This is a genomic window from Faecalibacter sp., from assembly GCF_057177045.1.
This window is the reverse complement of sequence record NZ_CM169987.1, coordinates 576715-634385: the sequence shown is the minus strand read 5'-3', so window position 1 is coordinate 634385 and position 57671 is coordinate 576715. Positions and strand designations below refer to the sequence as shown.

Genomic DNA, 57671 nt, shown 5'->3' with positions numbered 1-57671 from the left:
CAAGATAAGGAATTGGATAAACAATTACTAACTGAATTTATTCAATTGAAAAAACAAATTGATTTCATTTTGATTCAATATTAATATAAAATAGAGCTTATCTGAAAATAAGCTCTTTTATTTTGGAATATTGTTTGTATAATAATCTTAAAACGAATCAACTATGAGCACTATTTTAAAATTATTAGGATCAAATTCTAAAACTAAAGGAACAAAAATTGGATTATTAGCAACTGCAGCGACGACTGGTATTACAGTCGCAAAATTCTTTGGCAAACGCTCGATATGGGGTATTGTTGGAGGAATTGGTGTAAGCTTAGCCGCAGATTATATTCAAAAGAAATACAATAAAAAGTTAGAAGCTAATGTCGATCAGAACCTTCCTAATAAAGTTGAATATCAAGACGTAAAATAAGAGCAAGCAATTCATTTGAATTGCTTTTTTTATTGAATAATATTTTTTAAATAATAATACTTTACTTTTAAATATGAAAGTGAGGATTACATCTTACAGTTTATTATTTTTGTACAAACAAACACAATGATAAAAACTGTAATTTTTGATATGGATGGTGTAATTGTAGACACTGAACCCGTTCATCACTATGCTTATCACGAACATTATAAAGAATTAAATATTCCAGTCACTCCTGAATTATTTGCCACATTTACGGGTCAATCGACTAAAAATGTGTATCAAATTTTAAAAGAAACATTTCATTTGAAGGATGAAGTAAATGATTTGGTTTTGCGTAAGCGTAGCATATTTAATGAAGCTTTTGATACAAAACCCGATTTAGAATTAATACCTGGAGTCGAAAATTTAATTAAAGATTTACATCGTAATGGTTTTGAATTAATATTAGCATCATCAGCTTCGAAATCGACGATTGATCGCGTCTTTAATCGATTCGACTTAAACCAATACTTTAAGGCAAAAGTGTCTGGAGAAGATTTTCCTAAGTCTAAACCAGATCCTGCCATCTTTCTTCACGCAGCATCATTAGTCCAATCAACGAAAAAAGAATGTATTGTTATTGAGGATTCAACCAATGGAATTGAAGCAGCGGTTCGTGCGGATATTCGTGTTTTGGGTTATGTTAGTCAAAATACCAAACGACAAGATTTGTCGAAAGCCAATTGGATTTGTGATGATTTTAATGCAATAGATGCAAATTATATTCAACATTTATCATAAAACAAAAGGAGCTTTCATAGCTCCTTTTTAAATTTTTTGCTTCAATAATATTCTGAATTGAATTTTTTCGCTATTTTTCTCATATGTATTCAGCCAATGACCTTCTACAATTTGAGAAGAATATTTCATTTTAGATGAATCAATCCCCAACACATTTAGGATGATCGATTGATCAGTTATACAATTCAATTCGATTAAATGATCTATGTCTGTTAAACTTCTATTAGCCATTATACTTTCTAATACGAGTTTAAATTTTTTGTTATATCCATTTGCTTTGCTTATGCCATCTTTTGTTTCGCCATAAGCAAGAGATAATAGAAATAACAGCGTTAAATTTGCAGGCATTTTTTCTAATTTTTCCTCTGCGTAGGTGATCAATTTTTTAAACTTTAAAGATTTGAAATTTGTGTAAGCTTGTGCGGATGATATATCATATTGAAAACTCCCCATGTTATTCAATGGCTGATAGTACAAAACTTGTAATTGATGATGACTAAGTTCTTGTGGACTTGTTTTAAATTTTTCTTTTAATGTTTCGAAATGAAATTCAGAATTATTGACATCGTTTGCCAATGTATCGATTCGTGCTAAATTGACAGGCATTTGAGCTTTAGCATTATAGTTAGCAAAGAGTAAAAGAGAAGCTAATAAAAGTTTATTCATTTAGAGTATTAAAACTTAAATATAAAAAAAGCGTTCCATTTGGAACGCTTTTAATTTATAATACTTTTACTTCAAATACTTTCTCATCGTTGATAAAACCTTCTAAAGTGTCTTTCGAGTTGATTTTATTAACGCCTGCAGGGGTACCTGTATAGATTAAATCCCCTTTCTTTAATGTGAAATATTTAGAACATTCAGCGATTAATGTATTGATATTAAAAATCATATCTTTTGTATTCGCTGTTTGTACTTGTTCTCCGTTTCTATTCATTGAAAAATTAAGATTTTCTAAATCGAAATTTTCTTTTGGGAAGAAATCTGAAACAAAAGCTGAACCGTCAAATGCTTTGGCAATTTCCCAAGGGAATCGTTTTTCTTTTAATTCTTGTTGAACATCACGTGCTGTAAAGTCAATTCCTAAACCTATTTCAGAGAAATAACGATCTGCGAATTGGGGTTGAATCATTTTACCCACGCGATCAATTTTAATGACTAATTCAGTTTCGAAATGGACTTCTTTAGTAAATGTCGGTATGACAAAAGGAAAATTTTTTCTCAAAATAGCCGAATCAGGCTTCATAAAAAACATTGGTGCATCAGGAACTTCATTGTTTAGCTCTTTCGCATGTTCTTCGTAATTGCGACCAACACATATAATTTTCATATCCTTAGAACGATGATTTTAATTTAATTCGTGTAAAAACTTTTTTGGTATATAATGGAAAATCTGCATTTTGGATCCAAGCATAATACCCTGGATCTTTTTGGAAGACTTCCGCGACTTTTTGACCTTTATATTTTCCAAAACTAATGGTTTCATTTCCTTGTTCATCGATATGGATAAAACCTGCCAAATCAGCTGTACGACGTTGACTCGAAAATTCGCTCAAAAATTGATTGTCATTTTCTAATTCGTCATATTTTTCAATTTGCGCTTTAAAAATTTCGTACGTTGCTAAGGTATCTGCTTCTGCTGAATGCGCATCAACTAAATCCTTACCGCAGTAATATTTATAAGCCGCTGATAAATTACGAGGTTCCATTTTATGATAAATCACTTGGACATCAATTGGACGATGTTTTGTTAAATCAAAATCAAAACCATTACGGATTAATTCTTCAGCTAATAGAGGAATATCAAATCGGTTTGAATTGAATCCTGCTAAATCCGAATCCTTGATCATTTCCATAATTTGAGGTGCAATTTCTTTGAAAGATGGTGCATCTTTTACATCCTCATCTGAAATGCCATGAATTGCTGTGGTTTCGGGTGGAATTGGAATTCCTGGATTAACTTTCCATGTTTTTATTTCCTTTTCACCATTCGTTAAAGCTTTTACAATAGAGATTTCTACGATACGATCTTTGGCGATATTTGTTCCAGTTGTTTCTAAATCAAAGAAACAGATGTTTTTAGTCAAGTTCATTTGTAATTTTTTTTCTGAATAAAATTGAAATGATTACATAAATTAAGATTACAAATGGAATGGCAGCAACTTGGAATAAGGCCAATAACACAAGTGTAATAATTAAAAAGATGTATTTGTAATTATTCTCTTTCCAACCCAATCCTTTGAATTTGAAAGCGAATAAAGGTAAATCAATAATTAATAAAATACTGAATAAGATTGAAATTCCGATGAGTAAATACGTATCGATTGATGGGTCAATAATTCGACCTGTATTAAAATAAATCGAAAATATTGAGAAAATAAACAATGTATTAGAAGGAGTAGCTAAACCTTTAAAATACGTCGTTTGTTCATCATCTAGATTGAATTTTGCTAATCGTAAAGCTGAAAAAGCAGGTACTAATAATGCAACTAGTGATAAGGCTGAAAACTTTAATGTCTCAGAATCATATAAAAAATCAGTAGCCTTATTGTTAAAAATTGAAAATAACATCAATCCTGGAACCATTCCAAAAGAGATACAATCAGCTAAAGAATCCAATTCGCCACCAATTGGACTACTTTGTTTTAATAATCGAGCAACCATTCCATCTAAAAAATCAGCGATTAAAGAAATGATCATAAAGACCATTACAATGGTAACAATTTGTGGTGTAACATTTCCACTGCTTGAGGCGATAAAAACGCATGATAAAACTCCACACGATAAGTTAAGTAATGTCAGTAAATTAGGAATAGTAAATAATTTCATGCTCATAAATTTCGAAAACAAAAGTACAAACAAAAGCGTTTATAGTAAAGAAAATACAATAATTCATTTAATTTTGAGTTCTAATTTCATAATTATTGACCTTTGAAAAAAATTGTTTTCCTTATAAGTGTATTAACTACTGCTAACATTAGTGCACAAACGGCTCGTAAATACTCCAATGAATTTTTAAATATTGGTGTTGACGCTCGTTCGTTTGCCATGGGAAATGCTGTTGTAGCCAATATTGGTAATGCGAATGCGAGTTATTGGAATCCAGCTGGTTTAACGGAGGTATATTGGGGTGTTGATGCAACGGCTATGCACGCTGAATATTTTCAATCCATAGCAAAATTTGATTATGCGGCTGTAGCTATTCCTTTACGTGAATCAAACTCCACTGTCGCGTTTTCTTTAATGCGTTTTGGTGTGGATGATATTCTAAATACAACGGAATTAATCGATAATCAAGGAAATATCAATTATGATAAAATTACTAAGTTTTCTACAGCAGACTATGCGCTAACAATGTCATATGCAGGTTACTTTTTAGGTAATAAAGATATTCAAGTTGGTGCAAATGCTAAAGTGGTTTATCGTCATATTGGGAAATTTGCTAAAGGAATCGGTTTTGGATTGGATTTAGGGATGCAATACCGTACTGATGATGGATGGTATATCGGAGCCATGGCTCGTGATATTACGACAACATTTAATGCTTGGAAGATTAATTATGATGAATTAAAACCAATTATTGTGGATGGTCCAGCAGATTCAAATGAAACCATTTTGAACGATTTACCTGCAGAAGGAACAGAATTAACATTGCCTAAATTACAAGTTGGAATAGGGAAGAAGTTTCAGTTTGATGATCGCTGGTCATTGCTAGGAGAAGTTGATCTAGGCATGGAATTTCAAGAAACTAACGCTGCATTATCCATGGGGAATTTTTCGATTAATCCTATGATTGGTCTTGAGTTAGGATATGATGATATGGTATTTGTACGCGGTGGTCTAAATAATTTACAACAATTAGAACAATTTAATGGAGAAAAAAAGACAAGTATACAACCTAATGTAGGTGTTGGTTTTAAGTTTGGAGGTATATCAATCGATTATGCGCTGACAAACTTCGGAGATCAAGGTCTTGGGTTGTACTCAAATATTTTTTCGATGAGACTAGATTTTGGACATTTGAGAAAATAATACATAAAGAGGTTAAGCTGTGTAGTTTAACCTTTAATTTTCCATTCATATAATATATAAATAATATAGTCGATAGTATTACTAGAGAATATGTAAATTTAAAAAGAATATAAAAGAAAAGGGTGGAAATCACTCAAATTTTTCAAAAAAGTTTTTTTAAATAATTAATTCAATTCTTTAATAGATATATACTTGTATCTATAGTATTTATCATACCAATTTAATGGTACAGTTTTCAAAATTTTTCTTTCGTATTCGTAAGGTGAAATATATAATTTTACAGAATCAGAAGTTTTAAGATTATGAAATTTTATAGAATCCTTATTTGTTTCAAAAGAAATTTGTTTGTGCTTTTTCAATTCAATACGAGCAGTAGAATTCTTACTTAAAATTTCAATCTTTATAATTTTATCTTTAATGGGAATTAGCCCATACTTTACGATAGAATCATTTTCTAAAGTTGATTTATAATTTCCAATTTTATAATTACAATAAAACAATGTCAAAAAAGGGATAACTAATAATCCGGCTTTTAAATAATTTTTCCATGTTTTAATATAATATGAATCGTGTTGAATATTGACTTTTAACGCTTCTATGGTTTTATGATTACTCGAATCATTCGTATTTAGTTTTAATTTAGATGAACCAACATGAAAATCTAAATAATCATCTTCCTTGTCATAATATTCGTTGTACGAAGATTCATGAATAGAAGTTTTTTTCCAATTTAATTGTAAATAATTTTTGGTTAAAATATAGTCGTCATGTATTTCAAATAAATGAATTGAATTTAACCGATGATGAAGCAAAATAACATATGGAATTAATATCAAGAATGACAGAAAAAATAAGTCAATATCAAAACCCATATATATTAGAAAAAACAGAATAAGAATCAAAAGGAATGAACATCCATAAGTTACATATATAATTGACCGATGTAACTGAGCTTTGGATTCATCGTAGTTTTTATAGATTAACATGGCTAAAAACTTAAATAAATAGAATAGGCTATCAATGAATAAATGATTAAATAGAAAAATTTTCTTGTCTTAGGAAATATAAAAACAGGTATTAGAAAGATCATAAAACTAATAGAAATCCTTATCAAATTATCTAATATAATATCGACTATAAAATGTTTGATATTTATAAAATGAAAAAAAATATGAAGTATTAAAACGATAAAAAATGTTTTAAAAGCGATACTAAATATTTTTTTATCTCTTTTAAACAATTCGTTATTCAATTTTAAATTTTGCATTTACACTGGCTTCTACATTAATTTTATCAAACTCGATATCTAAGGGTTGATAGGTTTCATTTACTTTTATCTTAGACATTCCTCTAACAACTATTCCAGGAGCTGTACCAGCAAGTCCATAATTGCTTGTCGTTTGATCAGAAATATATATCGCTGAACCAACTTTTTGTCCAATAGGCTCAGTCATTGCTTTGGCAATAGTTTTTGCTTTAAGAATTGCTTTTGATTTTAAATCTAATTTCAATTCTTCTAATTTCGAATATTCAGTTCGGTCCAAATAAACATTAGAAATGGATTCGTTTTCTAAACCTACAATTACTTTACTCGCCGTTTGTGTATCATAAACCAATAAAGAATAAGATTTCGACTTGACAATATCTTGTTGTTTTAAAAAGTATTTTTTAAAATTGCTTGATAAATCTTGCATCGATAATTGTTTCTTCAAATCAATACCTAAACTCGTTAACTTCGATGCCATTTTATTTTCCAACTCTTCTACAGAAATTTTGTTTTTCGAGTCTTTTTCAGATAAAATAATCGTTAAATAAATACGATCTGGACTAACTAAAGTATCAACTTTAGCAGCCGTTTCAATAAAAGGTTGATCGATAAAATTTTTCTCTTGTGCGAATATTGCAGTAGAAAAGAGGGTAAAAAATAGTAATGATTGTTTTTTCATGATGTAGTTTATTTATTCGATAGGTAATTCAGGATCTTTTCCCCATTCAGCCCAAGAACCATCATACACTTTTATCATTTGTTTTGGATTAATTTGATGATTCGCTAAAGCTAGAATAGAAGCAGTAATTCCGGATCCGCATGAAAAAATTAATTCTTTTTTAGTATGAAATTCTTTGAAAAGTTCAGTTAATTCTTGTTCGGATTTAAAAGAGGTATCATTTAAAACCATTTCAAAAGGAAGATTTGCAGCATTTTTAATATGTCCTTTTCTTAAACCTGGACGTGGCTCATCAACCTCAGCATTAAATCTTTTCGTTGAACGTGCATCAATTATTTTGATTGAAGATTGATCAATGGCGTCTAAGACATCGTTTACATTAGCTAACCATTGCTCATCTAATTTTGCTTGAAAATCCCCAATATTTTCTATGGGTAAATAGGTTTTTGTTGTAGGTAACTTAGCATTTTTCCATGCAAGTAATCCACCATTTAAAACATACACATTTGGATGCCCCATTGCTTTAAACATCCACCATGCTCTTGGACTTGAATATATTCCCCAACGATCATAACAAATGATGATACTATCGGTATTAATTCCAAGGAATTGAGCTTCTTTCGTAAATTTAATTTCATCAATTAACATGTGGGGTAGATCCGATTTTTGGTCAGAAAATCGATGTTCAATATCTAAGAAATAAGAATTAGGAATTAATTGAATATTATTCTCATCTAATTTTTGATTGACTTTATTTATAGAACAATCCAAAAGAATTAAGTGTGGATCTTGAAGAATGGATTGTAATTCGTCAATAGAAATAATAGGATGTGTAAATTTCATTTTTAGTGTTTTTGTAAAAATAGAATAAATTACCAATTTAATAAACGGTTATATTTTGATTTTTGAATTGAAATTTGATTTAAAAAAAGCGACCTTATTGGGTCGCTCTTATTATTTTTGTTTTAAAAGTGGGATGTATTTTTCGTATCCTTTTATTTTCATTTCTTCTTTAGGTATAAATTTTAGAGCTGCACTATTGACACAATAACGTAAACCTCCTTTTTCTTTCGGTCCATCATCAAATACATGTCCCAAATGAGCATCTCCCGTTTTACTTTTAATTTCAATACGTTTCATGCCATGGGAATGATCTTCAATTTCTTTAATCAATTTTTTATCAATAGGTTTTGAAAATGATGGCCAACCGCATCCCGCATCATATTTATCAGTGGAAATAAACAAAGGTTCACCTGTCGTAATATCAACATAAATTCCTTCACGAAATTCTTGATCATATTCATTATCAAATGGTTTTTCGGTTAATCCATACTGCGTAACCTCATATTGTAAGGGAGTAAGTTCTTTTTGAAGTATTTTCTGATCTTTCTTAACGTATGAATTTCTTGATATCGGATTTGCATTTCGAGCCATTTCGAACATCTCTGGGGTAATATGGCAATAACCATTTGGATTTTTCTCTAAATAATCTTGATGATAGCTTTCTGCAGGATAAAAACTTTGTATTGGTTTATTTTCAACTACGATTTCTCCTTTATAAACTTTACCTAAATCAACCAATTTATTTTGTACCATGGTTTGATAAGATGGAAAAGAATAATATATTCCGGTACGGTATTGTGTGCCTTTATCGTTACCTTGTTGATTTAGGCTTAAAGGATTAATTGTTTTCAAATACAAATCAATCAGTACATCTGGTTTCACTAATGCAGGATCAAAAGTAACTTTAACAGTTTCGACAAAACCAGTATTTCCTGAGGTCACATCTTCATATGTTGGATTTAGAATTTTTCCATTGGCATATCCTGCTTCTGTAGAAATTACGCCTCCAATTTGTTTAAAGAAATGTTCAGTTCCCCAAAAACATCCTCCTGCAAAATAGAGAACATTTTCTTCGGGACCAATACTGGGATGATTTTGTTCTGTTATTGGCTTAGGATTGGATTTTGTTTGACATCCTAAAAATGATAAAGAGGAAAATAATAGGAGGATAGCATGATCTTTTAAGCGCATAAATTCTATTTTATACCTTAAAGTTAGGAAGTTTATGTTGGAATGTATCTTAATGAAATCGTTAAAATATGTAGATATTTTGGTAAAATAAAAAAAGCGACCTCATCGGGTCGCTTTATTTATTATTTAAAAACTTCAGTTACTGGTTTTCCAATATTTCCATTTGGTTCTTCAATTTGAAGTAGTGCTGCAACAGTTGGCGCGATATCGGTCATATGCACTGGATTATAGTTTTTTCCAGGCTTAATTCCCCAACCCATTAAAACAAAAGGAATATGCGCATCGTAAGATCCCCAAGTTCCGTGTGTAGTTCCACCAGCATTTTGTTTTCCACCATACCATTGAGGCTCAAGGATATAATTGATAGCTCCCGAACGTTTACGGTTATATCCATTAATCATTCGTTCTTTAATCAGTGCTGGGATAGAAGCTTCTCCAATACGATCCATATCTACAGCAAATGCAACGCCTTCGACTTTACGCATAAACTTTACAATTTCCTCTTTAATTTCGTCTTCATCTAAATCATTAGAAGCAATAACAGAATAATTTAAATGCACTTGATAATTGGACAACGAACGTACAATATCATCAACCTTAAATTCTTTTGTCAGTTTTGCATTTAATGCCTTTTTAACATCTGAAGTAGGGAAGTAGCCTGCATTCCCTTTTTTATCTTGGAAGTATTTTGGATTATGAGCACCTCCATGGTCTGCCGTTAAAAATACTAAATATTGTCCTTTGCCTACTTTTTGATCCAAATAGGTAAACATTTCACCTAAATCTTTATCCAAACGTAAATAAGTATCCTCAGCTTCGATCGTATTAGGAGAAAATTGATGTCCTACATAGTCCGTCGATGAAAAACTAACGGCTAAGAAATCCGTCACACCATGTTCATTTTGACCTAATTTCTCATTTTCAATTATGGCTAAGGCAATATCTTTTGTTAGTGAATTTCCAAAAGGTGTAGAACGAATTAAACCTAATCCATTTTCTTTTTTAAGTTTCTTTAAATCGTAAGGAAATTTCATTTGATCCAATCCTTTGTATGCAGAACGATAAGTATTGCCATCTTTTTCACTCTGTAGGTAAGTTTCAATAGGATATAAAGTATTCCATTGATCCAAATACTTTTCAGTTAATTTTTTTTCATTGAATTTCTTTAACCATTTCGGTAATTCATTCATATAAAAGGTACTTGTAATCCAATTTCCAGATTCTCCATCAAACCAAAACGCGGCATCAGCAAAATGACCGGCGGGTAATATTCCACCACGATCTTTTAGAGAAACACCGTAAACTTTCGATCGAAAGTTATTGGATAATTTCAATTGATCCGTGACTGTAGAAACCAAAAGGTTTTTAGGTGACATTTTTCCTGCTTTGGAAGTAGCACCTACACCATTTACCTCATCATCTTGTGTACAATACATATCTTGTCCTGTTGCTTGGATGATAAAATCATTTCCTGCAATCCCGTGTATCGCTGGAACAGAGCCAGTATAGATGGTACTATGACCAATTGCTGTATAAGTAGGTACGTAAGGAATATAGGTATTTTCATTGGAGAACCCTTCGTTTAACAGTCGTTTAAAACCATCATTTGTATAACGGTCTTGATAACGGTACAGGTAATCCCATCGCATTTGATCAACAACAATTCCTACAACTAACTTTGGTTTTTCTGTTGGTGTTTGTGCATAAGCGGATAAACTTGCAAAAAGTCCTAAAACACTTAAAAATGTTTTATTCAATCTCATGGTATAATTTTTAGATGAGTCAAATTTACTCATATTTTTATCGAATGAATATCACCTCAACATTAAATTTTGGAATTATAATTGAAGTCTATCATAGAATCAAAACATAAAACAATGATAGGAAATACAGTTACAAAGACAAAAGAGTACAAATGTACCATCAAAGAATTATGGTATGCATTAACTAATCCTGAAGCTTTAAAAGATTGGTTTTTTGAAGTCAAGGGATTTGAATTGGTTCAAGGAGATGTTTTTGAATTCTATGCTGGGAAATATTTGCATGAGTGTGAGATTAAAGACATTTTTTTGTACCATAAATTGATATTTTCGTGGCGATATCCTGTATATCCCGGAGAATCTACGGTGACTTTTATTTTAAATCCAATTAATGATGGAGAAAAGACCCAATTAGAACTTATTCATGACGGTATCGCTACATTTCCAGCGAACGATCCTTATTTTTCGTATGCAAGTTTTGAGGCAGGATGGGAAGAAGTATTAGAAATTGCCCTTCGCGAATATGTCGAATACAAGGAATAGAAATAAAAAAAGGAATTCACGTCTGAATCCCTTTTTATTTTTTCGAAAAAATGAATGAATTACTTTTTAAATAATACTGTAATTCCTTCCTGATTTGGTAAAATTTGGCGAGGTTCTTCTGCTGTAACGATACCTGCTTTTTCTTTGCGAGTATTGTTTAACCACATCGGAATCCAGATGAATGGAATAGTTGCTAAGAAAGCAATACACCAGAAACCTGCAAACTCCATAAATAACCACGCTAAAAATCCTAAGAATTGTGCCATGACCTATAATTTAGTATTACAAAAGTAAGATATTATTTTTAGGAATAAAACTAATAATTATCACTTTTCTTTAACAATTCTTCTGCTTAAATTTGTAAGCATATAAGATTTCAATAACGAAATAATTTACAAAAAAATGGAATATAGAATTGAGAAAGACACCATGGGGGAAGTAAAAGTTCCTGCTGACAAATATTGGGGTGCTCAAACAGAACGTTCAAGAAATAACTTTAAAATTGGTCCATCGGCTTCAATGCCAAAAGAGATCATTGAAGGGTTCGCATACTTAAAGAAAGCTGCTGCTTACGCAAATGCTGAATTAGGTGTTTTACCAGTTGAAAAAAGAGATTCAATTGCAGCCGTTTGTGATGAAATCTTAGCAGGTAAATTAGATGGTGAATTTCCATTAGTAATCTGGCAAACAGGTTCAGGAACACAATCAAACATGAATGTGAACGAAGTTATTGCTAACCGTGCTCAAGTATTAGCTGGTGGTAAAATTGGTGAAGGTGAGCCAGTTTTAAAAGCAAATGACGATGTAAACAAATCTCAGTCTTCTAATGATACTTACCCAACAGGTATGCACATTGCTGCTTACAAAGCTGTTGTAGAAGTAACAATTCCAGGTGTAGAGCAATTACGTGATACTTTAGCAAAAAAATCTGCTGAATTCATGAACGTTGTAAAAATTGGTCGTACACACTTAATGGATGCTACTCCTTTAACTTTAGGTCAAGAATTATCTGGATATGTAGCGCAATTGAACCATGGTTTAAAAGCGTTAAAAAATACATTAGCTCACTTATCTGAATTAGCTTTAGGTGGTACAGCTGTAGGTACAGGATTAAACACACCTGCTGGTTATGATGTATTAGTAGCGAAATACATTGCAGAATTTACAGGTCACCCATTTGTAACTGCTGAAAACAAATTCGAAGCTTTAGCTGCACACGATGCGATTGTTGAAACTCACGGAGCATTAAAACAATTAGCAGTTTCTTTAAATAAAATTGCGAATGATATCCGTATGTTAGCATCAGGACCTCGTTCAGGTATTGGAGAAATCTTAATTCCAGAAAACGAGCCAGGATCTTCTATCATGCCAGGAAAAGTTAACCCTACACAATGTGAAGCTTTAACAATGGTTGCTGCTCAAGTAATGGGTAACGATGTTGCTATTACAATTGGTGGTACACAAGGTCACTACGAATTAAACGTATTCAAACCATTAATGGCAGCTAATTTCTTACAATCAGCTCGTTTAATTGGAGATGCTTGTGTTTCTTTCGACGAGCACTGTGCACAAGGTATTGAGCCAAACTATAAACGTATTAAAGAATTAGTAGATAATTCATTAATGTTAGTAACCGCTTTAAATACTAAAATTGGATACTACAAAGCAGCTGAGATTGCTCAAACAGCACACAAAAATAACTCAACATTAAAAGAAACTGCAATTGCATTAGGATATGTAACTGCGGAAGAATTTGACGAATGGGTTAAACCAGAAGATATGGTTGGTTCTTTAAAATAAGAAGAAATTTATCACTTATACAAAGCCGTTCCATTGGAACGGCTTTTTTTATTTATATTTAAAACTAATGATTTTGTATTCTTGATTTTTGAGTTGTTTCATAATATAATCTCTTTCATTTTCTGCTTGATTACGTTGATAATAATTCTTTTCATACCCGGATTGGATTTCAGAAGAACCCAAATTACTCATTAAAAATTGTTTTACATTTTCATAACGATTTTTGGACTCCTTAAACACATCATTTCTCCCTATATCTAAATCATATATTTCAGAGATATACACATCTTTTTTAAACCCATAAAAAATAGTATAGAAATAAAATTTTGTTTTCTCTATTTTAGGGTTTGAATTACCTTGTCCAAAGGCAGAAATAGCAAAAAAAAATGCTACAGTAAAAAAAAGGAAATGTTTTTTCATGGTATTTAATTAAGAATGAGATAATTAAATATAACATTTAAAATTGAAATTTCTAAACAAATAACTTCTTAAACTTATAGAAAGAATTTATTATCTTTGTAAACCTTTATAAAAAACAATATAGACATGTTTCAAAGTCTTCAAGATAAATTAGACAAAGCTTTACATACCTTAAAAGGAAAAGGACAGATTACAGAAATTAACGTTGCTGAAACGATTAAAGAGGTGAGAAGAGCCCTTGTGGATGCCGATGTTAGTTACAAAGTGGCGAAAGATTTTACAGATACTGTAAAGAAAAAAGCCTTAGGTGCTGACGTTTTAACTTCGTTAAATCCAAGTCAATTAATGGTTAAAATCGTTCATGACGAATTAACTGAATTGATGGGAGGAAAGCAAGCTGATTTAGTGGCTGATGGTAATCCTGCCATTATTTTAATTGCTGGTTTACAAGGATCTGGTAAAACAACTTTCTCAGGTAAATTAGCCAATTATTTAAAGACTTCTAAAAACAAAAAAGTATTGTTAGTTGCTGGTGACGTTTACCGTCCAGCTGCCATTAATCAATTACAGGTATTAGGAGAACAAATTGGTGTCGATGTATTTGCTGATTTAGAAAATAAAAATCCTGTAGAGATTGCTCAAAATGCATTAGCTCAAGCAAAGCAAAATGGTAATAATGTCGTTATTATCGATACTGCTGGTCGTTTAGCAATTGATGAGCAAATGATGGACGAAATTCGTCGTGTTCATCAAACTGTTCAACCAACAGAAACTTTATTCGTTGTGGACTCAATGACGGGTCAAGATGCTGTAAATACAGCAAAAGCTTTCAATGATGTATTGGATTACAATGGAGTTGTATTAACAAAGTTAGATGGTGATACGCGTGGTGGGGCTGCTTTAACAATTCGTACAGTGGTTGATAAACCAATTAAGTTTATTTCGACTGGTGAAAAAATGGAAGCTTTAGACATTTTCTACCCTGAACGTATGGCAGATCGTATCCTAGGGATGGGAGACGTTGTATCGTTAGTAGAACGTGCGCAAGCGCAATTCGACGAAGAAGAAGCTAAACGTTTACAAAAGAAAATTGCTAAAAATAGTTTTGATTTTGATGATTTCTTAAAACAGATTCAACAAATCAAACGTATGGGTAATATGAAAGATTTAATCGGAATGATCCCAGGTGCTGGTAAAGCATTAAAGGATGTAGAGATTAATGACGATGCCTTTAAAGGTGTTGAAGCGATTATCCACTCAATGACTCCAAAAGAGCGTCAAAACCCTAACATCATTGACAATTCACGTAAGAAAAGAATTGCAGCAGGATCTGGAACATCATTACAAGAAGTAAATCAATTGTTGAAACAATTCTCTGAAATGGGGAAAATGATGAAATTCATGAATTCTTCTCAAGGAAAATCAATGATGGAGAAAATGGCTAAAAATATGCCAGCTGGTGGTTTCCCTGGAATGCCAGGAGGAATGCCTAAAATGTAATTATTGATTCTACAATAGTATAAAGAACCTTCAAGTCATTGGAGGTTTTTTTATTTTATATTGGTTTTAATTATGTTAAATAGAATGCGGTGTTAAATATTTAATATCGAACGGAAAGGGTAAATTTTCAATTTTTCACTATGTTTTAATTAATTAGCAGTAAATGAATAGATTAAAATAAATAGGTATAGTAATCGTTACTTTATGTCTTATAAATTGTATAAATAGTGATGTGATTAATTCAATCGATGTAAGGTAAGAGTTTATTAATTCTGAAAATCGATTATGTAAGAAATTAATGTAATAACTGATTCTACAGCAATGATTAATAAGGATAAGAATAATTTACTACTACAAAATATGCAGGAGGTTATGAATTCAATTTAAATGCAAGAGATGTTCAACATTATCAAATGATTCAATCTCAAATGATTCAATCAAAGCTTACGAAAGAAAATTTAAAGACAGATAGCGCTCGTGTAAATGCAAATGCATATGGTCATCAAATTGTATTCATTAAAGCAATCGTTAATAATAATCCTACAACAATTTATTACCAACGTAATTATTCAACATGAATTATGATTACAGATTATGTATTTCTAAAATATATTCGAGAAAATAAACCAATCAATTGTATTCATTCAATTAATTGAAACATATCGTAAACCTATAGTACCTGAAACTATTCTTAGAATTATATAATTACTATTATAATAGGGCTTTATAATTATCCCATTTAACATAATAAAGATTATTAATAATAAAATAACAAAGTTATTTTTATTATTATAATATATATTATGTTAAGTAAGAGTTTTTAATTCCTCTATTAGTTATATGTTGATCGTAATAATTAATTTAATGTTTGGTCATCTTATAAATGAATTGTCTAAAGAGGAATTGTCATGATTCAACGAAAAGTCTTAATCAATGAATACTTAATTTTTATTTCTGATTTTCATTCTTAATGTAATGATCATTTCTAATCTATCGATTAATGATAGCTATTGAATTATAATTGATTTCATTAATACTTTAAGTTTAATATTTATTATACACATTTAATCGATTACATCGACAATTTTGAAATTATAAGAAATAAAGTTCTACTACACTAATCGGATTTGGATACCTTAATTTTGGTGAATGATTATCATCCGAATTATAAATCCACTATCTATTTAACATAATAAAGAACGTTTAAAATACCTTACTTATATCATTACTTAAACGATAAATCTTTAACGATTTCTATTGCTATTTAGATTAATTTAAAATAAATTTGCACCCGAATTCATATACTATGAAAAAAGGGTTTATTACATTAGGTTTATTATTAGGAACGATTACTAGTTTGCAAGCTCAGAAAATTATTACAGGAAAAATAGTTGATGAGAACAATAAACCATTATCTAATGTATTGGTTCAAGAACCAATTAGTAAAAAATGGACACATACGAAAAAAGATGGGACATATGCTATTGAGGTTTCTTCCGATCAAACAACTTTAATTATATCTCAATTGGGTAAAGATATCCAAGAAATTATAGTTGATGAAACCTTTAATCAGCAGACCACTACCCTTTTTACACAAAATTTACGTTTAGAGGAAGTCGTTATTTTTCCAAAGCGTAAAAAAGAATATTCAGAGATTGTTTTAGGAAAAGAAGCAGTCGAAAATGTACAAGCTTTCTCTGTTAATGAGGTTTTAGAACAATTACCAGGACAGTTTACCCCAGATTTTAATAACAATCAATTCAAAAATATTGTTTTCCGTACGGCTAATAATAATATGAATATTGCTAAAATCACAAATGGAACGCAAGACCGACAAGATTACTTTGCCAATCGTGCGTTTGGGACATCGATTGTATTAAATGATATTCCTTTATCAAATAACGAGAATATGCAGTCCTTTTCTCCTAACACATCCAGTCCTTTTGGGTATAACTCAGGAAACTCGTTTGGGGATGGTGCAGATAACTCGTTTTCTAATGCCAATTATGGGTATGATTTACGTGAATTAGCAACGAATAACATCGAGGAAATTAAAGTGATTCAAGGGGTTGCTCCTGCTAAATATGGGGATATGACATCTGGTTTGGTATTAATTCAAACCAAAGTTGGAGAATCACCATTACGTGCATCGATCTCAATGCGTGATGCCACTACAGAGTATAATTTAACTAAAGGATTTAAATTAAATGCGCATAATTTCATTAATGCACAAGTTAATTTCTTGCAATCAAATTCTGATCCTCGAAACAGTTTAACGAAATACAATCGTTTAAACGGTAATTTTTCATGGAAAACCAATAATGAATCGGCCACAATTACGAATACCTTAACCGCGAATATTGGTTATCGTGCTGATCAATTGAAATCGAACCCTGATGATTTTGCAGATGCAAAAGTTAAAGATGATCGTACTTCGATAAAAATTTCAGATAATTTCAAATGGAATCTGAAAAAATCATGGATTGATACATTTAATATTGATGCGAATTTCAATTACGAAAAATCAAATTCATATAAAGAAGAATGGCGTAACCAAGGTAATGCAGCGGTAACTGATGCTACTTCTGAAGGTATTCACCAAGCCATTATAATTCCAGCTCAATATTTTTATAACATGAATGTGGAAGGAATTCCGATTTCTACTTATTTAAATTTAGAGGGGAATAAATCCATTACGACGAAAAAGGAATGGATTCATACTATTTCTGCAGGTATTTCTACGAGAACAAGTTCTAATCAAGGAAAAGGACGTTATACTACAGGAAATAATGTACCGAATTATCTAACTTTAAGTGGTTCAGGTGGATCATTAGGTTATCGTGATTATAACTTTAGAAATGCAAAAACTGTTTTCCAATTTGCGGCATATGCAGAAGACCAAATCACAAAGTATTTTAAAGACCATACAGTTCTTAAGTTGGATTTAGGTTTACGTTACGAAAATCAATTGGGATTTTCAACAATCCAACCTCGTGTAAATTCGTCATATGCTTTTAATAAATTTTTAAGGGTAAGAGCTGGATTCGGAATGGCGAGCAAAACTCCATCGTTAAATCAATTGTATACAGGTAACCGTTATTATGATTATTTATTAGGTGAAGGAATTTATTCTGTCCCTGGTACTGGTTTAATTGGATGGATTCAAAGTTTTGAACTTCCAGGCGATAATCCAAACTTAAAACCTATCCGTTCCATGAACACAGAATTTGGTACAGATTTGAATTTTAAATTTGGTACATTAAATCTGACAGGATTTTACAACAAATTAACGGATGGAATATCTTCTGTGCAAGATCCCTTCTATCGTACTGTTGCAGAAATTGCTTTAAATAATACCACAAATCCAGCAACGTATACAGTGGTTGGACAAAAAAATATCGGTTTTTTCAGCTCTCAGTTAATGAACAATTTAACGACTGAAGATTTAGGTGCTGAAGCCTTTATGACATTCAACCGTATAAAACCATTAAACTTAGATATTCAGTTGAATGCCTCATACATTGAAACTAAAAATACACCAAATAAATATACGTACACTGCTTCTACTGTTCTAACTGAACCAGAAAAATATGCTGTATACAATGCTTTAGAATCCAAAACAAAGCAATTCACAATGGGTTCTAATTTCAATTATCATTTACGCAAAGTGGGTTTACTTCTTTCACTAAGAACGGAACATATTTTGTTGATGAATCATAATCGAAATCAAGATCGTTTTCCAGTAGGATATTTAGATGAGCAAATGGTATATCATGCCATTCCAGAAGCAGATCAAACCAATACTGATAAGTATGGACACTTAATAAGTACGCCAATTAAAGGGGATCAAAGTTTACAAAATGCAATTCATAATATGCATTTAAGAATTTCGAAAGACTTTATGAATGGTTTTAAAGTTTCGGTTTATACCACGAATGTATTCGGTCTTAAACCGACGTATTACAATTCAAATGGGGTAAAATTATTGTACCCTATCGCTCAATTTTCTCTTGGTGGAAAATTAGAGTATTCATTTTAATTAACTCTTATATCAATAGAATGTATAAAAAGTTACTTCTTTTAACACCTTTTATCGCAGGATTATTATTCAATTCATGTATGGATGATGATTTTGGAGGAATGAATTTATCACCAGTGAATCTTACCACACAAGTTAAATTTGGTGGAGATTTTGAAACGACTAAAAAAGCCGTAAACGCAAGTGTAACGTTACGAAATGCAGATACTGGTGTTGAATATGTTGGAAGAACAGATGAAAATGGGATATATAATTTACCAGCCATTCTACCGGGTAAATATACTGCAAGTGTAACTTTTACTTTAACCCCAGATCAATTTGAAGATTATTTCGGATATGAATCGGGATCAGAAGATGTTATCACATTCAATGGTGTAGCACAAAATATCGATATTTTAACAAGTGGTACAACAATTACCATTGAATTATTTGCAGCGAATACCATTGGAGGATTAGTCATCAAACAAATCCATTATGGAGGTTCGCACACCACACGTGGTGCATCATTCAGAGATCAATTTGTTGAGATTTATAATAATTCTTCGGAAGTGATTTTTGCTGATGGATTAATTTTTGCTCAATTATTTGGTAATAATACGGTAGGTAGTACGCCTTATCATACCGCTACAGGACAATTGAACTGGGCAATGAGTGAAGGCAATACAAAAGGCGAAGCGGCAAATACAGATTATGTTTATGCGGATAATGTTTATCGTATTCCTGGAAGTGGACAGCAATATCCTATTCAGCCTGGGCAAAGTATTGTTATTGCAGCTACTGCGATTAATCACCAATCCAATTATACAGATAATAATGGGAACTCCGTAAGCATACAAGATCCTTCGTTAACAATTGATCTATCTAACGCTGATTTTGAAGCTAATCTTACAGCCTACACAGGATCTCAATACCGTTATGATATTCAAAATCCTAACGTACCTGATTTAGAAATTGTACATTGGGTGTCTGGATCAGATATGGTATTAGATAATCAAGGGCGTGATGGATATGTGATTTTTAGAGCAACACCAGAAGAAATTGCTTCTTTTGATCGATTAAAAAATCCAAGCAATGCCAACAATAACTTGTACTTACAAATCCCAAATCGTTTAATCATAGACGGGGTTGATACAACAAAAGATCTAGGAAATAATTTCGTTCCTAAAAAACTGAATGTTTCCATCGATGCAGGTACAACATTCTTAGAGACTGGTGCTTTTAGTTCATATTCAGTGATCCGTAAAACTCAAAAAGTGGTGAATGGACGAATTATTCTAAAAGATACCAATAACTCGACAGAAGATTTTGTCAATATTTGGGCTTCACCACGAGCTTTTGCTAATTAAATTTAATGATAGAATGAAATCTACTATAGATTTAAATTCATACGATATCTCCTTGTTTGTACGTCAAAAGACAAACAAGGTTTTCTTCTTATTGGCGACGTCATTAGGAGGAATTGTTTTTGCACAGACAGAAGATACAATTAAGGTCGATACAAATCCGTTGTATCAAAACGATATTTCGGAATTAAATCATTTACCTGTGACTTTTGCAAACCGTGAAATCAAGGATTTTACTCATACTGAAGTATATTATCAATTTAAGAAAAACGAATTTGCACGTCGTCAGACTGCTGCAGAAACTTCACGTTATGGTTTTAGAAGCCAGGGTTTATTTAACATCAAAACGGATTTGAAAGTTTTCGGTTCCATTGATTTGCAAAAATATCTTGAAAAAGATTTGAGCTACACGTTGGATGATACCCGTACTGATGAAATAGAAGTTTTACACCCGATGTATTATTTTGTACCTCGTGCAGCAGATTGGAATAATCAACAATACAGTATCAATGCAGGAATTATAAAGAGTTTTGGGGATTTAAATCTTGTGGCTAAAGCAAGTTTAGATGCGAATAAATTAGCTCGTCAAGTAGATCCACGACCTGAAATCTCGAACCGTAAATTAAATGGTGAATTGCAAGCTGGTTATACATTTGGAGCACATCAAATCTTTGCACTTGCTGGTTATGGTGTAAAAGATAAAGACTACAAGTATTATTATAACAATACACAATTAAATAATATTGCATATCCTGAAACATACTTGCGTTTCAGTTCTGGATTTGGTCGAGTAATTAATCAGCCTTATTTAAATTCAGCCGAATCTAAGTCCGCAAATCGTTATTTTTCCCGTACTACTTATAAAAAATTAGGTGGTGGATATCAGCTTCAATTAGCGAAAACATTAATATCTGGTAATTACAGTTATCAAAAGAATTTAGAAAACTTTTATGATGAAGATTTTTTAGATGATCAATACTTGAAATTTCAATATCAAACCATTACTCATAGTGGAGCAATCCGTTGGAGACAATTGATGGGAAATAAAACGTTAAGATCTACATTATCTGGGTTCAAAACGACTTCTAAGAATTATGATGTAACGTCACAAGGTTCAAATTATATGAACCGACAACGAAATATTACGTGGGATATCAATTTATTGAATCAACGCCAACACGTGGTGAAATATTATATTGGATTACAAGCGGCTTATAATCAGAATCGTTATATGGACCAATTAGGTTATGTAGATCAAAAAATTAATTCATTAACGGCTGGTATCTATGCAAATCGCGATATTGAAATCAAAAATAATTCAAAATTTAATGTTGGTTTAGCCTTCAATTATTATACAGCCTTAAAATCTGAATTGGATTATCTAAATTTATCAGGAACAACAGATAATGTTTTATACCGTGAAGTAATTGCGCATGATTTCACTTACAATGCTATGGATAAATTGGATGCTAAGGCTGATGTACGCTACGTTTTACCTGTTAAAAATAATAAAAACGTTGTCGTATATACACAATTAAGAAGTATCTTCGCATTGGATAAAAATAGAAATCAACCAGTCGATATCAATACCGAAACAACGTATCAAGTAAACGTAGGTATTCAACTGAATTATTAAACATAAAGAATGAAGAAAGCAATTCCTTTCATCGCACTAGGTGTTAGTTTTACTTTATTAGCCTTAAAACCTAATAAAGTGATCGATCAAGGCTATACGATTGATCAATTGCGAACATTATATTCAAGTGGTGACCAATCGAAATGGCCCACTCCAACAGTAGATTCTTCTGTTTATGCAGAAGGATTTGAAGATATTGGTGTTTTAGGTAAAGTTCCATTTCCTGAATCAAACCCTTATTCAAAAGAAAAGGCAGATTTAGGTAAGGTTTTATTTTTTGATCCTCGCCTATCCAATTCCAATCAAATTTCATGTGCCAATTGTCATGATCCAGAACAAAATTGGGGCGACGGAAGACGAGTGCCTTATGGAGAAGATCGTCAATTAGGAAGCCGAAATTCACCGAGTTTAATGAATGTTGCTTATACAAAAGTGATGTTTTGGGACGGACGTGCAGCGAATTTAGAAGAACAAGCAGAATTTCCTATTCGCGATAAAAAAGAAATGAATTATCATATTGATTTCGCGACAAAAAAATTAAGTCAAATTGAAGGGTACAAAAAACTTTTTAAAGAGGCGTATGGTGATGGTAAAGTAACGAATGAGCGAATTGTAAAAGCATTAGCTACTTTTCAACGTACGATTTTATCACCAAAAACTCGATTTGATAAATTTGTATCAGGAGATTCGAAACAATTAACGGATCAGGAAGTTCAAGGATTACATTTATTCCGTACTAAGGCCCGTTGCATCAATTGTCACAATACCGCTTTATTCTCTGATTCAAAGATGCATAATATTGGATTAACCTATTATGGTCGTGAATATGAAGATTTAGGATTTTATAACACAACTAAATTGGCTAAAAATGTAGGAGAATTTAAAACTCCTTCATTACGAGAGGTTCCTCAAAATGCACCTTATATGCATAATGGTTTATTTCCAAATATCCGAGGAGTTTTAAACATGTACAATGCTGGAATGTTCCATTTTCAACCCAACGAAAAGCAAAAGAATGATTCATTATTCCCTAAAACTTCACCTTTGATTCAAAAAATCAATTTGAATAACGAAGAACTGGATGCTTTAGAAGCTTTTTTAATGAGTTTAAAACAAAATCAATATAAAATGAGAGCTCCAGAATTACCCAAATAATTCGAGCTTATAGATAAACTAAGAGCGATTCTACATCAAGAATCGCTTTTTTTGTATCTTTATACGTATGGAAAATAATGATTCAATTATCCTATTTTGGTTCAGACGAGATTTACGATTACATGATAATGTAGCCTTATATCATGCCTTAAATCAAGAATGTAAAGTTCTACCTGTTTTTGTTTTTGATACGAATATCCTTGATGATTTAGAAAATAAAACAGACCGACGAGTGGATTATATTCATCAGGCGTTGATGGCAATAAACAATGAATTATCGCATTATAATAGTTCCATTCTTACATTATACGGTGATCCAGTAGAAGAATTATTGAAATTAAAAAATCAATATGCAATACATTCCATTTACTGCAATGAAGATTTTGAACCTTATGGTATTGATCGGGATAGAAAAGTTCGTCAATATTTCAAAATGCAATCATTTACGGATCATGTTATCTTTCGATACGATGAAATCTTAAAAAAAGATGCTACACCCTACACGGTTTTTACACCTTATAGCAAACAATGGAAATTGAAATTAGTCCCAGAGCGTTATCAAACTTACATCCCTAACCTTGATAACTTATACTCTTTTACATCTGATGTTTTGGATTTGAACCACATTGGATTTGAACCGACAGATTTAAAATTTGAAATCCCTTCTATTCCATTCGATGATTTACATTCGTATGCCGAAGTTCGAGATTTACCAGCATTAGATGCAACTACAAAATTAAGTTTGCCTTTACGATTTGGTACAATATCTATTCGATCTTGTGTAAAGACAGCTGTAGAAAATGGATTTGAAATATGGTTAAATGAATTAATTTGGAGAGAGTTTTTTATTCAAATTTTAGCCCATTTTCCAGAGTCTTCAACGAAAGCGTTCAAACCGAAATATGATGCAATCCAATGGCGAAATAATGAACAAGAGTTTCAATGTTGGTGTGAAGGTAAAACAGGCTATCCTATTGTAGATGCTGGTATGATTGAATTAAATGAAACAGGTTTTATGCACAATCGTGTCCGTATGATTGTTGCAAGTTTCTTATGCAAGCATTTATTAATTGATTGGCGTTGGGGAGAATCCGATTTTGCATCAAAGTTAAATGATTATGAAATGGCTTCAAATGTAGGAAATTGGCAATGGGCTTCAAGTTCAGGTTGTGATGCTACGCCCTATTTTCGAGTATTTAATCCTACCTTGCAACAACAAAAGTTTGACCCACAATTTCAATACATCAAACGATGGATACCAAGATTTGATCCAAATCATTATATTCCACCTATCGTACCTCATGATTTTGCAAGACAAAGAGCTATTAGTACATACAAAGAAGGAATCAATAATTTTTAACTTATCCAATGGTATTGGAATCTATTCCTAAATCGCTGAACTTTATATAAAATTAAACATGCCTACGCTCAATATAAATCTCTTAAATTATAACAAGCAGAATGATTATGACGCATTAATACATCATTTAAATTCCAATGATTTAATATCGAATGCTCAAATCTACCCACAAGAACAACGTCTTGAAATTGAAAGTAAAAAAATATTTAAAATTAAAGCTTTCGTTTATGAAGCTTTAGATGAGTTTGAAATTCAATATGAATCAAAAACTGAATCGTTTCCAATTTTAAATATGACGTGTGCTTCATGTGCATCAAGTTCACAATCATTTCTACGACGCCAAGAAGGAGTAATATCAGCAGATGTTAATTACGCGAGTACATCGGGTACAATTACATATGCTCCGTCACAGACCAATCCAGAGCAATTAAAAACAAAATTAAATGAAATCGGATTCGAATTGGTAATTCCAATTGAAGATGATGATGATTTGATGCCATTTGATGAAATGATGGCCTTGCGTTTACAGTTACAACGAAACAATACCATGGGTGCAGTAGCGCTAGGTATTCCTCTTTTTGTGATTGGAATGTTCTTTATGTCATGGGAATGGGCAAATTTCACCATGTGGTTATTAAGCACGTTTATCCTATTTATTTTTGGCCAAAAGTTTTTTGTTGGAGCACTTCAACAATTAAAAAATAAAACAGCAAATATGGATACTTTAGTTGCTTTAAGTACGGGTATTGCCTATGGTTTTAGTTGTTTTAATTATTTGTTTCCCCATGCCTTACATCAAGAAGGAACACAGCATGCCCCAATTTATTTTGAAGCGGCTGGTTTGATTGTTGTTTTTATTTTAATTGGTAAGTATTTAGAAGAAAAAGCCAAATTTAAGACGTCTCAAGCCATTCAAGATTTGATGGAGTTACAACCTAAAGTAGTTTCTTATCTCGATGGAAATGAGATAAAAACAAAATCCATTGATGATGTGCAAGTTCATGATATACTGATTGCAAATGCTGGCGAAAAAATTGCTGTCGATGGAATCATCTTTTCTGGAAATACCTCGGTAGATGAAAGTACTTTAACGGGTGAACCACTGCCTGTGGATAAAACTGTAGGGCAAAAAGTATTTGCAGGAACCATTAATCAAACGCATCGTATTCAATACCAAGCAGCTTCAGTAGGCGATGATACTATTTTGGCTCAAATTATTCGTTCAGTACAACTGGCACAAGCTTCAAAAGCACCGGTTCAGCAATTGGTGGATAAAATTGCAGGTATTTTTGTACCTATTGTGCTGGGTATCGCATTAATCACTTTTCTGGTGTGGTATTTTATCAATCCATCATCTAATCTGAATATTGCTTTATTAACTTCAATAACAGTCCTTGTGATTGCATGTCCATGTGCACTTGGTTTAGCAACACCTACAGCCTTGATGGTGGCTATGGGGAAAGGTGCAAAACATGGAATACTCATTAAAGATGCTGAAAGTTTAGAACAAGCCAATAAAGTAAATGCCATCGTATTGGACAAAACGGGTACAATTACCGAAGGAAAACCAAAAGTTCAAGAATTTGAATGGTATGGAAATGCTGATGATTATAAAATCCTTCAATCATTAGAAGAAAGTTCTAATCATCCATTGGCTCAAGCCATTTTAGATGTCATTCCTGCATCTTCCGAAAAGTTAACTTTATTGGATATTGAGGAAATCATTGGTTTTGGTTTGAAAGGAAATTATAACGGTTCTGAATACAAAATTGGTAAATCCGATTGGTTATTTTCTTCACATGTAAAGGTTCAACCTCATCAAGAAGAAATTCTAAAAAAGCTTATAGAAAATCATTATTCTATTTCTGTTTTTATTAAAGATGATCAATTAATTGGAATATTTGGAATTTCAGATCAAATAAAAACTTCAGCTCGTGAAGCAATTCAACATTTCCAAAAACAAGGCATTGAAGTATATATGCTAACTGGTGACCATCAATTGGCAGGTGAACGTATCGCTCATGCTGTAGGAATTCAACATGTTATAGGTAATGCATTACCTCATCAAAAGTTAGCGTTTATTGAAAAGCTTCAATCTGAAGGCCAATTGGTTGCGATGGTTGGTGATGGAATTAATGATTCTGCTGCGCTTGCAAAAGCAAATGTTTCGATTGCGATGGGACACGGTTCAGATATCGCGATGGATGTTGCTCAAATTACCATCTTAAACGGTGATTTGAATAAAGTTATGCAGGCGATTCATTTATCGAAACAAACGGTAAAAACAATCCATTTCAACTTATTCTGGGCGTTTATATATAATGTAATTGGAATCCCTATTGCTGCAGGAGTTTTATTTTCATACAATGGGTTTTTATTAAATCCTATGATCGCAGGAGCAGCAATGGCATTTAGTAGTATTAGTGTGGTAACAAACAGTATATTACTCAATTATCGAAAAATATAAAATTAAAAAGGCTAAACGATTTGTTTAGCCTTTTTTATAATAATCGTTTATCCCATTGATAGTCTTCAATTTCATAAATTTTAACTTTTTGATCAAAATCAGGATGTTTCGTATGAATCAAATAATTAAATTCTTTTGGAACGACAGCAGAGGGAACTTTCATCACCAAATGTTGATAGGATTGATACCATTTAGACCCAATTTCTTGCAATTTTGGATAAGCTTCTATCGTACGCCAATTTTTGGGTAAATCTTTAGATGTAATTTCAAGTACCTCATCTGTTGTACAATTGATTTCAAGTACCAAAAGTTTATAGGAATGATCAATGGCTATTCCACTGCGATGTACAACTAATTCGAGTGTTGATAATGATCGGGAACTTCCTGTATAAATTACAAATTCATCGTTTTTGTTCCAACGATTGGCAACTCCCGAGGCTCTTAAGCTATTCGCATATTTTTCTTTTCGAATGTTATAGACGTGCATGTTTAAACATTTTCACCAAATTCGATGGCAGTTAAACGATTGTCTATAAACTTAAGTCCAGATATGGTATCTAAAAATTCCATAGGAGCTTTACTGTCCAATAGATAATTAGGTGTAGTTAACCACTGTTCAAATTCTTCTTTAGTCGTAAATACTTCAAGACCGTGTTTATATAATGATAGCAAAAGAACAATATGTTCTTTCGTATTATCTTTAAGAGAAACATTTTTTGTCTTATACGTACGATAAGTACGTGTGGTAATGTTAAGCCATTTTGAAATAATATCATCTTTTAAACCAGAAAGTTCATCCAAAATTTGAATATAACTTTGATCAATGGTATGATGATTAACATAATGATAGATGTTGGTAAAATCACTTACATCAGGCAAATCATCAATTAATTTTTTACGTCGTTTCAGTTCAAGAGTAGCCATAGTCCAATTATTTATACTAAGATACAAATTTTCCGAATAAAAAAGGAAATATTTCCGAATGTTATTTCGTTGTCTATATCTTTCATCCGAAGTTTAGCGCTATAAATAATAAAAGCCATTCCTATGAAGAATGGCTTTAAGAGAATTAGAATGAAAAGTAAATTATACAAATTCGTTGATTTCCATTTCATTTAATTTATACGAAGTGTAACCTTTTAGTTTCCCTTTATGAAAATTAAAGTCTACACGACCAAGATATAGTCCTGCCCACCCCACTTGGTTTACTAATACAGGTTTTTGATCAGCATTCAAATGCACTTCTGGTTCAGGTAAAAATGTGTGGGTATGTCCACCGATAATAAAATCAATATCTTTTGTTTTACGAGCTAATATACGATCAGACACTTGATCCGAACCCTTATAATCATATCCAATATGTGATAAGCAAATAACTAAATCACATTTTTCTTCGTGACGTAATTTTTGCGCATAATGCTGTGCAATTTCGATCGGATCAAGATATTTTGTTTCTTGATACATGCGTGGATCTACTAAACCATGCAATTCAACACCAACAGCAAAAATTCCGATTTTAATTCCATCTTTTAAAATAATTTTATATGGTTTAATAGCCCCATCAAGAATTGTATTCGAAAAATCATAATTTGATGATAGAATATCAAAACCAGCATGCGGAAGAGCTTTTTTAATACCTTCTAATCCATTATCATATTCATGGTTTCCGATGGTACCAGCATCATACCCTAATTTAGTCATTAATTTATATTCCAACTCCCCTCCAAACATATTAAAATAAGGAGTTCCTTGGAATACATCACCAGCATCTAGTAAAAGAACATTCTTTTCTTGTTGACGAATTTTATGAATTAAAGTTGAGCGTCGTGCAAAACCACCTTTATCAGAAGTCACAGGATTTGTTGATGTTTCAAAAGGTTCGATACGCGAATGCTGATCATTGGTATGTAAGATCGTAATGCGTTTTACATCTTTATCATTTGCAAATAATGGAAGCGTTGGTAGTAACGTTAAACCTGCTGCAAAAGATGTTTTCTTTATAAAATCTCTTCTTTCCATTATTTATATATTCTTTTATCAGTATTTACATGAACGGTATCAATTTTCTCAAAGTAATCCAATAAAAGATCTCTTTGCTTGATGTTAACAATATCTTTATCTAAAGCTTTACTAAAGAAAAACATATTATCTCCACCATTATACAAGTAATCACTTGTTACGACTTGATACACCTTATTCAAATCCAATGGTTGACCTCCTACTTTTATGTCATCAACAGAAGTCGCAGAGATACCAGATACGGGATGACCAAAATTTAAAGAAAGATAAAATGCAACCATTTCTTTTACGGTCTCACCTTTTAGTTGAACAACATAAATTTCATTATCAAAAGGAGCTAATTCAAAAATATTACCTACTGTTAAATTTCCGGCAGTAAAAGTTCGGCGTAGGCCTCCATAATTTAATAAAACGATATCCACATGACCTTTTCCTTGTTTTTGATACAATTCATCGATGGTTTCAAATGTAACATCGGCTACTAGATTACAAAGTGGTGCTCCATATCCATTTTTATGCAAATCCATCGGTGCATAGGCTAACACACGATCCATTTTGGATTTCATATCAGTTTTATAAGGTTGAATCATTTGGATAATTGTAGAATCTGAAGCGATACTAGAATCAATGGAAGTACTGGCTTTATATTCTGGTGCTAGTTGATGATATGCTGTCCCACACGAGGTAAGCAAAATCATAGAAATAGCAAGAATATTATTTTTTAAAAGTTTCATTATTGATTACTTTTGAAAAGTGATAAACTTAAATTATTACTGCAAATTTGAGGTATTTTTTTTTGAATTATCGCTTATTTTAATTTTTTTTAAATCAAAATATAAATAAATGTTGAGGTTTGAATTATTAAGATTTAATTACGACCTTTAACTAAGAAATATAAATAATAACTCTTATTATCAAAATGAAAGAATTATTCGGAACTGGTGTAGCATTGGTAACACCTTTTAACCAAGATGGTAGCGTTGATTACAACGGATTGGAAAATTTAGTTAATTATAGTATTGACGGTGGTGTAGAATACCTTGTGTTATTAGGGACTACTGCCGAATCAGCTACTTTAACAAAAGAAGAAAAGAAAGAAGTTGTTGCTACGATTAAGAAGGTGAACAATGGACGTGTTCCAATGGTTCTAGGTATTGGTGGAAACAATACTGCAGAGGTCTTAAAAGAATATGCAACAACAGATTTATCAGATTATACTGCCGTATTAACGGTTTCTCCATATTATAATAAACCATCACAAGAAGGAATCTATCAACATTATAAAGCAATTGCTTCTGCAACTGATGCGAATATTATTTTGTACAATGTCCCAGGACGTACAGGATCTAATATTGCGCCAGAAACAACAATTCGTTTAGCAAATGAATTCAAAAACATTATAGCAATTAAAGAAGCGTCTCCAGACTTTTTACAGTCAACAAATATTATTCGTATGAATACACGTGAAGATTTTATTGTATTATCAGGAGATGATGAATTTGCAGTACCAATGACTTTAGCTGGTGGTAAAGGAGTAATTTCTGTAATGGGACAAGGATTACCTACCGTTTTTACAGGAATGATTCGTGAAGCATTAAATAAAAATGTGGATGCAGCTTACCAAGCTCATTATAATTTAGTAGAGATTACTCGTGCAATTTTTGAAGAAGGAAATCCTGTAGGAATTAAAGCGGTATTAGCACACAAAGGCATTTGTCAACCGTATACTCGTCTACCATTAGTTCCTGCAACTGAAAACTTAACGAAGAAAATTGCAGATTTATTAAACCAATTTTAATCTTAAATAATAAAAAAATGATTAAGCAAGAAGTATTAAACGCCTTAAATAAACAAATCAAATTAGAAGGAGATTCATCGCAATTGTATTTAGCGATGGCTTCTTGGGCTGAATGCAAAGGTCTAGAAGGAACAGCAAATTTCTTATATTCTCATGCAGATGAAGAAAGAACACACATGTTGAAGTTAATCAAATTTGTGAACGAACGTGGTGGAAAAGCATTTGTTCCTCAAATTGAAGAGCCAAAACAAGAATTTGAATCTTTAAAAGAAGTTTTTACAGCCATTTTAAAACATGAAATTTTTGTGTCGGAATCTATTAATGAAATTGTTTTCTTAACATTAGAACACAAAGATTTCCCGACTCATAATTTCTTACAGTGGTTTGTATCTGAACAAATCGAAGAAGAACGTTTAGCACGAAATATCTTAGATAAATTGGAAATGATTGGAAACGATAAAGGCGGATTATATTTATTTGACCGTGATATCGTAACCTTAGATGTTTCAGCAGAACAATAAAAAACTTTACCATATAATAGGATTCTAATGTAAATTTTCTTTACATTAGAATTCTTTTTTATTAAATTTGCAGAATGTTAAAGAAACTAACCTTAATAGTTTTGATCGGTGCTTCATTATCATCTTGTAACAAGATGTATAATCAAGCAATGAAGAGTACTGATAAAGACGAGATATTTACTATTGCTACTAAATTATACGAAGAAGGTAAATATGTACAAGCTGTTGAATTATATGAACGAATTTCAACTTCGTTTGTTGGAACAGAACATGCGGCGGATATTGCGTTTAATACAGCAGATGCTCATTTTAAAGACGAAAACTATAAATTAGCAGGTCACATGTTTAAGAACTTTGCTGGTTCTTATCCTTTAGATAAACGTGCGGAAGAAGCTTTATATAACTCAGCGTTTTCTTATTATAAAGATTCGCCTAAGTTTAATTTAGATCAAACCAGTACGTATATCGCAATTGATGAGTTACAAAACTTTATCAATTCCTATCCTGAATCTGTACACGTTAGTAACGCAAATAAATACATCACAGAACTTCGCCAGAAATTGGAGCTTAAAGCTTTTGAAATCGGAAAAGTATATTATAAAACAATGAAGTATAAAGCTGCTGCTGTAGCTTTTGATAACATGGTGGATGAATATCCAGATTCTAAATTTCGTGAAGAAGCCATGATGTATGCTTTACGTTCTAAAGCTGAATTAGCATTGAATTTTAGCCGTTTAGAAAGCAAAGATTTACGTTTACAAGAAGCAAGAACACAGTACCGTCAATTATTAAAGTACTACCCTTCTACAACGTATAAATCTGAAGCTGATAAATTACTAAAAAACATCGAAAACGAGATGGTTAAAGTAAAAGCTGATTTAGAAGAACTTGAAAAAGCAAGAGCGGCTGCCTTAGCCAATGCAAATAATAAATAAATTAAGTTAATTATATTAAATTCTTTAGATATGAATTTCAAAGATATCGGTGCTGCACCAACAACACAAACTTACGATCGTAATAAAATCGAAGAGCAAACTGGGAATATTTACGAATCGATTGTGATTATGGGAAAAAGAGCAGAACAAATCAATCAAGAAATGAAATCTGAATTAATTCAGAAATTAGATGAGTTTGCTGCACATACAGATTCTTTAGAGGAAGTATTTGAAAACAGAGAGCAAATCGAAGTTTCTAAATTTTACGAAAGACTTCCAAAACCGACTGCAATTTCGGTTAAAGAATGGTTAGATAACGATGTTTACTACAGAAATCCAAATGAGGATAAATAATGTCTGTTTTACATAGTAAGAAAATTTTATTGGCAGTTTCTGCCGGAATAGCGGCCTATAAAGCCGCTTTTCTTGTAAGAGGACTTATCAAAGCTGGTGCAGAAGTTAAGGTCATCATGACTCCTGATGCTCAACATTTTGTTACACCACTTACGCTTTCCACTTTATCAAAACATCCAGTAGAATGGGAATTTTTTGGTGATAAAGGAGATTGGAATAATCATGTAGAATATGCCCTTTGGGCTGATTATATGATTATTGCTCCATGTACAGCCAATACATTGTCACACATGGCCGATGGAACATGCGACAATCTTGTTTTAGCGACCTATCTTTCAGCGAAATGTCCAGTATATTTCGCACCTGCCATGGATTTAGATATGTATCAACACCCAACGACAAAAGAAAACATCCAACAATTGGTTCAAAATGGAAACATTTTAATTCCTGCAGAAAGTGGTGAATTAGCGAGCGGTTTAGTGGGTGAAGGTCGAATGGCTGAACCTGAACACATTATCACTTTCATGGAGCAACATATAGCATCTACTTTACCTTTATACGGAAAAAAGGTTGTTGTATCTGCTGGTCCAACATACGAAAACATTGATCCCGTTCGTTTTATTGGTAATTATTCTTCGGGTAAAATGGGGTTTGAGATTGCAAAAGAAGCATCTCGCCTTGGGGCAAAGGTAACTTTAGTTTCAGGTCCAAGCCACGAAAGTTGTCATGGATATCCAATTGAACGCATCAATGTGGTATCAGCTCGAGATATGTATGAGGCCATGCACCAACAATTTACTGATGCTGATGTGGTGGTGATGTCAGCTGCTGTTGCAGATTATCGTCCAAAAGAGATGGCCACTCAAAAAATTAAAAAGAATGATGAGGATATGACCATTGAATTGGTAAAAAATCCCGATATTCTAAAATCATTAGGAGAAATTAAAACCAACCAATTATTAGTAGGTTTTGCTTTAGAAACCAATAATGAAGAGGAATTTGCGAAACAAAAATTAGCCAAAAAGAATTTAGACTTTATTGTTCTTAATTCAATGCAGGATAAAGAAGCAGGTTTCCAAAAAAACACCAACAAAATAACCATCATTGATAAAGATTTATCTTTAGAAACGTTTGATGCAAAATCTAAAGCGGATGTTGCAAAAGACATTTTAAATGTTGTTCTAAAAAAACTATAAAAGATTACATGAGAAAATTAGCTACCCTATTCTTTTCAATTTGTGTTTGTGCAATGGCATATTCACAAAGTATTATGGCTGATGTGAAAGTGGATTATTCCCAAGTTCAAAGTTCTAATACTCAGGTGTATGAAACCTTACAGCGTTCGTTGACGAATTTTATCAATTCAACGAAATGGACTGAAGATCGATTAAAACCTCATGAAAGAATTGAAGCTAATTTTCTAATCTTAGTTTCTAAACGTGAGAACAATCGTTTTACTGCGACATTACAAGTCCAGTCTCGACGTCCCGTTTTTAATTCAACCTATTACACTCCAGTCTTAAATTTAAATGATACCAATTTTACTTTTGAATACACTGAGTTTGAAGAACTAATCTTCAATGAACGTAAATTTAGTGGTAAAAATTTAACGGATGTAATTACATTTTATGTCTATTTAATTTTAGGATATGATGCCGACACATTTAGTCGTGATGGTGGAACAGAGTATTTTAAAACAGCACAACGAATTTCATCTTTTGGACAAGGCTCTCGTTTTTCGGGATGGAGTGATTTGGATGGATTACAATCTCGTTCAATGTTGATTAACAATATTTTAAAAGCAGACAATAAAACATTACGTACATTAGCATATCAATATCATCGCAATGGATTAGACGTTATGGCAGATAATGAACTACGTGGTAAAAATGCAATTGGAACTGCTTTAATGCAATTGGAATTTTATACCAGAGGATCATTCGCACAATTTTATCCGTTGGATATTTTTATGACTGCTAAAAAAGATGAAATTGGAAAAATTTTTGGTGGTGGTCAAGTATCAACTGCAAATGTTGAAAAATTAAAAGAAATTTTAAATTCAATTTCTCCAAAGAATTCATCGATTTGGAATAATTTGAAAAAATAGAAATGCTTAAAACATTACGTGTAAATAATTTCGCAATTATTGATCAATTGGAAATTGATTTTCAACCAGGTATGACCACAATTACAGGTGAAACTGGTGCTGGAAAATCAATTCTTTTGGGTGCTTTAAAATTAGTCCTTGGTGAAAGAGCTGATCTTAAAGCATTAAAAAACAGTGATGAAAAATGTATTATTGAAGCTGTTTTTGATATTGCAGATTTAGGACTTCAAGAATTTTTTGAAGAACATGATTTAGATTATGAAGATGAATCAATATTGCGCCGTGAGTTATTACCTTCTGGTAAATCCCGTGCTTTTATAAATGATACACCTGTAAAAATTACAGATCTTCATTTGTTGTCGGAACAATTGATCGATATTCATTCTCAATTTAATACACCAAAAATATTTGAACATGATTTTCAATTATCCATGTTAGATATTTATGGTGAAAATAAAGATCTTTTAAAAAAATATCGAAAATCATATCATGAATATGTAGCCATTAAAAAGAAAATTAAAGAGGCTCAGTATTCGTTAGAAAATCAAACCCAAGACTTAGATTATAAATTACACCTTTGGGAAGAATTAAGTAATGCGAATTTAAGAGAAGATGAACTTGAATTTTTGGAAACAGAAATTAAGGCCTTATCCAATGTAGAGGAAATTTTAGCTACGTTGGGAGAAGCTTATCAATTTTTAGATCATCCTGAAATGGGTATCGTTTCACAATTAAATGAAGCAAGCAATAAATTAAATAAAATTACAGGATTTTCTCAAGATCTTGAAGATTTGTATGAACGTATGATTTCATCTAAAATTGAATTGGATGATATTGCGAGCGAATTACAAATGAAAATTGATGCTACAGAATTAAATCCTGAAAAATTAATGGAGCTGAACGAACGCTTTGATTTGTTGCACCGATTATTGCGTAAACACAATGTGAATACCATTGCTGAACTAATTGAAGTTCGCGATCAATTGGAAACTCAAACCTCTGGTTTTGATAATCTGAGTGATTTGATTATTCAGTTGACCAAACAACTAAATGTAGTGACAGATGAACTCGAAAAATATGTTGTTCGCATTCGAAAAAATCGTTTTTCTTCAATTGATACCATTCGAGAAAATATTCTATCTACATTGGCACAATTAGGAATGGAAAATTCACAATTGCTAATACAACTAGAAGAAACTCCTGAATTTAATCTTCACGGTAAAGATCAAGTACATTTCTTGTTCAGTGCCAATAAAGGAATGGAACCTCGTGTTTTTGAAAAATCAGTTTCAGGTGGTGAAAGATCGCGTTTGATGTTAGCCATCAAAAAATTATTAGCAACGCATACTCACCTACCGACTTTAATTTTAGATGAAATTGATACGGGTATTTCTGGAAAAGTGGCAAATGAAACGGGGAAAGTCATGCAAACAATGGCAGATAATATGCAATTATTAGTTATTACACATTTACCTCAAGTTGCATCTAAAGGGAATCATCAGTTAAAAGTGTATAAAGAAGTGGTCAATGATAATACAAAAACAAATGTTATTCAACTTACTGAATATCAGCGCTTAGAAGAAATTGCACAGATGATTTCAGGATCTGATATCACAGATGCTGCCATAGACCAAGCAAAAAAATTGATGTCATTATAGAAAAACCGCATATTGCGGTTTTTTTTATATAAAATTTATTGGATTATGTTAAATAAAATATGCCGTATTAAATATTTATCTGTCCATTATTCATTTGATTGAATTATGAATCAATCTAATCCATTTGTATTATTTCCGGCAAATTCTAATTCTATCGTTATAAGTTTAGCAATCATTAATAATTCAAAAAATTAATTAAATCTTAGCGTATTGAAATTCAGAAAGATATAGAATATGAATGAATTCATCCTATGAAATAGCTAAAAAATGAGGCTTAAATGCCTCACTTTTTATAAAAATAAATGAATTATGTTAAATCAATACGTTTATATTTAAATGATTTTATGTCGATTATACGTAGGTAAAGAAATTGCATAATAATAAAATAAAGTTACAATTGATAATATTCCGGATAGCATAAATAAATTTTGAAATCCCATTTGCAATACCAATTGTCCTGCTGCAACCATTCCAATACCTAATCCCAAATCAATTGCAATAAAAAAAGTTGAATTAGCCGAACCTCTTTTTTCAGGAACTGTCATATTCATAAATTGAGTTTGAAATGCTGGAATTGAAACGCCAAATCCTAATCCAATTAAATAGGCACCTAGAAAATAAAACCAATCCCAATGGGGATAAGCAATAAGAAAATACCCGATCATCATTGAAAAAATTCCTGCCATATTAATTTGATTGACCCATCCCCGATCAATCAACTTACCACTAAAGATACGTGATGATGCAATTCCGATTGCAATACTCAGAAACATATAACTTGCTCCTTCAATTTTAAGTTCTTTTCCATACATAACACCAAATGTATAGAGTGCACCATAGGTGATTTCTAAAAATAAAATATTGATCGCTAGTGGTATTGCTTTCACCAGAAGAAAACGATCAAGGGTTATTGGAGATTTAATTCGTTTTTCTTTCACTGGCTTTTTATTGGGATCTTTTATAAAAAGCGCAAATAAAATTCCAATGATTCCGAATGCTAAGGCGGAATAAAAAATATAATCAAATTGATAATGATCATAAATGTACATCCCAATGATTGGACCAATGGACATGGCTAAAGTTGACATTAAGCCATAAAAGCCAATCCCTTCTCCTCTTCTTTTGGAAGGTAATAAATCAATAGCCAATGTATTACTTGAAGTTGTAATTATTCCCCAGGTGATTCCATGAAATATTCGGAGTAAAAAAAGAAAAAAAATGGTACTGGCTATAGTATATCCTAGAAATAATGAAACAAATGAGATGAATGATAATAGATAAATTTTCTTTCTTGAAAAATTGTCGACCAAATATCCTGAATAAAAACGGATGCATAAAGCAGATAAGACATAAGTTGAATGAATAATCGTCATTTTGGAAACATCCACATCGAATTTTTCAATAATAAAAAATGGTAAAGTGACACTGATTTGGTAAAATGCAATACCTGTCAATAGATTAGCAATACAAGCAAAGATGAAGCTGCTTGTCCATAGTTGTTCTTTAGTCGTGGTCATAGGGTATAAAAAAAACCGATATAAAATATCGGTTTCAAATTTATCATTTATTGGGCTAATTTGTCTAATGCATAAACAATCATTTCGTCTACCGTCTGATACGGATTCTGACTAAATTCACCTAAAATTCGATTCGCCACAATAGCATTTAATGACAATGCCTCATGTCCCATCATTTTAGCTAAACCATAAATTGCTGATGTTTCCATTTCAAAATTTGTGATTCTTAAATCATTGAATTGAAATGATGTAAGACGCTCATTAATATCAGATGGATTGGGTTCTAAACGTAAAAATCGCCCTTGTGGTCCATAAAAACCACAAGCTGTTGCAGTAATTCCTTGTTTTGTTTTTTCAGAAGATAATTGCTTCATTAATACAGAAGAACCTTCAACTAAATAGGGACGAGTCTTATTAGGCGACCAATCCACATGTTGAATAAAAGCATCTTCCACTTCAGGCATCATAACTTCTTCACTATTTTTATAATAATGTAACAAGCCATCTAATCCTAATCCATGAGATCCAATGACATATGAATCGACTGGAATATCCGCTTGTAAAGCACCTGAAGTTCCTAAACGAATAAAAGATAATTTTCGAAATTCATCTTTAATTTCTCCTGACTCCAAGTCAATATTTGCTAAAGCATCCAATTCTGAGAATACAATATCAATATTATCTGTACCCATACCTGTCGAAATAACGGTCATACGTGTACCTTTATACGTTCCAGTATGTGTAACGATTTCTCTTTTAGAAGCTTTATGTTCAATTGTATCAAAATGTTGTGATACTCTTTCCACACGATTAGGATCACCTACCGTAATGACAATATCTGCAAGATGTTCTGGTCTAATATTACAATGGTAAATACTTCCGTCTGCATTTAAAATTAACTCTGATGCTGCTTTACTCATAGTACTTTTAATTAAAAATAAACAAGCAATATACAATGCTTTTTAACAGTTGGCAAATTATTTTATTAACCACCTACTCGTTTCACTTTAAATCCTTTATCTTTCAGAAAGGACATAATTTTATCACGATAATCCCCTTGAATAATGATTTGTTCGGCTTTAAAACTACCCCCTACACCTAAAAATGTTTTGATTTCTTTGGCTAGTAATTTAAAATCTTCCGTCTCTCCTTCATACCCTTCAATAATGGTATTTACTTTCCCTTTTCGCTTTTCGAATTTACAAATTAATGGTTCCTTTTGAATAAATAATTCGTGGGCTTGTTCTTCTACTTCTTCTTCAGGTGTAGGAATATGATCGGGAAATAAATTTTTTAATTGATCTTGTAAATCCATTTTTTGTTTTTGTAATCTATTGATATTCAACTATTATTAAACACTAAAAATCAAAAGGGGAACTAAAAGGGGAACCCAACATTCAACTTCTGTGGTTAATACAAAGATAAAAAAAAGGGATACTTTCGTATCCCTTTTTTTACAATTGTGAAAATTTGATTAAATCTTCTTCGTAATAGTATTTACGGTTTGATCCTTTATCTTTTCTCACTTTTAGCCCTTCTTTTTCGCGCTTGTGTAAAGCGCCATCAGACTTGATTCCAAAATAAGCTTTTGCTTCTTTAGGATAAATTCTTTTCTTTAACATCTTTAAGATATTATAATTTGCCATAAGGCAACCTCAGCATCACTTAGCTTTGGTTATTATGATCAATTACGAGCCGTAACTGCATCCTAATGGATGACTTCCACAGGGAAGATCTAAATAAGAGTATTGGAATACTAAAGTGGTAATAATACTCTTTTGTTAGGGTATTTTCTAAACACAACTTCTCCTCTCTTCATTATTTTTTGAAGTTTTGACATTGAAATATTCTTCATTGAAGCTTATGCTTCTTTACGAATTAAAATTCTTTTATGCATTTTGTTGTTTTTTATTTCACTACAATAAAAACCCTACAATTTTCATAAAACTTAGTTTTCTTTAAAAAAATTACTCAAATTAAATTCTAAAACCATTTGAAAACACATATTGAATTGATTCATATATTTTTGTGTTAATAAAATTTTCCAAAATTTTTTGAAGCAATCTGCTCACCATTTTAGTTATAAAGGTAAGGAGGAGTAATTAGCAGGATACGGAGGGAGGACTCCCTATGGTAGGGGTATAAAAAAAGCAGGAACATGTCCTGCTTAATTTTTTATAATAATTGGATAAACCAATTGGGTACTTTATCATCCATGATTTCTAATTCACTTTTTTTAACTTGTGCGAAAAGCTTCATTTCTTTAGTCGAATTATCAAAAATGTAGGCTTTATCAACCAATTTTAGTGCTGGAGATAAATTATTTAACGTTGCATGGTATCGTTTAACAACTTTCTCTTCTGGCACAGGATGTCCACCATTTTCTACCCTATTCTATGTGTAGACTTCGACTTATCGACTAAAACATTATTTTTAAATATAACATCAATTGATTTTCCTTCTAATTTAGCTTTATCAAAAAGAGAAATTGATGCCGTTTCAGTTTTAAATTCTTCGAAGTCCTTTTCGGTAAGTTTTAATTCATAGCGATCCAAATCAATGAAACCTTTTGATGAAATATCCTTTTCGATAAGATCAGAATTAATGAAATATCCTGCATTAAATTTAGACGAAATAGTTTCGAATAGTGTAGATTTCCCAGAGCCGTTACGTCCAGCAAAAACGCGTAAACGTTTTATTTTAGACATAATTTAGCACCTTTTTTTAATTCTTTTGGAGCTTTCACACGGTCGATCGTTTTTATGAATTTAATCTCACCATTTGGCTGTCTTTCAACAATGCGATTCCCTTGAACATACTGAACCGATAAATCTAATGCTTCCGAAACTCTGATCGCAGTTTGAGATGCAGATTTTGCTAAACGATTAAGAACGTTAGTTTCTTCTAATTTTAGTAGATCTGAGTCTTTATTCATTTTAAAAGGTCTTAAGTGAGTATTACAATTCACATAAATATAGACAAATTTAGAGAGACCCTCACAAAATCCAAATCTAAAAAAGCAGGAACTAGTCCTGCTTCAATTATCTTCTTAAAAATCTTTGTGTACTATTCAGCATATCTTGTTTGAAGTGCTCATCAGTTAGCTTCTTTGCAAATTCTATTTGGAATTTACGCATACTCAATGCAACTTCATCAAATATCTTTTTATACGCCAATTGTTTAGTGTGTTCATCTGGATTGTTGAGATATTTTGTTTCATAATCTGGATGAGTGACAACTTTATCCGTAAATGTAAAAAATAATTGACGTTTATCTTCTGGTGTAGCATCCCAATTCGCAAACCAACGTTCGTTAAAATCACGAATAATTTCTTCTAATCTCATTTTGTCATCATCAGCATGTGCACCTCGTGGTAAATTACCTGTTGCATCTAATGTGGTTTCATCAGCATCTAATTCCAGCTTTTCATTTAATTTAACTCGTTCGATACCATAAGTGGCAAGATCAACTGACTCTAATAATTCATCAAGTATCTCGTCTTCCTTGCGCTTTACAATCATTTTAGGAATTAAGAATTTGGCAAACCAAAACAATTTTTCCCATTCCAATTTTTCGAATGGAATAATTGCAGCTACCTGTCCATACACCTTAACAAATTGCTTTGCTTTAATTTTCAGATCAGCTTTTTGATCATCGCTTAATTCTAACTCTTTATTAAAACGTTGAGCAGCAACATCAATTATTGGGCTTAACGATTCCGCAGGTTCACCTTTAAAAAATCTGGTATTAAAATCTTCCACTTCATACCATTCATACACGCCAGAATCATCAAGTTCTTCTTTCAATTCGTGTAACACATTCACATCAGTTGCTTTAGACAACGATGTTGAGGTATAATAAGGATCGAATGATCGTTTGATATCTTCCGAATCATTAAAGAAATCCAACACAAATAAATCTTCTGTTTTCTTACCTAATTTTGGATTCGAACGGTTTAAACGCGATAAAGCCTGAACGCATAAAACTCCTTGTAGTTTCTTATCCACATACATGGCAGTTAATTTAGGTTGATCAAAACCTGTAAGGTATTTATTCGCAACCACTAATATCTTGTACTCATCCGTGTTAAATTTATCTTTCGTTTCCGTATCAGGGAATCCATTCATTCCAGCTTCTGTATGCTCAACACCATTAATCATTTTTGTTCCAGAAAATGCAACGACCACTTTGAATGGATTATTTTTTTCTTCTAAAATTTTCTTGATCTCTTTGTAATAACGAATAGCTGATTCAATGCTTTGTGTTACTACCATTGCTTTCCCTTTCCCTTTTAATAATTTTCGATCATAAATTTGTTGAACAAAATGATCAATCATTATACGAGCTTTTGCTTCTATCGTACGCTCATCACGTTCCACAAAAGCTTTTAATTTCTGTTGGGCTTTTTTTGTATTGAACTCAGGATCGTCTTCAATTGATTTCTGAAGTTGATAATAACTTCTGTATGTTGTGTAATTAGATAAAACATCCAAAATAAAACCTTCTTCTATCGCTTGTTTCATCGAATACAAATGAAAAGGCTTAAATGAACCATCATCTTGTTTAACCCCAAATCGTTCTAAAGTCGCATTTTTAGGCGTTGCTGTAAAAGCAAAGTAGGACGCATTAGATCTCATTTTTCTGGCTTCCATTGCACGAAGAATTAAATCTTGTCCATCCACTTCACCATCTTCATTCGTTTCTAGTTTCCCCAGAACTTGGTTCATCTTATCCGCAGCAGTTCCACCTTGAGACGAATGGGCTTCATCAATAATGACAGCGAATCGCTTATCACTCATTTCATCTACACTGTCTATGATATGTGGAAATTTTTGGATGGTTGTGATAATCACCCTTTTTCCGCCCTCTAGAGCGAGTTTTAAGTCATTGGATGAATAAGCAGCTCCAATAATATTTTTAATGTCTGAAAAGCTCTTAATATTATCTCTCAGCTGTTTATCTAATATTCGTCTGTCGGTTACTACAATAACAGAATCAAACATTGGATTGCCATCTGTATTTTCTAATTCAATTAATTGGAATGCAGCCCAAGTAATTGAGTTTGATTTTCCAGATCCAGCAGAATGTTGGATAAGATATGTTCCACCTACGCCATTAGTTTGTACATCGTCAATTAATTTGGATACCACATCCAACTGATGATAACGAGGAAAGATGTAAAACTTTTTACTTAACGGATCTTTGTCTGCACCTTCCAACAACATAAAATGTTGAATAATTTTGGCAATATTTTCTTTTTGAAAAACTTCTTCCCACAAATAAGCTGACTTATGACCATTTGGATTCACAGGATTTCCTTTTCCTAAATTATTTCCTTTATTGAATGGTAAGAAAAACGTATCTTTCCCTTGTAATTTTGTTGTCATATACACTTCGTCTGTATCAACAGCAAAATGCACCAAACAACGACCAAACTCTAATAATGGTTGTTTAAAGTCTCGTGTAAATTTATATTGATGAATTCCTTGTACAGCAGCTGTTTGTCCTGTCCAAGGATTTTTAAGTTCAATCGTACAAAACGGCAAACCATTGATAAAAATTACCATATCAATTTCTTCACCCGTATTTATCGAAGAATACCTTAATTGACGCGTAATTGAAAAATGATTTTTCTTGAAGTTATCTTTGATCGATTGCGCACTACTTGCACTTGGAGCTTCGTAGAATAAAGTGAAGTGAGCATTGTCGACATCCAATCCTTTTTTAAGTAGATGCAACAATCCATTTTTCTTAATCATTCGCTCGAAACGTTCCAGTATCTTTAATTGCCAATCTGGTGAAACTTTTAGTTTTTCTAATTCTTCTTTCTGTGTACTTTCTAAAAAATTCCAAAAACGAATTGTATCTATCGCATATCGCTTATCAAAGTCACTTGGCGAACCTATATAATATTTGTTCGCAGTGATATAGGCTTGATTTTCTTCGTTAAATACAGATAAGGATTTCCCTTCGTTTTTTAAATCTTCTAAGGAAACACCAACAAGGTATTTTTCTATCGAAGATTCTAATGCTTGTTCGTTATAGTGAGTTGACATTGGTTTTGTGTTAATTTAGTAAAGTTGCTTTGCTTATTTTATCAATTCTAAATGTACGTTCTTCATTTCGGTTATGACAGTAACCTTTAATATGATTATCAATTGAATGATCTTGGTTATAAAGGATATTAGATACTTTTCTTACACTTTGTTCTCCATCAAAATTTTGATAATAAATTTCAATTGTTGATTCTGTTTTAATCGCCTCATTAATCAGAACTTTAATTGTCTCATATGTTGTTGCAGGATTAATTAAATCATTATTTTCTGGAGAAATCACATCAAGTAAAACATTATCATTAATAACCACATCAGGTATAACTTCTGATGGTGTTGTTTTGATTTCCTTTTTAGGAATTACTTCATCAACAATAACTTCACCTTTGATTTCTCGATCATAATCAGCCAAGTGAGCTAACAAAGTTTTTCCATGATTGTTGATCAACTTTCTGCAATATGTTTTATCACCTACTACATATAAACTACTTTTCGCCCGTGTTAAAGCTACGTTTAGTAAGTATGGTGAATGAAAGTTGATAAAATTCTCTAAAGATGGTTTACCTTCATTACTTATAACTAAACTCAATAAAACAATATCCTTTTCATCCCCTTGAAAACGATGTACTGTATCAACTACGATATCAACTTCATTTTCTGAAATAGCTGGAATAGATTTTATTCTTCTTTGTAATTCTTCTTTTTGATATCTAAATGGTGTTACTATACCAAAAGAAGCTTTTGGATATTTCTGAATTAATTCTTCCAATAAATTTGCACACTTCTCTACCTCATATAAATTACAATTCTTATTTGGTAAAACTTTTCCTTTTACATCCACCCAATTAAAACCAACATTCCCAACTTTAAAAGATGATATATCCGATTTTATTTTTAAATTTTGACCAGCTTTCTTGTTATAAAAATACTTTTTACTAAAACCTATAATCTCTGGATGACAACGATAATGTTCATCAAGAAATATTGGTTGAATGTTATTTATAGTTGCTACTTTTTCTATTACATCATATAATGAATTATGCTTATAATCATAAGTATCCATAGGTAGATTAAGCTTATCCAACACATATTGCTGCTCAGCTTTATCAACGGATGTGATATGTTTTAATTGATATGGATCACCTAATACGCAAACTCGTTTTGCTCTATAAATTAAAGGTAATACAGAAACAATATCACATTGAGATGCTTCATCAATGATTAATAAGTCAAAAAAATCCTCTGCTAAAGGAAAAGATTTTTTTACAGTCAGATTACTTACTGAAACAGCATTAAAACTATCTGTAAATTCTTCAACAGTATTTGTAGCTCTTACTATATCTTCTAACTTCCAAGGCATTCCTTTGACTAAATAACCTGAATATTCATTTATCGCAATTGCAGAACTGTGATGAATTTTATACTTCATCACACTTTTTAAATAAGGAACAGCAATATGCTTTATCTTATTTTTATTTAATTCAATCTGATTTTCGTACGTTGATTTCATCATCAACTCGAATTGGTATTGATTGTATATTTCTTTATGATCTTTTTCTGTTAATTCCAGATTGATAGCTAATCTCGAATGATTAGAAATGATTTCCTGTTGCTTATCTTTAAGTCTATAAATTTCTTTAACGTTTTCTGGAATTGAAACAATTACACTGTTATTTACAGAAACTAATGGAAAGTTTTTATCAATATAGCGATTAATTTCTTCGGGTAATTTAGCGTTTATCGTTTTAGCGATTGCTAATGCTTTCGTTTTTCTGAAAAGATTGAATATAATTTTACCTATAAAAGAATCTGTACCACTAAACATGTTAAGTAACTCATTCACTTCAGTGTTTGAGATATTTAACACCATTTTTTTAGAAACAAACCAATCATACAATTGATGATCAACAGAGTTTTTCCAACGATCAAATTCTTCCTGAGCTTTTAACTTTTCTTCTTCTTTATTTAATAGTATGCGTTCTAAATAATCGATTTTTTTAATATTCTCTTCATTTAATCTAATTGCTTCTGAATATTGAATGATCTCTCCATTTAATTTAACATAAGTTGATGTAATTTCATCAGCATTTTGCGGAACTTTAAATTTCTTAATGGTTTCTGTCAATTCTGCATTAGTTTTATTATCACCAAATCGTAAAAAATAATCTGTCTGCAATAAACTATTAAACCTTTCATAGACATTATCTACCGCCTTATTGTTTCGACTTGCAAAAATTACTTTTTGATCATTGGCTATACAATTAGCAATTATATTTAACACCACCTGAGATTTCCCAGTACCAGGAGGTCCAGTTATGACACTAATGTGATTTTCGAATGCAGATTCTACAGCTCTTAATTGTGAATCATTTAAATTGGTAATTGGTATGAATTTTTTAAGTTCTTTAATTTTTTTGAACTTAGAATTTTTAAAACCGATAACAGTATTGAATACGGAATCAGTATTCAATGAACTTACTTTCCCTTTCAGTATACTATTTATTTCTGATTGAAGCTGAGCTGTATATAAACTTTCTGTACTTAATCCTAAAGTTAATTTATCATCAAGCTTGATTTCCATATCAAGAATGGATTCCAATTCTTTTAGCTTCTTAATTAAGCCTTTGGTGTCGTTAATTTTCCCTGAAATATCCTCAAGAATATCTTCAGGTAAATTTAATTTTACCAATTCAGGAACAAACAATTCTAATGTTTCTAAATTAATTTTGATTGCACGATCATCTAATATGTCTTTCTGTTGTACCGATTGATAAAACAAAGGAATACTTTTATCTAAAACAATTGCATTAACCCCAATAAATAATGCTCTAGGGAAATTTTCGAATTTTTCATTTTTAAAAACATCATAAAAGGGAGTATAATGTGCTAAATTTAAACTAATCCCTGTTGGAATAATTTCTCCCCATTGATAGGGTACTGTTGAGGTATTAGATAAGGAAACTTCTTTTAAACGCTCGATAGAAATCATGGTATTATAAAAAGATATTACCTTTTGGTTTATAGTAGCCCTTGGCGTGTTTTCTAACAACTTATCGATACGTGCAGTTACATCTGGATTAAATTTTATATCAACCTTATTCTCTACATCATCTTTTGCTTCTAAAGGATTATAAATTTGATCTGAAGTGATATTAAGACTATCTAAAAATCGATGAATCTCTTGATTTGATAATACCAAACTATCACTATGAATATCATTTAATTTGTTGATAAAATTTACATTGTCTGTAATATGAAAATAGCGTTGTAATTTTGATGGAATCTCATCTTGATTGTAAACTATTTTACGTTGAAACAACACCATAGTTGCTATATGCGACCAATTGATGTTGGTATGATTGGACTCAACAATTTTATTCTCGTTCGCGTTAATAAACTCCATCAAACCAAAACGATAGGCATTTACTTGCTGAAATGGATTTCTTGCTAAAGCACCACCAGCAACAAACACTGTATTATTATCTTTCGTCTTTAATTTCCAAGGTCCATTTTCAGAAAAAGTAACTCTTCCTTCGTAATCTTTAAAGTCAATAATGATGATTGCTCCCGCTTTAATAAATATAGCATCTAAGGCATTACCCTGTACTCTAATGTTACCAATCAAGATATGTTCTCCATGTTGATTTTGAAAAATATTTCTTAATTCTTCGTTTATCTTACGAAAGAAAATATTTTCGTGTGTTGTATTAAAACGTTCTAATAAATATGATGAATATGCCATAGTATCGTTTAGATTCTGCAAGATATAACCTGCATTTTATAATAGTTTAAGTTATGTTGTTTAATATAAATTTAACCTTTTAAATTAGCAAAAGGTCTTTGGTTAAATTGTAATACAAATTCTGCTATCAATAGTTTTTCTACTTCTCGTGGATCATGTTTTGTGGTTGGTGATGTTTAACAAACCCTCACCTTCCCCGTAACCACGTCGTTGATAAGGCTTTGTTTGTATTCTTTTAGTTTGGTAATTTGTTCTTGTTTTTGGGCAATGGCTTGGTCTATTTTTCCTGTCACTTCGTCCAAATAAGCAACGATTTGTTCTTGTTCTTGGATTGGGGGATTAATAAAAGGTAGATTCCCAATTTTTGTTTCCGAAATAGTTGGAATAGTACTTCCTATGGCATTTGATTTAACAAAGTCATAGAAAATGTTAGAATGTAAATATTCATATGTAAACTGAATATTTGCCTTTATATTCTTAATAACCAATAATTGAGGATTTATTGTTGCTTCAATATCAAGATTTTTTACTATTCCTACTTTACCCACAGTTGAACCTGTTTTAACTATTAAAATGTCATCATTTGACACCATAATTTCAGGTGATTCAAAATACTTTTCCCAAGATAAGTAAGTGTTTTTTTCAAAAAACATTTGATTTTCAAAAATATTACTTGGACTAATTGTGATTGCACCTTCACCTTCAGAAACTAAATCAGATTGGCTATACCCTCTAAAACCAATTCTACCATTCATTGTACAAATTTCTTTTACTTTCTTCACCTCCCAATGTTCAGGAATTTCACCAATCCATTCAACCCCCGAATCTTTTGTAGGTGCATTGCTATCTAAACCTTTGGTTACGGCTTGATGAATTTTGGCTTGGCGCAGCTCTTTTAGCTTTTCGATTTGTTGTTCTTTGGTTTGTACCAACGCATCAATTTTCGCTGTTTTTTCGTCTAAGAATTTCGCAATGGCTTCTTGTTCGTGGATTGGGGGAATAGCCAAAAAAATGAATTTCATTTCATCGTATCTTGTAGTCCATAGATCAGCAACAATTCCGTGACCATTTCTGTAGAATTCTTCAATAAAACCATTTGATTTTAATAAAAATTCAGAAAACTTAGGGTAAATCCCTCTTGGTTTTATTACTATATTTATTAATGAAACTGATCCATCTAAATATGAAAGACCACTTGATCCTTTTCTATCAGAACGACTATTAATAACAAAATCACCTGCAATTACCAATTTACGGTTATCACCATCATTTGATTTTGCAGCGCTATCAAGTTGTGGAACAATACCATTTTTAGTTACTGATAATGGAGCAAAATCTTTATCTGAAACTTTTTTTCTTCTTTCTTCAAACCAATTTCCTAATCGTTTACATTCCCAATGCGCTGGAATTTGTCCAATCCAGTCGATACCACTTTCTTTGTACTGTTCGTATGTTTGCATCATTATAAGCTGTAATAATAGTTTTTAATCGCTGTAGCCATCAATTGTCTACGAGCCGTTAAGAAATCATTGTAATCGGTTGAAGTTCCTTCTAAAATGCTTTGTGGGATTTCGTTTTCTTCCAAATTCACCAATAAATCATTCCAGTCATCAACCGTTGCTATTTTAAGCTTTTTCGCCTCAATAGCTGCTTTCAACTCTGCAAAATACTGTTTCGGTTCTGTATCTTTTAAACGGATGTTGGTGTATTGTTCGGTGTAGACATAATTCGCCACTTGGTTATATTCCTTTTGGCTAAAATTATTCTTTTCTAAGTAACGTTTCGGGAACAGATGATGTTCGTCTCCACGTTGCTCTATCAATGCTTTAATCGTCATATCTTTAGCCAAGAAAGCACGCGTATTGGCTTTGCATTTCGCTGCCAAATAGATGGTATAGCCGTTATTATTTTTCGATTGAGATTGCATATCATTCACTAACCCAAATTCGAAATACGAATCGCTTAATTCCGATTGTTCTATGATTGGTAAGTAGTTTTCAATTTTACGCTCGTTCACTTGTTTAATATCCTGATCAATCCACGATTCAGCAGAACCAGAATAACGCCCTTTTAGTAATGAAAAGACCAACCAACGCTTCACATATTTCTGAATATCAGGTTCAGCATAGCCTTCGTCTTTCAATTTCAAATACAAGGCATAGGCAAAGTTCAGACTGTTTTTAGCGACAATTAATCGAGGACGAATTAAACCAGCCGAATCCACCAACATCAAGAAACGTTGGTAATTGGTTTGATTAAAAAATGCCAATAATCCTTTCTCTAATTTCTGGTAACTATCAGATGCTATTTCATCTTCGAAACGACGGGTTTCAAAATTACGTCCTGAAAGTAAAGCAACTAAATCACTAAACTTCCCACGACTAAATTGATACGTTAAAGCTACACGCAGCACATCTGTATAATCAGGCTCATACAAATGATCTTTACCTGTAGCCATCCATTTAATCGTATTGTAATAAGGATGCGCCACAAACTCTGGATCGTTGTCTACGATATGTTTATGGAATGATTTATCTACCACCAAACGGCAGAAGTAATCAATCATTCGTCTCATTTTATTTCCTTGATGTTCTTCGTCCGCAGCAATTTTCGACATCACGAAATCGGCATTACTTAACTTTACTCCTTTTTGGTTGATACGAATAAAGATCTCGGTCACTTCATCAATATCTAAGGAAGCATCCAACTCAATAATTCCAACTTGTTGGTTAGAAATACGTTTCAGTAGCTCTAACTTTTCTTCCACCAAATCTTCATCCACTTCTGGATTTAGTTGACAATATTCTCTACGCGCTTTTGAAATTGAAATTTCACCTTTCAGGATTGGACTAATATCATTGATCCACAAAGGACTTCTCTCGTAAGCTTTGTTTAAGACATCAAATTTTTCATCCAATGGTTGGTAAGCAATTCGAATATTGACTTCCTTATACTCTGCATTTAAAACGCGTTGACCAATAATAGCAGCCGTTAATGCAGTAATACGTTGCTGACCATCAATTAAAATTCGTTTACCTTGAGATAGTTCGCCATTCTTTAATCGAATATCTGGATTTCTCCACGTGATGATATAACCAACAGGATAACCTTTGTATAACGAATCGATAAGATCACGAACTTTAGATGCTTTCCAAACGAAAGGACGTTGAATTTCTGGAATAGCAATATCTCCAGATTTGATCCAACTTAATAAAGTTTCAACAGGTTGTTGAAGTACGGCATATTTAGATGTCATAATTAGTTGAATTTTAGGATTTCTGCCAACAAACCATCACCTTGTTCCTCTAAGGCTAATAAATCAGCTGTAATGTCTTCTATTGCACGCAAAGGTGTATGTTGGTAGAAATACTTGTTAAACGAAATCTCGTACCCAATTTTTACAGAATCTAGATTAATCCAAGCTTCTTCTACGTGAGGAATCACTTCGCGTTGGAAATACGTTAGGATTTCTTCGTTCAATGAAATTTGTTCACTATCACGTAAATCAGATTCGGTTTCATACGTAATAAATTCACCAGCTTTAGCTGTTGGATAATAACCAAAGTAAGGTAATTCTTCAACCGTACACCCTAACTTATCCACTAATTGATCTAACTTATCGCCTGAAAGTTTTTCAATCTTTTTAATTACTTTTTCTGCTGTTACATCGTAATTTGAAATTGCATTTAAGATTGCCTTTTTTTCTGCTGCTGAAAGGTTTAATTTATGTTTCTTAACAATTTCATCAACTAAAGAACTAAAGGCGTTAAAATCCATAAAAATATCATCACCAACGTGATTCCATAAAGCTAGCGCAGCATCGTAAATAGCTTTTGGTTTTTGCCAAGTAGCAGGATCCACTAACTTAGCAATCTGTTTTTTATTTAAACCCCAATCTTCTTTTTCGGCACGTTTAGAAATTTCCTCTATTTTCGATGATAAATCTACATACGCTAAATCCCCGTAGGTATCGTAAATTAGTTGCATTGGTGTAGCCAAAGCTTTATCAAAACGTAAAGTTTCTAAAGCTTCTTTCGTAAACTGAGAACGTAAACGTTTTGGACGCTCGATGTTTACTTTATAATAACCGAAATCAGCGTTTTTAAAACGTTTGATTTTTAAATCAGAACCTTCTTTCGTTTCTTCTAAGTTATCTAAATAAGCTTGAGCAATTTCTTGGATTTGTGCTGGCGTTAATTCACAGTTTTTTGAACCTAAATTTTTACGTAATTTTTGGAATAAATTGTTAGCATCTAACAATTGTACAGATCCTTGACGTTCTTTTGGTTTATTATTGTTCAATAACCAGATATACGTCGTAATCCCCGTGTTATAGAACATATTGTTGGGTAATTGTACAATGGCATCTAATAAATCATTCTCAATAATGTAACGTCGAATATTCGATTCACCCGAACCTGCATCACCAGTAAATAAAGAAGAACCGTTGTGAACCGAAGCAATTTTACTTCCGATTTTATTGGCAGTTGGTGCTTTCATTTTATCCACCATTTCCATTAAGAACAATAATTGTCCATCAGAAGTTCTTGGTGTAGCATCCACTACTTCCCAATTTCCCCAATAGTCTTTTAATTTAAACTGAAAACGGCTATCGATAATGTCTTTTCCATCCTTGATATATTTTACTTCCGAAGCCCACGATTTCCCGTATGGTGGATTAGATAGCATAAAATCGAATTTCTCACCCGAAAATTCATTCGTTGACAAAGTAGAACCGACACGAATATTTTCTGGATTCTTTCCTTTGATCATCATATCCGATTTACAAATCGCATAGGTTTCATCATTAATTTCTTTACCGTACAGATAAATATCACCAGCATAGCTGATACCACTATCTTCGATTAAGAAATTCTCTGATTCTGAAAGCATTCCTCCAGAACCACAACATGGATCATAAATCGTAATAACAGGAGGTAATTTGTCTTTAATAGGTTCGAAAACCATAGCAGTCATCAGTTGGATCACTTCACGTGGTGTAAAGTGTTCCCCAGCTTCTTCGTTATTTTCTTCGTTGAATTTACGGATCAACTCTTCGAAAACATACCCCATACCAAGATTAGACAAAGCGGGTAACGGACGACCTTCTGGATCATTTACTTCAAAAGGTGTTAAATTGATATATGGTGAAGTAAACTTCTCTAATACATCTAATAACACATCTTTAGAAGCCATATGGCGCACCTGAGCAACTAAATTGAATTTCTCGATAATTTCCTTCACATTAGACGAAAAACCGTTTAGATACTCTTCAAAATTAGCAATCAGTTTCTGTTGAGAATTGGTAGCCGTTCCTTTTAGCTTTTCCATAGTCCACGATGAGGTATTGTAAAATACATAACCCGATGCATCTCTTAACCCTTGTGGATCTAACTCAACTTGTCCTAACTCTTCTCGTTGGAATTTTACTTCTTCAAGAACTTTATCTTTAGTTGGTTCTAATAGGGAATCGATGCGGCGTAATACGACAAATGGTAAAATTACATCTCTGTACTTTCCACGAACGTATACGTCACGCAAACAATCGTCTGCGATTGACCAAATAAAGCTAACTAATTTATTATGTGATTGGTGTGTCATTTTATATTCTATGGATCTTATTGTTCGAAAATACGAAAATTACAATCGGATATAAAGTGAAGCGAAGAAATTTATTGGATGTAGTTATTCTGTCACAAAAATAGTACTATTTTTGTCAATATAATATAAGATAAAATAAGTTGAAATCCTATTTTTTTCTTCAAAATTTAGCCCTTAAGTTTGCAATGTAATTCAGAGGTAATCCTACGAATTGCCATACATTAATATCAAAATTATTAATCTCTGTTTAAATTAGTTATGAACTCGAATGAAGGGTGTAAAATGTTAAATATAGATCAAAACACACTGTGAAACTGAGAGATTAATGGTTTTCCGTTTCACAAAGTTGGTAAATCTCGAATTAAATTTTACTTCGAAGAAGAAGTAATCGAATTTATTAAATCGAGAAAATACACCAGCAAGTAAGCCCAATTAATAGCATAGATTTAAAAAAATAAACCCCGCACTTTTGCGGGGTTTCTAATTAATATTGATAAATTTTTGATTGTAAATCCATTGTTAACTCTAAAATGTGTCTACAAATATAATTTAAAATTAAACTACGCCATTTGTTTATTCTGAATTAAATAATGATTTAAGCTATTTAAAACACTACTAACTTCATCCGATAATGCAACAATTAATTCATCTTTACGAACTATTTTTAATGCATATTCAAAAGCTTCTACCTCATGAGGAATCATTTGAATGGGGATATTCGGATCAATTGATTTTATTCCATTGATTAATAAATTTGAAATTTCTTTTTCTGTTCGTCCTCTCAAATGATGTTCTTGACGAATAATGATATAATCAAACATCGAAGCTGCAATTTGAGCACATTTTACAATATCTTGATCACGACGATCACCTATACCCGATATAATTCCAATTTTTCGTTTGCATTTCCAATCGTTAAGAAAATCTTTAATTGCCAAATATCCCGAAGGATTATGTGCATAATCGACTAAAATGTGATAATCTTTAACGTGAAAAATATTTAATCTTCCTGGCGTATGTTCTACCGATGGATGAAAAGATGAAATCGCTTTAACAATTACTTCAGGTTTTATTCCATGAACAAATGCAGTGAGTATAGCGGTAAGTGCATTATAAACCATAAATTTTGCTTTTCCTGAATATGCAATAGGAATTTGATCAAGCGTACATAATACTGTTTTGACTTTTCCATCAAAAAGAATGATCTCGTGGTGTTTTTGATAGATATGGACAATCCCTTTTTCCTCCAATTCAAGTCGCAAAGGATTTGAACTATTTTCAAAAAAATAAGCTTTATTCCCTTCTAATGTTTGACTAATGGATAATGAAGGTTCATTATCAGCATTTACAATCAGCCAACCATCAGGTGTGGTATTTTCAAAAATTAAACTTTTAACACGAGTAAGGTCTTTTAAAGTTTCAATATCATTTAAACCTAAATGATCTTCTTCAATATTAGTAATTACCCCAATATCACATTGATCAAAAGCTAAACCTTCTCGTAAAATCCCCCCTCGAGCAGTTTCCAATACAGCCACATCCACTATTGGATCAAATAAAATTTTAGAAGCACTAATTGGTCCAGTCGTATCCCCTTTTTCAATCAATTGCTGATTGATATAAATTCCATCTGTTGTCGTAAACCCAACATTTTGATAAGTATGTTGAAAGATATGAGCAATCAATCGTGTTGTAGTTGTTTTTCCATTCGTACCCGTTACTGCTATAATTGGAATTTTAGATTTTTGAGGATCAGGAAATAGATAATCAATCACATGTTGTCCCACATGAATAGGTTCACCTTCCATAGGATGCGAATGCATTCGAAATCCGGGTGCAGCATTCACTTCAAGTACTGCAGAAGAGGTTTGATCAAAAGGTAAACGAATATCTTCCGTAATGATATCAATCCCACAAATATCTAAATCAATAATATGAGCTATTTTTTCAGCCATATGAATTGTGTTTGGATGAGCCACATCAGTTACATTAATTGATGAACCTCCTGTACTTTAATTCGAAGTAGATTTTAAGTAAATGACTTCATTCAAATTGGGAATAGACGATAAATTTTGTTTTTGTTTTTCTAAAACTTGCATGGTGTCATGATCAATAGAAATTTTAGTCAAAACATTGCAATGTCCTTCCCCTCATAGCGGGTTATGATTTTCTATTTCAATCAATTGTTCTATCGTATGTACGCCATCTCCAATTACATGGGCTGGTTTTCGAAGGGCGATAGCAACCACTTTTTTATTAATCACTAAAATACAGTGATCGTAACCTTTGATGTATTTTTCAACAATTACCTCTTGACTGAATTTTTGTGCCAGTTGAAAAGCAATTTCTGCTTCATGGCTATTCGTTATATTTATCGTTGCTCCTTTTCCTTGATTTCCATCCAATGGTTTAATAACGACAGGAAAAGTCAGTTGGTTAAGCGCGTGATGTAATTCTTCTAATGTTCTGATTTTAAACCCTTGAGGTGTAGGAATATGATGTTCATTTAATAATGTTTTCGTATAATGTTTATTTCCAGCATTTTCTACACCAAAGTATGAAGTTTGACTGGTGATTGTAGCTTGAATGGATTTCTGAAATTTACCATAACCTAATTTGATCAGCGAAGAATTTTTTCTAACCCTTTTCCATGGAATATTTCGACTAATGGCAGCATCTACTATGTTTTGTGTGGATGGACCAAGTTTATTCTTACAATAAATATCATGTAAAGGTTGGATATAATCATTCAATTCAAATCCACATGATCAATAAGTTTTTGGGCTATTTCTACACTCAATTTCGCTGCAGCTACGCCTGCCTCTTCATCCAAATAATTAAATACAACATTATATACGCCCAATTCCTTCGTACTTCTTGTTCGACCAAATCCACAATCCATACCGGCTAATGTTTGAATTTCTAAAGCAATATGTTCAATTACAAGTCCCTTCTTTTACACGCACAAAAAAACCACCCTCGTGGTCTTCTGAACATCGATGACTGTATAACGTGGGAATCTTTTCTTGAATTCGTTCGTAAAAACCTTGGATTTTATCAGTGGGTTGAAATTCTAATTCTTCTAAATCTAGACGCATTTGAATCAACTTTTTGCGATGGTTACTCCAAATATTCGGACCTTTTAAAATGGTAATTTTTTGTATTCAATATTGAAAATGTTCGAAATCCAATCAAGGTAGCTCGTCTCTTGCAACACTATGAAGATCGTTTTTTAAGTAGTTTTGGAGCAAATGCATTTGCGGATAAAAATTCTATTCCCTTTTACAATCCTGAAATTCCCCAACGAAGAAAAGAATACGAGCAGAATATTAAGAACACAAGGACAAGTACGGTTGGATGTGTATGTTTGGATCGCGAGAATAAAATTGCTGTAGGAACTTCTACTGGTGGTAAAGGATTTGAAATTCCAGGTCGAGTATCTGATTCTTGTACTATTGCGGGTAATTATGCCAATTCTTTTTGTGGAGTAAGTTTAACGGGAGTTGGAGAAGATATAATAAATGGTGGAATGGCTGCTAAAATTGTAACACGAGTTTCAGACGGTATGAGTATTGAGAACGCTTTTATCAAATCGTTTAAAGAATTAAAAGAAATTAATGGCTACGCCGGAGCTATTGGGATAGATTATAAAGGGAATATTTATCATTATGAAAGTCATCCTACGATGGTCTATGCTTCTTTTGATGGAGAAAATTTTGATGTATTTAATTAAAAAAAGGACGTTAAGTCCTTTAATTATTTTTTTCTTTTTTTACTCATCCAAACCATCATAAAAATGACTCCACCAATGAGTAATGCAATGGTAGCTAAAATATAAAAACTTGAGGCCATAAATTCTTGTAACTGTGGAAACATAAGCGGTTTATTTGGTTATAGGTTAAATAAAAATTATACAAAATCAATTTCAAAATTTAGAAATAGACTAATGAATTCTAATGGTTGAGGTGGTATCATTGGAAAAAATGATAGCATATGAGTTTACTCAAAAATTGAACATTCACGTGGATTTCTTAAATTTTAAAATCTTGTAAAAGACCTATCAAAATTATTATGAGTGATATCGTACTATACATATCCCAAAAAATAAGCCATACTCATTTCTTGAATGGGAT

At 32.0% G+C, this 57671-nt stretch carries 51 protein-coding genes and 1 pseudogene (1 of these 52 running past the window's edge); 22 read left to right on the top strand and 30 right to left on the bottom strand.

Translation table 11 applies throughout. The features are described 5' to 3' along the window. The 3 genes from AC1QSP_RS02875 to AC1QSP_RS02865 all read left to right on the top strand — a co-directional run. Positions 1-84, top strand: the final stretch of a protein-coding gene (locus AC1QSP_RS02875) for a hypothetical protein (protein WP_484079697.1). The gene continues 873 nt to the left of window position 1, outside the view; 84 of the gene's 957 nt are visible here — the last part of the coding sequence; its start codon lies beyond the left edge, outside the window; the stop codon is at positions 82-84. A 79-nt stretch (positions 85-163) separates the two neighbouring features. Then, complete coding sequence (locus tag AC1QSP_RS02870; RefSeq protein ID WP_484079696.1) at positions 164-415, top strand: hypothetical protein; 252 nt, start codon at positions 164-166, stop codon at positions 413-415. Between the two features lie 126 nt (positions 416-541). Further along, entirely contained in the window at positions 542-1198 is a 657-nt protein-coding gene (locus tag AC1QSP_RS02865) for an HAD family hydrolase (protein WP_484079695.1), read from the top strand. Positions 1199-1225: 27 nt separating this feature from the next. Here AC1QSP_RS02865 and AC1QSP_RS02860 read toward each other — a convergent pair whose 3' ends face one another. Genes AC1QSP_RS02860 through AC1QSP_RS02845 form a run of 4 tightly spaced genes read right to left on the bottom strand, consistent with a single transcriptional unit; the run spans position 1226 to position 4027 of the window. Next, positions 1226-1864 carry a DUF4919 domain-containing protein gene (locus tag AC1QSP_RS02860; RefSeq protein ID WP_484079694.1) on the bottom strand — a complete coding sequence of 213 codons (639 nt, stop codon included), beginning with the start codon at positions 1862-1864 and terminating at the stop codon, positions 1226-1228. 55 nt (positions 1865-1919) lie between these two features. Beyond that, positions 1920-2528 carry a fumarylacetoacetate hydrolase family protein gene (locus AC1QSP_RS02855; protein WP_484079693.1) on the bottom strand — a complete coding sequence of 203 codons (609 nt, stop codon included), beginning with the start codon at positions 2526-2528 and terminating at the stop codon, positions 1920-1922. A gap of 4 nt (positions 2529-2532) precedes the next feature. Beyond that, positions 2533-3291: an exonuclease domain-containing protein gene (locus AC1QSP_RS02850; protein ID WP_484079692.1), complete on the bottom strand. Its 759-nt coding sequence runs from the start codon at positions 3289-3291 to the stop codon at positions 2533-2535. Continuing rightward, complete coding sequence (locus AC1QSP_RS02845) at positions 3278-4027, bottom strand: CDP-alcohol phosphatidyltransferase family protein (protein WP_484079691.1); 750 nt, start codon at positions 4025-4027, stop codon at positions 3278-3280. Before AC1QSP_RS02845 ends, AC1QSP_RS02850 begins: the two co-directional genes overlap by 14 nt. A 102-nt stretch (positions 4028-4129) precedes the next feature. On the opposite strand from AC1QSP_RS02845, the gene AC1QSP_RS02840 reads away from it, so the two are divergent. Further along, positions 4130-5230, top strand: a complete 1101-nt coding sequence (locus AC1QSP_RS02840; RefSeq protein WP_484079690.1) for a putative type IX sorting system protein PorV2 — start codon at positions 4130-4132, stop codon at positions 5228-5230. Between the two features lie 164 nt (positions 5231-5394). On the opposite strand, the gene AC1QSP_RS02835 is transcribed toward AC1QSP_RS02840, so the two are convergent. The 5 genes from AC1QSP_RS02835 to pafA form a co-directional block, all read right to left on the bottom strand. Further along, positions 5395-6102 carry a hypothetical protein gene (locus AC1QSP_RS02835; RefSeq protein ID WP_484079689.1) on the bottom strand — a complete coding sequence of 236 codons (708 nt, stop codon included), beginning with the start codon at positions 6100-6102 and terminating at the stop codon, positions 5395-5397. 372 nt (positions 6103-6474) lie between these two features. Next, positions 6475-7176, bottom strand: coding sequence for an SIMPL domain-containing protein (locus tag AC1QSP_RS02830; protein ID WP_484079688.1), 702 nt, complete (start codon positions 7174-7176; stop codon positions 6475-6477). 12 nt (positions 7177-7188) lie between these two features. Beyond that, positions 7189-8019 carry a sulfurtransferase gene (locus AC1QSP_RS02825; RefSeq protein WP_484079687.1) on the bottom strand — a complete coding sequence of 277 codons (831 nt, stop codon included), beginning with the start codon at positions 8017-8019 and terminating at the stop codon, positions 7189-7191. A 111-nt stretch (positions 8020-8130) separates the two neighbouring features. Further along, positions 8131-9210 carry a peptide-methionine (R)-S-oxide reductase MsrB gene (gene msrB / locus AC1QSP_RS02820; RefSeq protein WP_484079686.1) on the bottom strand — a complete coding sequence of 360 codons (1080 nt, stop codon included), beginning with the start codon at positions 9208-9210 and terminating at the stop codon, positions 8131-8133. Between the two features lie 122 nt (positions 9211-9332). Then, on the bottom strand, positions 9333-10973 hold the full coding sequence (pafA, locus tag AC1QSP_RS02815; protein ID WP_484079685.1) for an alkaline phosphatase PafA: 1641 nt from the start codon (positions 10971-10973) through the stop codon (positions 9333-9335). A gap of 114 nt (positions 10974-11087) precedes the next feature. Between pafA and AC1QSP_RS02810 the strand changes: the two genes are divergently transcribed. Continuing rightward, on the top strand, positions 11088-11513 hold the full coding sequence (locus tag AC1QSP_RS02810) for an SRPBCC family protein (protein ID WP_484079684.1): 426 nt from the start codon (positions 11088-11090) through the stop codon (positions 11511-11513). A 59-nt stretch (positions 11514-11572) separates the two neighbouring features. On the opposite strand, the gene AC1QSP_RS02805 is transcribed toward AC1QSP_RS02810, so the two are convergent. After that, a complete protein-coding gene (locus AC1QSP_RS02805; protein WP_322969891.1) occupies positions 11573-11779 on the bottom strand; it encodes a hypothetical protein in 207 nt (68 codons plus the stop codon). A 136-nt stretch (positions 11780-11915) separates the two neighbouring features. Between AC1QSP_RS02805 and fumC the strand changes: the two genes are divergently transcribed. Beyond that, the gene (fumC, locus tag AC1QSP_RS02800; protein WP_484079683.1) at positions 11916-13313 is read left to right on the top strand and encodes a class II fumarate hydratase; all 1398 of its coding nucleotides are present in this window, start codon (positions 11916-11918) and stop codon (positions 13311-13313) included. A gap of 48 nt (positions 13314-13361) precedes the next feature. Here fumC and AC1QSP_RS02795 read toward each other — a convergent pair whose 3' ends face one another. Further along, positions 13362-13733 carry a hypothetical protein gene (locus AC1QSP_RS02795; RefSeq protein WP_484079682.1) on the bottom strand — a complete coding sequence of 124 codons (372 nt, stop codon included), beginning with the start codon at positions 13731-13733 and terminating at the stop codon, positions 13362-13364. Positions 13734-13859: 126 nt separating this feature from the next. On the opposite strand from AC1QSP_RS02795, the gene ffh reads away from it, so the two are divergent. The 8 genes from ffh to AC1QSP_RS02755 all read left to right on the top strand — a co-directional run bounded on the left by ffh (position 13860) and on the right by AC1QSP_RS02755 (position 27233). After that, positions 13860-15233, top strand: coding sequence for a signal recognition particle protein (gene ffh, locus AC1QSP_RS02790; protein WP_484079681.1), 1374 nt, complete (start codon positions 13860-13862; stop codon positions 15231-15233). Positions 15234-15646: 413 nt separating this feature from the next. Then, positions 15647-15811 carry a hypothetical protein gene (locus AC1QSP_RS02785; protein WP_484079680.1) on the top strand — a complete coding sequence of 55 codons (165 nt, stop codon included), beginning with the start codon at positions 15647-15649 and terminating at the stop codon, positions 15809-15811. A 728-nt stretch (positions 15812-16539) separates the two neighbouring features. After that, a complete protein-coding gene (locus AC1QSP_RS02780) occupies positions 16540-19272 on the top strand; it encodes a TonB-dependent receptor (protein ID WP_484079679.1) in 2733 nt (910 codons plus the stop codon). 20 nt (positions 19273-19292) lie between these two features. Beyond that, positions 19293-20618 carry a DUF4876 domain-containing protein gene (locus tag AC1QSP_RS02775; protein WP_484079678.1) on the top strand — a complete coding sequence of 442 codons (1326 nt, stop codon included), beginning with the start codon at positions 19293-19295 and terminating at the stop codon, positions 20616-20618. A gap of 13 nt (positions 20619-20631) precedes the next feature. Further along, positions 20632-22251 carry a DUF6850 family outer membrane beta-barrel protein gene (locus AC1QSP_RS02770; protein ID WP_484079677.1) on the top strand — a complete coding sequence of 540 codons (1620 nt, stop codon included), beginning with the start codon at positions 20632-20634 and terminating at the stop codon, positions 22249-22251. A gap of 9 nt (positions 22252-22260) precedes the next feature. Then, positions 22261-23406, top strand: a complete 1146-nt coding sequence (locus AC1QSP_RS02765; protein ID WP_484079676.1) for a cytochrome-c peroxidase — start codon at positions 22261-22263, stop codon at positions 23404-23406. A gap of 67 nt (positions 23407-23473) precedes the next feature. After that, on the top strand, positions 23474-24766 hold the full coding sequence (locus AC1QSP_RS02760; protein ID WP_484079675.1) for a cryptochrome/photolyase family protein: 1293 nt from the start codon (positions 23474-23476) through the stop codon (positions 24764-24766). A 58-nt stretch (positions 24767-24824) separates the two neighbouring features. After that, complete coding sequence (locus AC1QSP_RS02755; RefSeq protein ID WP_484079674.1) at positions 24825-27233, top strand: heavy metal translocating P-type ATPase; 2409 nt, start codon at positions 24825-24827, stop codon at positions 27231-27233. 34 nt (positions 27234-27267) lie between these two features. Here AC1QSP_RS02755 and AC1QSP_RS02750 read toward each other — a convergent pair whose 3' ends face one another. The 4 genes from AC1QSP_RS02750 to AC1QSP_RS02735 all read right to left on the bottom strand — a co-directional run bounded on the left by AC1QSP_RS02750 (position 27268) and on the right by AC1QSP_RS02735 (position 29986). Then, the gene (locus AC1QSP_RS02750; RefSeq protein WP_484079673.1) at positions 27268-27720 is read right to left on the bottom strand and encodes an RES family NAD+ phosphorylase; all 453 of its coding nucleotides are present in this window, start codon (positions 27718-27720) and stop codon (positions 27268-27270) included. A gap of 2 nt (positions 27721-27722) precedes the next feature. After that, entirely contained in the window at positions 27723-28157 is a 435-nt protein-coding gene (locus AC1QSP_RS02745) for an MbcA/ParS/Xre antitoxin family protein (protein ID WP_322969903.1), read from the bottom strand. 162 nt (positions 28158-28319) lie between these two features. Continuing rightward, entirely contained in the window at positions 28320-29252 is a 933-nt protein-coding gene (locus tag AC1QSP_RS02740; protein WP_484079672.1) for a bifunctional metallophosphatase/5'-nucleotidase, read from the bottom strand. Next, positions 29252-29986, bottom strand: coding sequence for a 5'-nucleotidase C-terminal domain-containing protein (locus AC1QSP_RS02735; protein ID WP_484079671.1), 735 nt, complete (start codon positions 29984-29986; stop codon positions 29252-29254). Before AC1QSP_RS02735 ends, AC1QSP_RS02740 begins: the two co-directional genes overlap by 1 nt. Positions 29987-30171: 185 nt before the next feature. On the opposite strand from AC1QSP_RS02735, the gene dapA reads away from it, so the two are divergent. From dapA to recN, 7 genes are all read left to right on the top strand, one after another. Beyond that, on the top strand, positions 30172-31050 hold the full coding sequence (gene dapA / locus AC1QSP_RS02730) for a 4-hydroxy-tetrahydrodipicolinate synthase (RefSeq protein WP_484079670.1): 879 nt from the start codon (positions 30172-30174) through the stop codon (positions 31048-31050). 17 nt (positions 31051-31067) lie between these two features. Then, complete coding sequence (locus AC1QSP_RS02725) at positions 31068-31571, top strand: ferritin (RefSeq protein WP_322969907.1); 504 nt, start codon at positions 31068-31070, stop codon at positions 31569-31571. A gap of 74 nt (positions 31572-31645) precedes the next feature. After that, positions 31646-32506 carry an outer membrane protein assembly factor BamD gene (locus AC1QSP_RS02720; protein WP_484079669.1) on the top strand — a complete coding sequence of 287 codons (861 nt, stop codon included), beginning with the start codon at positions 31646-31648 and terminating at the stop codon, positions 32504-32506. 30 nt (positions 32507-32536) lie between these two features. Next, positions 32537-32860, top strand: a complete 324-nt coding sequence (locus AC1QSP_RS02715) for a DNA-directed RNA polymerase subunit omega (protein ID WP_322969909.1) — start codon at positions 32537-32539, stop codon at positions 32858-32860. Further along, a complete protein-coding gene (gene coaBC, locus AC1QSP_RS02710; protein WP_484079668.1) occupies positions 32860-34056 on the top strand; it encodes a bifunctional phosphopantothenoylcysteine decarboxylase/phosphopantothenate--cysteine ligase CoaBC in 1197 nt (398 codons plus the stop codon). The genes AC1QSP_RS02715 and coaBC overlap by 1 nt, the downstream gene beginning before the upstream one ends. Before the next feature lie 8 nt (positions 34057-34064). Further along, complete coding sequence (gene porD, locus AC1QSP_RS02705) at positions 34065-34967, top strand: type IX secretion system protein PorD (RefSeq protein WP_322969911.1); 903 nt, start codon at positions 34065-34067, stop codon at positions 34965-34967. Positions 34968-34969: 2 nt separating this feature from the next. Continuing rightward, positions 34970-36625 (top strand): DNA repair protein RecN, encoded by a 1656-nt coding sequence (gene recN / locus AC1QSP_RS02700; protein WP_484079667.1) that lies wholly within the window; start codon positions 34970-34972, stop codon positions 36623-36625. Positions 36626-36957: 332 nt separating this feature from the next. On the opposite strand, the gene AC1QSP_RS02695 is transcribed toward recN, so the two are convergent. The 15 genes and pseudogenes from AC1QSP_RS02695 to AC1QSP_RS02625 all read right to left on the bottom strand — a co-directional run bounded on the left by AC1QSP_RS02695 (position 36958) and on the right by AC1QSP_RS02625 (position 56636). Then, the gene (locus tag AC1QSP_RS02695) at positions 36958-38142 is read right to left on the bottom strand and encodes an MFS transporter (RefSeq protein WP_484079666.1); all 1185 of its coding nucleotides are present in this window, start codon (positions 38140-38142) and stop codon (positions 36958-36960) included. Between the two features lie 47 nt (positions 38143-38189). Continuing rightward, entirely contained in the window at positions 38190-39062 is an 873-nt protein-coding gene (locus AC1QSP_RS02690) for a nucleoside phosphorylase (RefSeq protein ID WP_322969913.1), read from the bottom strand. Positions 39063-39127: 65 nt separating this feature from the next. Then, on the bottom strand, positions 39128-39457 hold the full coding sequence (locus tag AC1QSP_RS02685; RefSeq protein ID WP_484079665.1) for a translation initiation factor: 330 nt from the start codon (positions 39455-39457) through the stop codon (positions 39128-39130). A 139-nt stretch (positions 39458-39596) separates the two neighbouring features. Further along, positions 39597-39764 (bottom strand): hypothetical protein, encoded by a 168-nt coding sequence (locus tag AC1QSP_RS02680; protein WP_484079664.1) that lies wholly within the window; start codon positions 39762-39764, stop codon positions 39597-39599. A 553-nt stretch (positions 39765-40317) separates the two neighbouring features. Further along, positions 40318-40509 carry a hypothetical protein gene (locus tag AC1QSP_RS02675; protein ID WP_484079663.1) on the bottom strand — a complete coding sequence of 64 codons (192 nt, stop codon included), beginning with the start codon at positions 40507-40509 and terminating at the stop codon, positions 40318-40320. 17 nt (positions 40510-40526) lie between these two features. Next, positions 40527-40850, bottom strand: coding sequence for a hypothetical protein (locus tag AC1QSP_RS02670; RefSeq protein ID WP_484079662.1), 324 nt, complete (start codon positions 40848-40850; stop codon positions 40527-40529). Then, positions 40838-41077, bottom strand: coding sequence for a hypothetical protein (locus tag AC1QSP_RS02665; RefSeq protein WP_484079661.1), 240 nt, complete (start codon positions 41075-41077; stop codon positions 40838-40840). Before AC1QSP_RS02665 ends, AC1QSP_RS02670 begins: the two co-directional genes overlap by 13 nt. 106 nt (positions 41078-41183) lie before the next feature. After that, entirely contained in the window at positions 41184-44198 is a 3015-nt protein-coding gene (locus AC1QSP_RS02660) for a type I restriction endonuclease subunit R (RefSeq protein WP_484079660.1), read from the bottom strand. A gap of 10 nt (positions 44199-44208) precedes the next feature. After that, entirely contained in the window at positions 44209-47937 is a 3729-nt protein-coding gene (locus AC1QSP_RS02655) for an AAA domain-containing protein (protein WP_484079659.1), read from the bottom strand. Positions 47938-48113: 176 nt separating this feature from the next. Then, the gene (locus AC1QSP_RS02650) at positions 48114-49400 is read right to left on the bottom strand and encodes a restriction endonuclease subunit S (RefSeq protein WP_484079658.1); all 1287 of its coding nucleotides are present in this window, start codon (positions 49398-49400) and stop codon (positions 48114-48116) included. Then, positions 49400-51193, bottom strand: a complete 1794-nt coding sequence (locus tag AC1QSP_RS02645; protein WP_484079657.1) for a GmrSD restriction endonuclease domain-containing protein — start codon at positions 51191-51193, stop codon at positions 49400-49402. The genes AC1QSP_RS02650 and AC1QSP_RS02645 overlap by 1 nt, the downstream gene beginning before the upstream one ends. Positions 51194-51195: 2 nt before the next feature. Then, positions 51196-53538, bottom strand: coding sequence for a type I restriction-modification system subunit M (locus AC1QSP_RS02640; RefSeq protein ID WP_484079656.1), 2343 nt, complete (start codon positions 53536-53538; stop codon positions 51196-51198). A 560-nt stretch (positions 53539-54098) separates the two neighbouring features. Then, a complete protein-coding gene (locus AC1QSP_RS02635; RefSeq protein ID WP_484079655.1) occupies positions 54099-55493 on the bottom strand; it encodes a Mur ligase family protein in 1395 nt (464 codons plus the stop codon). A 195-nt stretch (positions 55494-55688) separates the two neighbouring features. Continuing rightward, on the bottom strand, positions 55689-56291 hold the full coding sequence (locus AC1QSP_RS02630; RefSeq protein ID WP_484079654.1) for an ATP-grasp domain-containing protein: 603 nt from the start codon (positions 56289-56291) through the stop codon (positions 55689-55691). Beyond that, a pseudogene (locus tag AC1QSP_RS02625) lies at positions 56288-56636 on the bottom strand (cyanophycin synthetase family protein). The gene AC1QSP_RS02630 and the pseudogene AC1QSP_RS02625 overlap by 4 nt, the downstream one beginning before the upstream one ends. 110 nt (positions 56637-56746) lie before the next feature. Between AC1QSP_RS02625 and AC1QSP_RS02620 the strand changes: the two are divergent. Next, a complete protein-coding gene (locus tag AC1QSP_RS02620) occupies positions 56747-57271 on the top strand; it encodes an isoaspartyl peptidase/L-asparaginase (protein ID WP_484079653.1) in 525 nt (174 codons plus the stop codon). The last annotated feature ends 400 nt before the right edge of the window (positions 57272-57671 follow it).

Coding starts and splice junctions, on each gene's coding strand:
- AC1QSP_RS02870 (WP_484079696.1), top strand. CDS start 164: ATGAGCACTATTTTAAAATTATTAGGATCAAATTCTAAAACTAAAGGA.
- AC1QSP_RS02865 (WP_484079695.1), top strand. CDS start 542: ATGATAAAAACTGTAATTTTTGATATGGATGGTGTAATTGTAGACACT.
- AC1QSP_RS02860 (WP_484079694.1), bottom strand. CDS start 1,864: ATGAATAAACTTTTATTAGCTTCTCTTTTACTCTTTGCTAACTATAAT.
- AC1QSP_RS02855 (WP_484079693.1), bottom strand. CDS start 2,528: ATGAAAATTATATGTGTTGGTCGCAATTACGAAGAACATGCGAAAGAG.
- AC1QSP_RS02850 (WP_484079692.1), bottom strand. CDS start 3,291: ATGAACTTGACTAAAAACATCTGTTTCTTTGATTTAGAAACAACTGGA.
- AC1QSP_RS02845 (WP_484079691.1), bottom strand. CDS start 4,027: ATGAAATTATTTACTATTCCTAATTTACTGACATTACTTAACTTATCG.
- AC1QSP_RS02835 (WP_484079689.1), bottom strand. CDS start 6,102: ATGGGTTTTGATATTGACTTATTTTTTCTGTCATTCTTGATATTAATT.
- AC1QSP_RS02830 (WP_484079688.1), bottom strand. CDS start 7,176: ATGAAAAAACAATCATTACTATTTTTTACCCTCTTTTCTACTGCAATA.
- AC1QSP_RS02825 (WP_484079687.1), bottom strand. CDS start 8,019: ATGAAATTTACACATCCTATTATTTCTATTGACGAATTACAATCCATT.
- msrB (WP_484079686.1), bottom strand. CDS start 9,210: ATGCGCTTAAAAGATCATGCTATCCTCCTATTATTTTCCTCTTTATCA.
- pafA (WP_484079685.1), bottom strand. CDS start 10,973: ATGAGATTGAATAAAACATTTTTAAGTGTTTTAGGACTTTTTGCAAGT.
- AC1QSP_RS02810 (WP_484079684.1), top strand. CDS start 11,088: ATGATAGGAAATACAGTTACAAAGACAAAAGAGTACAAATGTACCATC.
- AC1QSP_RS02805 (WP_322969891.1), bottom strand. CDS start 11,779: ATGGCACAATTCTTAGGATTTTTAGCGTGGTTATTTATGGAGTTTGCA.
- fumC (WP_484079683.1), top strand. CDS start 11,916: ATGGAATATAGAATTGAGAAAGACACCATGGGGGAAGTAAAAGTTCCT.
- AC1QSP_RS02795 (WP_484079682.1), bottom strand. CDS start 13,733: ATGAAAAAACATTTCCTTTTTTTTACTGTAGCATTTTTTTTTGCTATT.
- ffh (WP_484079681.1), top strand. CDS start 13,860: ATGTTTCAAAGTCTTCAAGATAAATTAGACAAAGCTTTACATACCTTA.
- AC1QSP_RS02785 (WP_484079680.1), top strand. CDS start 15,647: ATGATTCAATCTCAAATGATTCAATCAAAGCTTACGAAAGAAAATTTA.
- AC1QSP_RS02780 (WP_484079679.1), top strand. CDS start 16,540: ATGAAAAAAGGGTTTATTACATTAGGTTTATTATTAGGAACGATTACT.
- AC1QSP_RS02775 (WP_484079678.1), top strand. CDS start 19,293: ATGTATAAAAAGTTACTTCTTTTAACACCTTTTATCGCAGGATTATTA.
- AC1QSP_RS02770 (WP_484079677.1), top strand. CDS start 20,632: ATGAAATCTACTATAGATTTAAATTCATACGATATCTCCTTGTTTGTA.
- AC1QSP_RS02765 (WP_484079676.1), top strand. CDS start 22,261: ATGAAGAAAGCAATTCCTTTCATCGCACTAGGTGTTAGTTTTACTTTA.
- AC1QSP_RS02760 (WP_484079675.1), top strand. CDS start 23,474: ATGGAAAATAATGATTCAATTATCCTATTTTGGTTCAGACGAGATTTA.
- AC1QSP_RS02755 (WP_484079674.1), top strand. CDS start 24,825: ATGCCTACGCTCAATATAAATCTCTTAAATTATAACAAGCAGAATGAT.
- AC1QSP_RS02750 (WP_484079673.1), bottom strand. CDS start 27,720: ATGCACGTCTATAACATTCGAAAAGAAAAATATGCGAATAGCTTAAGA.
- AC1QSP_RS02745 (WP_322969903.1), bottom strand. CDS start 28,157: ATGGCTACTCTTGAACTGAAACGACGTAAAAAATTAATTGATGATTTG.
- AC1QSP_RS02740 (WP_484079672.1), bottom strand. CDS start 29,252: ATGGAAAGAAGAGATTTTATAAAGAAAACATCTTTTGCAGCAGGTTTA.
- AC1QSP_RS02735 (WP_484079671.1), bottom strand. CDS start 29,986: ATGAAACTTTTAAAAAATAATATTCTTGCTATTTCTATGATTTTGCTT.
- dapA (WP_484079670.1), top strand. CDS start 30,172: ATGAAAGAATTATTCGGAACTGGTGTAGCATTGGTAACACCTTTTAAC.
- AC1QSP_RS02725 (WP_322969907.1), top strand. CDS start 31,068: ATGATTAAGCAAGAAGTATTAAACGCCTTAAATAAACAAATCAAATTA.
- AC1QSP_RS02720 (WP_484079669.1), top strand. CDS start 31,646: ATGTTAAAGAAACTAACCTTAATAGTTTTGATCGGTGCTTCATTATCA.
- AC1QSP_RS02715 (WP_322969909.1), top strand. CDS start 32,537: ATGAATTTCAAAGATATCGGTGCTGCACCAACAACACAAACTTACGAT.
- coaBC (WP_484079668.1), top strand. CDS start 32,860: ATGTCTGTTTTACATAGTAAGAAAATTTTATTGGCAGTTTCTGCCGGA.
- porD (WP_322969911.1), top strand. CDS start 34,065: ATGAGAAAATTAGCTACCCTATTCTTTTCAATTTGTGTTTGTGCAATG.
- recN (WP_484079667.1), top strand. CDS start 34,970: ATGCTTAAAACATTACGTGTAAATAATTTCGCAATTATTGATCAATTG.
- AC1QSP_RS02695 (WP_484079666.1), bottom strand. CDS start 38,142: ATGACCACGACTAAAGAACAACTATGGACAAGCAGCTTCATCTTTGCT.
- AC1QSP_RS02690 (WP_322969913.1), bottom strand. CDS start 39,062: ATGAGTAAAGCAGCATCAGAGTTAATTTTAAATGCAGACGGAAGTATT.
- AC1QSP_RS02685 (WP_484079665.1), bottom strand. CDS start 39,457: ATGGATTTACAAGATCAATTAAAAAATTTATTTCCCGATCATATTCCT.
- AC1QSP_RS02680 (WP_484079664.1), bottom strand. CDS start 39,764: ATGTTAAAGAAAAGAATTTATCCTAAAGAAGCAAAAGCTTATTTTGGA.
- AC1QSP_RS02670 (WP_484079662.1), bottom strand. CDS start 40,850: ATGTCTAAAATAAAACGTTTACGCGTTTTTGCTGGACGTAACGGCTCT.
- AC1QSP_RS02665 (WP_484079661.1), bottom strand. CDS start 41,077: ATGAATAAAGACTCAGATCTACTAAAATTAGAAGAAACTAACGTTCTT.
- AC1QSP_RS02660 (WP_484079660.1), bottom strand. CDS start 44,198: ATGTCAACTCACTATAACGAACAAGCATTAGAATCTTCGATAGAAAAA.
- AC1QSP_RS02655 (WP_484079659.1), bottom strand. CDS start 47,937: ATGGCATATTCATCATATTTATTAGAACGTTTTAATACAACACACGAA.
- AC1QSP_RS02650 (WP_484079658.1), bottom strand. CDS start 49,400: ATGATGCAAACATACGAACAGTACAAAGAAAGTGGTATCGACTGGATT.
- AC1QSP_RS02645 (WP_484079657.1), bottom strand. CDS start 51,193: ATGACATCTAAATATGCCGTACTTCAACAACCTGTTGAAACTTTATTA.
- AC1QSP_RS02640 (WP_484079656.1), bottom strand. CDS start 53,538: ATGACACACCAATCACATAATAAATTAGTTAGCTTTATTTGGTCAATC.
- AC1QSP_RS02635 (WP_484079655.1), bottom strand. CDS start 55,493: ATGGCTGAAAAAATAGCTCATATTATTGATTTAGATATTTGTGGGATT.